Consider the following 57,671-nt stretch of genomic DNA (forward strand, 5'->3'; position numbering starts at 1 on the left):
GGGTTATATGGTCAAGTGAAGAAGCGCATACGGTGGATGCCTTGGCAGTCAGAGGCGATGAAAGACGTGGTAGCCTGCGATAAGCTTTGGGGAGTCGGCAAACAGACTGTGATCCAGAGATCTCTGAATGGGGGAACCCACTCAGCATAAGCTGAGTATCTTGTACTGAATACATAGGTGCAAGAGGCGAACCAGGGGAACTGAAACATCTAAGTACCCTGAGGAAAAGAAATCAACCGAGATTCCCTTAGTAGTGGCGAGCGAACGGGGACCAGCCCTTAAGCTGGTTTGAGATTAGTGGAACGCTCTGGAAAGTGCGGCCATAGTGGGTGATAGCCCCGTACACGAAAATCTCTTGCCAGTGAAATCGAGTAGGACGGAGCACGAGAAACTTTGTCTGAACATGGGGGGACCATCCTCCAAGGCTAAATACTACTGACTGACCGATAGTGAACCAGTACCGTGAGGGAAAGGCGAAAAGAACCCCGGAGAGGGGAGTGAAATAGAACCTGAAACCGTATGCGTACAAGCAGTGGGAGCCTACTTTGTTAGGTGACTGCGTACCTTTTGTATAATGGGTCAGCGACTTATATTCAGTGGCGAGCTTAACCGAATAGGGGAGGCGTAGCGAAAGCGAGTCTTAATAGGGCGCTTTAGTCGCTGGGTATAGACCCGAAACCGGGCGATCTATCCATGGGCAGGTTGAAGGTTAGGTAACACTGACTGGAGGACCGAACCGACTACCGTTGAAAAGTTAGCGGATGACCTGTGGATCGGAGTGAAAGGCTAATCAAGCTCGGAGATAGCTGGTTCTCCTCGAAAGCTATTTAGGTAGCGCCTCATGTATCACTGTAGGGGGTAGAGCACTGTTTCGGCTAGGGGGTCATCCCGACTTACCAAACCGATGCAAACTCCGAATACCTACAAGTGCCGAGCATGGGAGACACACGGCGGGTGCTAACGTCCGTCGTGAAAAGGGAAACAACCCAGACCGTCAGCTAAGGTCCCAAAGTCATGGTTAAGTGGGAAACGATGTGGGAAGGCTTAGACAGCTAGGAGGTTGGCTTAGAAGCAGCCACCCTTTAAAGAAAGCGTAATAGCTCACTAGTCGAGTCGGCCTGCGCGGAAGATGTAACGGGGCTCAAACCATGCACCGAAGCTACGGGTATCACCTTTGGTGATGCGGTAGAGGAGCGTTCTGTAAGCCTGTGAAGGTGAGTTGAGAAGCTTGCTGGAGGTATCAGAAGTGCGAATGCTGACATGAGTAACGACAATGCGAGTGAAAAACTCGCACGCCGAAAGACCAAGGTTTCCTGCGCAACGTTAATCGACGCAGGGTTAGTCGGTCCCTAAGGCGAGGCTGAAAAGCGTAGTCGATGGAAAACAGGTTAATATTCCTGTACTTCCAGTTATTGCGATGGAGGGACGGAGAAGGCTAGGCCAGCTTGGCGTTGGTTGTCCAAGTTTAAGGTGGTAGGCTGAGATCTTAGGCAAATCCGGGATCTCAAGGCCGAGAGCTGATGACGAGTGCTCATTAGAGCGCGAAGTGGTTGATGCCATGCTTCCAAGAAAAGCTCCTAAGCTTCAGATAACTGGGAACCGTACCCCAAACCGACACAGGTGGTTAGGTAGAGAATACCAAGGCGCTTGAGAGAACTCGGGTGAAGGAACTAGGCAAAATGGCACCGTAACTTCGGGAGAAGGTGCGCCGGTGAGGGTGAAGCACTTGCTGCGTAAGCCCACGCCGGTCGAAGATACCAGGCCGCTGCGACTGTTTATTAAAAACACAGCACTCTGCAAACACGAAAGTGGACGTATAGGGTGTGACGCCTGCCCGGTGCCGGAAGGTTAATTGATGGGGTTAGCGCAAGCGAAGCTCTTGATCGAAGCCCCGGTAAACGGCGGCCGTAACTATAACGGTCCTAAGGTAGCGAAATTCCTTGTCGGGTAAGTTCCGACCTGCACGAATGGCGTAACGATGGCGGCGCTGTCTCCACCCGAGACTCAGTGAAATTGAAATCGCTGTGAAGATGCAGTGTATCCGCGGCTAGACGGAAAGACCCCGTGAACCTTTACTATAGCTTTGCACTGGACTTTGAGCTTGCTTGTGTAGGATAGGTGGGAGGCTTTGAAGTGGGGACGCCAGTTCTCATGGAGCCATCCTTGAAATACCACCCTGGCAACCTTGAGGTTCTAACTCAGGTCCGTTATCCGGATCGAGGACAGTGTATGGTGGGTAGTTTGACTGGGGCGGTCTCCTCCCAAAGAGTAACGGAGGAGTACGAAGGTGCGCTCAGACCGGTCGGAAATCGGTCGTAGAGTATAAAGGCAAAAGCGCGCTTGACTGCGAGACAAACACGTCGAGCAGGTACGAAAGTAGGTCTTAGTGATCCGGTGGTTCTGTATGGAAGGGCCATCGCTCAACGGATAAAAGGTACTCCGGGGATAACAGGCTGATACCGCCCAAGAGTTCATATCGACGGCGGTGTTTGGCACCTCGATGTCGGCTCATCACATCCTGGGGCTGAAGCCGGTCCCAAGGGTATGGCTGTTCGCCATTTAAAGTGGTACGCGAGCTGGGTTTAGAACGTCGTGAGACAGTTCGGTCCCTATCTGCCGTGGACGTTTGAGATTTGAGAGGGGCTGCTCCTAGTACGAGAGGACCGGAGTGGACGAACCTCTGGTGTTCCGGTTGTCACGCCAGTGGCATTGCCGGGTAGCTATGTTCGGAAGAGATAACCGCTGAAAGCATCTAAGCGGGAAACTTGCCTCAAGATGAGATCTCACTGGAACCTTGAGTTCCCTGAAGGGCCGTCGAAGACTACGACGTTGATAGGTTGGGTGTGTAAGCGCTGTGAGGCGTTGAGCTAACCAATACTAATTGCCCGTGAGGCTTGACCATATAACACCCAAGCAATCTGCACATGAACGCAGATTGTGGTGGTGAAGACGAAAGAACCGAAAGTTCGCAGCTTCACAAAGATCACATATCCGAATTCGCTGGAGTATCCATCTGGATCTTCTGGCAACAGAATTTCTTGACGACCATAGAGCATTGGAACCACCTGATCCCATCCCGAACTCAGCAGTGAAACGATGCATCGCCGATGGTAGTGTGGGGTTTCCCCATGTGAGAGTAGGTCATCGTCAAGATTCATTTCGCAAAACCCCTATCTGCGCATGCAGGTAGGGGTTTTGTCTTTAAGTAGAGAGTACAGAGATTCGCTGGCACGTCCCTCGGACGGACCGGCACACAGAATTTCTTGACGACCATAGAGCATTGGAACCACCTGATCCCATCCCGAACTCAGCAGTGAAACGATGCATCGCCGATGGTAGTGTGGGGTTTCCCCATGTGAGAGTAGGTCATCGTCAAGATTCAATTCCGAAGCCCCTGATCGCAACGCGGTCGGGGGCTTTGTCTTTTCCGCTGCATGGAAACCGTAACCCATTGATTGGGCACGATCTCTGTTGGAGCGGCTTCAGCCGCGATCACCCGCGAGGCGGGTGCCAGGCATCGCGTTGTCCGCATCGCGGCTAAAGCCGCTCCTACAAATTTCCAGCAGGCACAAAAAAACCGCTCCAAGGGGAGCGGCTTTTTGTTGCGTGTAGATCAGCTCAGCAGGTTCTTCACATTCCCCATCGCCTCATCGGCAAACCCCTGGAGAAATGCCTGGAACCCCGGCAGCGCCTCGTGGCCACCCTCCCAGGGCTCGGCCTGGATGGTCCAGGTCGCGCGGCTGTGGTTGGCATCGATCACTTGCACCTCCATCGCCGCCCACAGGTTACCGATGTTCAGGCTGGTGTAGATCAGGCTCCAGGTCATGTGCATGGCCTGCTCGTCGCGTGAGTTGAGTTGCTCGATGACCACGTTGCCGTCCTTGAACAGCTTCTTGCGCACCGAACGTACACCACTGCCTGTCATGTCGATGTGCGCGAGCGCCGGGATGAACACCGGGAACCCCGCGAAGTTGCCAACGATGTTCCATACGGCGGCGGCGGGTGCGGCGATTTCCACACGGGAGACCACCTTGCAACCTTCAGGGTTGCGGATCAGGGTATCGGGTTTGAGTGCTTGCATGCTGTGTTGCTCCTGTTGTGTGGAAAAGGGGTCAGATGAAGCCGATGTCGGCCAGGTACCGGCAGCCGCGGCGCAGCAGCTCGGGATTCTTGCTCGGGTAATGGGCACCCATGCGCCGTACCCCGTCACGGGCGTTGGCATGGACAATCCCGGAGATGTCGCCGATGTCTTCCTCGAAACCGTCCAGGTAGAAGCCCAGGACGTCGTACAGCGCGTTGTCGCGGTCGACCCGGCGCAACTGGTGTTGCCACTGCTCGACGCTCACCAGCTCGAAGGCATGGCCCTGCTCACGGAACGAGGCCAGGTAGTCGCGCCAACGTAGTGGCTCGGGGTTGTGCAGGTTGAACACGCATTGCCCGGCCTGGTGGCGGCTGCTGTGGAAGGCGATGAAGCGCGAGAGGAAGTCCACCGGCATCAGGTCGAAGTCGATCTCCAGGCCTGGTACCTGCCCTAGTTGCAACGAGCCCTTGAGCATCAGCATCAGGCGATTGCGCTGGGGCTGGCAGGCGCCGGTACGGCTGTCGAAGGTGATGTTCCCCGGGCGGAACAGGTTGACCCACACCCCCTGTGCGCGGGCGCGGCTGAGGATACGTTCGCCGACCCACTTGCTCAGGTTGTAGCCGTTGCGGATGTAGATCGGCGGGGTGCTTGCCGGGCCGTCCTCCAGTACCTGGCCATGGCTGTCCACGGCACTGCAGGCGGAGAGGGTGGAGACGAAGTTGAAGATCTTCTTGCGCCGCCCCTCGCACAGGCGCAGGCACTCGAACAACGGCTCGATGTTGTCGGCGGCCAGTACCTGGTAATCGAGCACATGGTTGACCTGCGCGGCGTTGTGCAGCAGGGCCCCATAGCCTTCGTCCAGGTAGTCGTAATCGGCCTCTGCCAGGCCCAGGCGCGGCTTGCGCAGGTCGGCATCGAATACCTTGATGCGCGACAGGTCGAGGGTGATGTGGTTGTCACGCAGCGACCGGGCAAAGCGCTCGGCGGCATCCACACCCTCGGCACTGCGCACCAGGCAGGCCACCTCGGTCGCCCCCCAATCCAGCAGGGCTTCGACCAGGTGCACGCCGAGGAAGCTGTTGGCCCCGGTGACGATCACCTTGTGCACATCGCCCAGGCGCTCGACTGGCAATACCTGCAGGTCGAGGTCGCGGTTGGCGTCCTGTTCCAGGCGCTCCAGCGAGTGCTGTTGCACCGTGTCGTCACCATCGAGCAGCGCCCCCAACCGCTGCAGGGTCGGTTGTTCGATGAAGCGATTGATCGCCACGCCCTGGCCGAAACCTTCGCGCACCGCCAGCAGCAACCGCGACAGCAGAATCGAATGGCCGCCGAGGTTGAAGAAGCTGTCATCGATGGAAATGTCTGCTTCCGGCAGTTCCAGCAGTTCGCTCCACAGGCCCCGCAAGCGATGTTCGGTGGCGGTGCCCGGTTGCAGGCAATGGCGGGTGGGCAGGGCCAGTGGTCGCTGCGACAGCGCCTGGCGATCCACCTTGCCATTGGCGGTGTAGGGCATCTGCTCCAGCACCTGGTAGATCATCGGGCGCATGTAGTCGGGCAGGTGCTGCTCGGCGTGCGCGCGCAGTTGCTGTTCGGCATCTGCGCCGTGGCCATGGGCGACGAACGCAAGCACGCGGCGCTGGGCGTCAATCACCACCGCCACCTGGGCGAACAGCTGGCTGTCGCGCAGGCAGTGTTCGATCTCTTCCGGCTCAACGCGAAAGCCGCGGATCTTTACCTGGTTGTCACGGCGGCCGGACAACTCGATGCCTTGGGTGGTCCACTTGCCGATATCACCCGTGCGATAGGCACGCAATGCACGGCCATCGGGCAGGCACAGCTCGACGAAGCGTTCGGCGGTCAGGGCCGGGTTGTTCAGGTAGCCGAGCCCGACGCCAGGGCCGGTGATGTAAAGCTCACCCGCAACCTGCTGCGTGACCGGCCGCAGGTCTTCGTCGAGGATCAAAACCTGGGTGTTGGCGATGGGCAGGCCGAGGTTGCGGTTGCTTTCGCCGCTGGCGAACACCCGGGTAGTTGCCAGCACGGTGGTTTCGGTCGGGCCATAGATGTTGTGCATCCGGCATTGCCCGGACAGCCGGACGATGACTTCCGGTTCGCAGACATCGCCGCCAGTGACCAGATGCTTCAAGCCCAGGTGTGTATCACGCGACAGGATGCTCAACAGGGCCGGCGGCAGAAATGCGTGGGTGACGGCCTGGCTGTGGATAAGTCGCACCAGCTGTTGCGGGTCACGGCGCTGGTCTTCGTTGGGTAGCACCAGTTCGGCACCGCAGGCGAAGGTGGGCAGGATATCCAGCAGGGAAGCGTCGAAGCCGATGGTGGAGAACTGCAACACCCGGCTGTGCCGGTCCAGTGCCACGTGCTCGCGGTACCAGGCCATGAAGTGCGCCAGGTTGCCCTGGCTGAGCAACACACCCTTGGGCAGGCCCGTGGTACCGGAGGTGTAGATCGCCACGCAGGCCTGGCCGGCGCAGGCCGGGCGTTGTGCCAGGGAGGGCAGTTGGGCGTCCTCGGCGATCGACAGCGCACGGACATCCAGGTGCGCGATACCCACGGGCTCCTGGCCGTCATGTAGTACTACACAGGCTTTGGCGTCGGCCAGGATGCGTTGACGGCGTTCGGCCGGGGTCGCCGGGTCCAGGGGTAGGTAAATGGCCGAACAGCCCAGGATCGCCAGCAAGCTGGCATAGAGCTCGGGTGACTTGGCCATGCACACGGCGACCACCGGAGGGTGCTCGCCCGCTTCTGGCAACAGCGGCAGCAGCACACGCTGGATCGCGACGGTGCGGGCATGCAGCTGCCCATAGCTGTAGCGCTGGCCGTCGCGGTTCAACGCTGTGCGTTCGGCGTGTTGGCGCAGGCTGTGCTCCAGTTGCCCGATCAAGCCGGTCTCGGCCTGTTCCAGGAGGTCGGCGCGCAGCGTGCGGTTGAACGGGTGCCGGTAGGCCAGCGCCTCCAGCCAGTCCAGGCCATGTTCGCGCTCCTGCACGCCGGGGCTGACGGCGGGAGCCTCCTGCAGGTACTGCGGGTTGCGGGCATAGCGGGTGACCTGCAGGGCGAGCAGGTCGTTCAGGGCTTGCAGGGCGTCCTCACGCAGCTGCTGGCCGTTGCCGGAGGCAGGCGACGGCACGGGCAGGCGTTCGATCAGCCGTTGGGCGCTGGCACTGCCGCACCAGCACAGGGTCTCGAGGCGTGGCAGGGTTTCGGCGAAGCTGGCGCCCAGGCGCAGCCTGAGCAAGGGCGTAGCGTCCAATGATTGCCAGTCGCTGCTGTTCAGCGCCAGGCTGCCGTCCTCCACCACCAGGTGCGGGCGAACAACCAGTTGCTGGCGCAAGGTTTCGGCGTTGTCGGCGATGGTGATGCCATGGCCATGTTCGCCGAGCTGATGGGCAAGCTGCCCCAGGGCGGGGCTGTTGCCCACCAGGAGTATGTCGAGGCGTCTCATGCAGGTGTCCTCAGGGCAGGTAGTCGCGCAGGGCGTGCTGTACGCAGGTCGACTCGAGCATCGAACTGGCACGGAAGAAGCGCAGGATGTTGCCCAGCAACGGGTGTTGGTGGTTGATCGGGTAGGCCAGCCCCAGAGCTTCTTCGCGCAAGGCCTGGCGTACCGTTTCGGTCACCGGCAGTGTGGCGATGAGGGCGTGGTCGAAGGCCTGTTGGATGTCGTTGGTCAGGTACTGGCGCAGGAACACTGGCAGCACGTCGGCGATCGCCTGGCGGTCGGCTTCGCTTGCCGCCTGCCAGTAGATCCGTGTCAGGCGTGCCCAGAAGCTCGAGTGGCGGCCCTCGTCGAGCAGGTGGTCGGCCATCAGACCTTTTACCGAGGGTTTGACCGAGTCGTCGCGGGCGAAGGCCGCCACATCGTCGGTCAGGGTGTTCTCGGCAATGCCCACGCAGATCAGCTCGACGGCGTCGCGCAGATCCTCGGGCACCTGCGCCAGGGCCGCCGGGATGGCCCGGCTGAGCTCGATCTCCTGAGGTAGGGCGATCGGTTCGACACCGGTCAGGGCGACGGTCTGCTGCAGGAAGTCCATGGCCACCAGGGCGTGGTAGTCCTCGTCCACCACCACGGTCATGGCGTCGTAGCGGCAGGCGAACGGGAAGCGCACGGCGAAGCGGTCCTTGGCGATGCGCCGTGCGGTGCGATCGACGATCTCGGTCTCGAAGATCACCACATCGTTGATGAACTTGTAGAGGCTCTGCACCAATACGAAGTCGCGCAGTTGCGGGCACTCGCGCTGGAAGGTGGCGCCAAGCACCAGGGGCTGGCGGCTGAGCGGGTAGATCAGCCGCTGGTCGTCCTCGACCAGGCGCCGGGGCCGGGTGCGGATGGTGGCGCGCTCTTCCCAGGCGTCGGCGAAGGAGCGGTATTCATGGGCGTTCATGGGGTGACCTCGGCGACAGGGGTTTGCAGCGACGCGCGCAGGCGGTCCCACAGGGCCATGCGGCTGTCCACCGCGGCGATGGCCGCGGCGTAGACGTCCTCCTGGCGCACCGGGTCGTGATCGACCAGGCGTGCCAGCAACTGCTCGGCGGCCGGACCGTGGTCTTCGGAGTCGACTTCGATATGCCGTTGCAGGTAGTAGCGGAAGGTGGGGGCCTGCTCGCTGCCGATGCCCCATTCGTCGAGGATCTGCTGGAACATCATCGGGATGACGCTTTCACGGCCATGCAGGAAGGCTGCGGCGACGCGGTGCGCGGGGGCGTCCAGGGCCACTTCGAGGGTGTCGCGCACGAAATGCTGGGCCGCTTCGCTGGCACCGGCGCGAGGCAGGGCGCTCAGCGCATCGACGCCCTGTTGCTGGAGGCTGATGAAGCGTTCGATCGCCTGGGTGCAGGCGCCAACCTCGCGCATGGCGTCCAGGTACAGCTCGAAGTGGCTGTAGTGACCGTGGTCGAGGCGGTCGTCGGATTCCTCGCCCAGCACGATCTCGTTGATCAGGCGGGCAGCGGCCGGGTCTGCCGGGGGCAGCCAGGGCAGGCTGACGCAGGTCAGTTCCTGTTGCAGGCGCTTGGTCAGCGACATGAAATCCCAGACGGCGAAAACGTGGGTCTCCATAAACCGGCGCAGGGTGTCGAGCGAGTCGATTTCGGAAAACAGCGGGTGCCGGGAAAGTGCAATCTTCTTGTTGGAAAGTGTGCTCTTCAATGTGCTCATGATGATGTCCGTTGTGGGTGTTTCGGGATTGTTATTTCACTGCGAGTTGTTCGTTCTGCCATATTCGAGGTGCACGAGGCCCTCGAAGCAAAATCGATATTGATGAACCTGCAGAGGCCATGGCTCAAGGTGTATCTCGGGTTTTGGCGCCTGGCTGTATAAAAGTTAGAGCAACTTCAAAGTTGTCGGCAAATGTTTTTTTAATTATTTTAAGTTTGTAATTATCGCGGGCAGATAGTGGCCATATAAAACTTTCGGGTAAGTTTTATTCAGGCAATAAGTGCTCCTTCCGATAATTAACTATCAGAAAAGAATACGACTGAGTGAATGCCTCACTCGGAGCACTGATAAACGGAGTCAGGGAAGGTTTGACTATTAAGGGGCGGCTGATCGCTTGCGGTCCTTGCCCCGGTACCGCGCTCCTTCTTCTGGTGGATAAAGTGCGGCCGACCAGGCCCGTCGGGTGATCAGCGGTCGGCGCGGGGTCTAGAGTGTGCCCAAAATGCTGGCACTGCCATGGCTTGCGGCAGCCATGACAACGCAAATGGATGTTTCCGGAGGGGTGTAAGCGTGCGCGGCTACAAACTGAGCAGGCCGAGGTGGGTGTTGATGATGCGCACCAGGCGCTGGTTGAGCAGTGAGGTGTCGACCGATTGCGCGGGCAGTTCGATCAGCTCAAGGCCCTGGCGGGCAAGGCTGTGCCAGCCGAGCATGGCTGGCAGCGAGCCTGGGAGGTACAGCACGGTCATCGGTACCTGGATGGCCAGGCTGGTGGTGATGCCCAGGCGGGGGGGAGGGCTGTCATAAGTGGAAACAAAGAGATGGCGGGTCTGCCCAGGATGATGGTTCTGGGCCAACTGTGTCAGTGCCACCGCCACATGCGCGCCAAGCCCCTGGCCGAAGATGGCATGGGGTTGGGCGAGGTAGGGCTGGAGTTTGTCGAGCAACGCACGGGCGAGGGGGCAGGGAGGTTGCGCGGGGTCGAATCCATCCAGGCGGACAGAGGGAGGGACATCGGCGGCAATCAGTTCGATGGGATCGCACAGGGTCTGGGCCCAGGTGCGGTACTGCATGAGCTGTTGTCGATCGTAGGCCAGGCAGATCAGGCGGATCCGGGCAGGTGGTTCGATGATTGTTCCCTGTAGCGTCTGCACGTGCACTGGCGTTCCTTATGCCGGATGACGTTCCTTGCCGACACAGCCACGACCGTGGCTGCGGGGTGTCACTGATCGGCTGTCGACTGTCGGTCGAGGTACTTCCTGATGGTGCGGGCGGCATTGTTCAGGTGGGCTTCGAGCAACCTGACGGCATCATCCACCAGTTTGTCGCTGGCCGCATCCACCAACGCGATATGGTCATCCTGGGTCAGCTTGCCCAGCCCCATCGACGACAGGTGGAAACGCAGGAAGCGTTCCTCTTCGTTGAGCTCGATCTCGATCATGCGCAGCAGCTTCTGGTTGTGCGCCTTGCTGTAGAGGGACATGTGGAACAGACGGTTGAGGCGACCGATTTCGGCGTGACGGGTTTCGTTTTCCAGCTGCTGGATATAACCACGGGCCTGGGCGATGTCATTGGCATCGAGCAGGGGAATCGATTGGCGCAGGGCCTCGGTTTCGAGAATAACGCGCAACGCATAGGTGTCGACTGCGTCCTCGCCGATCAGCGGCGCGACCACGGCGCCTTTATGCATGACCACCTGCAACAGCGATTGCGCTTCAAGCTGGCGCAGGGCTTCGCGTACCGGCATGCGGCTGACGCCGAAGAGGCTGGCCAGCTCCTGTTGGCGCAGGGCGGTGCCCGGAGGCAGCCGGCCGTCGAGGATGGCACTGCGCAGGCGCTCTTCGATGACGCTGCGGGCGAGGTGCGGCGGAACTTGCTCGCTGCCCAGCACGGTGCTCAGGAGTTTGGGTTTCTCAGCCACGCGGGTTCAGCCTCGGCAACATGAAGATTGGATCCAATAACCCTAGTGAGGGATGGGGCCGCTTGTCAAACGGCGAGTGGACGCGGGCCTGTGCCCGTTCATCGAACGCGGCTATCGTGAAGGAAGTCGGCAGCCAAGGGAAGCCACAGGCGCCTTTGCATGGCCTTGGCATGTCGGGTTTACCGACGGCTGGCAGCATGATCGCAAGGTGCCATTGTCTTTTGCACCGCCAGCCCGCACCATCGCTGCTTTCGAATGATCTGAACAGGTGTCCGCAGTGGCGATACCTTGGACTCTCAATACGACCCTGCGCCGCTTTGGCCTCGCCGTGCTGCTCGGCGGCCTGTTGCTGGGCGTCACGCAGGCGGATTGGGACTTTTCCCAGATCAGCCGCCGTGCCCAGGCGCTCTATGGGCCGCTGGGCGAGGGCCAGAAGCGCATCGATGCCTGGCAGCAACTGCTCGCCACGCAGAAGCAGGGCAGCGAGCTGGAGCAGTTGCAGGTGGTCAACCGCTTCTTCAACCAGCAGCTGCGCTATGTCGAGGATATCGACCTGTGGCATGAGGTCGACTATTGGGCCACGCCGGTGCAGTCGCTGATCAAGGGAGCGGGGGACTGCGAGGACTACGCCATCGCCAAGTACTTCAGCCTGCGGCGCATGGGCATCCCGGCCGAGAAGCTGCGCATCACCTACGTCAAGGCCCTGCGCCAGAACCGCGCACACATGGTCCTGACCTATTATTCAAGCCCACAGGCCCAGCCCCTGGTGCTCGACAGCCTGATGGACGCGATCAAGCCCGCCAGCCAGCGTAGCGACCTGTTGCCGGTGTACGCCTTCAATGGCGAGGGCCTGTGGCTGACCGGCGCCGCTGGCAACAAGAAAGTCGGCGACACCAAGCGCCTGTCGCGTTGGCAGGACCTGCTGAAGAAAATGCAGGCCGAAGGGTTCCCGGCCGAACCGGTTTACTGAAGGAGCACAGATGTCACTGTTCAAACAATTGCTGCTAGCCATTTGCCTGTTCCTGGTGGTCGCCTTCAGTGGCAGCTTCATGGTCAGCCTGGAGAGCTCGCGTAGCCAGTACGTCAACCAGCTGCGCTCCCACGCCCAGGACGCGGCCACCGCGTTGGCGCTGTCGCTGACGCCCAACATCGATGACCCGGCAATGGTCGAGCTGATGGTCAGCTCGATCTTCGATAGTGGCTACTACACCAGCATCAAGGTCATCGACCTGGGCTCCAACGCCGTGCTGGTCGAGCGCCATGCCGAGCCGGACAGCGGTAGCGTGCCGGGCTGGTTCATCCACCTGATCGGCCTGGAACCGGCCGGGGGCGACGCGATCGTCAGCCGTGGCTGGCAGCAGGCGGCGCGGGTCGAGGTGATCAGCCACCCGATGTTCGCCCTGGCCAAGCTGTGGCAGAGCGCTTTGGGCAGCCTTGGCTGGCTGCTGCTGTGCGGCGCGGTGAGCGCGGTGCTCGGCGCGCTGCTGCTGCGCCGGCAGTTGCGGCCGCTGGACTACATGGTGGCGCAATCCCACGCCATCGCCCGGCGCGAGTTCCTCAGCCTGCCCGAGCTGCCGCGCACGCCGGAACTGCGGCGGGTGGTGCAGGCGATGAACCAGATGGTCGAGAAGCTCAAGGCGCTGTTCACCGAACAGGCCGAGCGCAGCGAGAAACTGCGCACCGAGTCGTACCAGGACAGCCTCACTGGCCTGGCCAACCGCCGCTACTTCGAGATGCAGCTCAATGCCCGGGTCAGCAACCTGGAGGAGGCGCGCGCCGGTTACCTGCTGCTGCTGCGGGTCCAGGACCTGGCTGGCCTGAATGCACGCCTGGGCGGCCAGCGTACCGACCAGCTGCTGCAGGCGGTGGGCGAGCAACTGCGCCGCACCTGCGCCAACTACCCGGAAACCAACGACCTTATCACCCGTAGCCGCGGTGGCGAATTTGCCGTGCTGGCGCCGGGCATGGTCCACGACGAGGCGATCCAGCTGGCCCAGGCCCTGGCCGCGACCTTGCAGAGCCTGCACGAAACCGGGGCCAGCGATGTCGACCCGGTGGCCTGTATTGGCCTGGCACCCTACAACCCGGGCGATGCTCCCCAGGACCTGCTCAAACTCGCCGACGAGGCGCTGGCCCGCGCTGAGAGCCAGCCGCAGCCGGGCTGGGTATGCCTGGAGCAGGGGGCTGCTGCCGATGCCGCCGATAGCCACCATGCCTGGCACACCCGCCTGGACCAGGCACTGGCCAAAGGGCAGTTCGAGCTGTTCTTCCAGCCGGTGGTGGATTGCCGGGCGACTGACCGGGTGCTGCATTACAAGGTCATCTCGCGTTTGCACGACGAGCAGGGCGAAGCCTTGGCGGCGGGCCGCTTCCTGCCCTGGCTCGAGCGTTTCGGTTGGATGGCGCGGCTGGACCTGCTGGTGCTGGAGAAGGTGCTCAAGCACCTGCAGGGGCATGGCGAGTCGCTGGCGCTGAACCTGTCGGCCGCGACCCTGGCCGACCCCAAGGCGTTGCAGCGGGTCTTCGAGCTGCTCGGCCAGTACCGCGCCATCGGGCCGCGCCTCACCTTCGAGATCGGCGAGGAGCAGTTGCCTGAACAGTCGATGCTCGAGCAACTGACCCGTCGCCTGCGCGGGCTGGGCTTCAGCCTGGCGCTGCAGCGTTTCGGTGGCCGCTTCAGCATGATCGGCAACCTGGCGCACCTGGGACTGGCCTACCTGAAGATCGATGGTGGCTACATCCGCAATATCGACCACGAGCGGCACAAGCGGCTGTTCATCGAAGCCATCCAGCGGGCGGCGCACAGCATCGACCTGCCGTTGATTGCAGAACGGGTGGAGACGGAAGGGGAATTGAAGGTGCTGCGCGAGATGGGGGTGCAGGGGATCCAGGGGCAGTTGGTGGGTGAGCCCGCGCCTTGGCGTTGAGCCTGTTCGCTCTGTAGGAGCGGCTTCAGCCGCGATCACCCGCGAAGCGGGTGCCGGCCTGCATCGCGGCTGAAGCCGCTCCTACAGCGAACAGGGCCGCTCAGATCAACCCGCCTTCCTCTTCTTCCTCGATCAGGTTGTTCAAACCGCCCAGCGCCTTGCGCGCGGTGGAGCGGTTGAGCAGCTTGGCCTGGGCGCCGAGTGGCAGGTCGGTGATGCTGAACACGCCCTTGGCCGTCAGCACCTCGATCAGGTCCTCGAGCACCCGGATCATGTCCAGGTCGCTCTGCTTGAGCTGCTTGAGGCTGTTCTCGACAACGTCGTCGGCGAACCATTCCTGGATCTCGGCATTGTCTGCCGGGACCATGTCGGTAAAACCGTCAAACGCGGCGGCTTCCACCCGCAGCAACTGGCCCTCGGCGTCGCGTTGCACGTAGAACATGGCGGCGTCCCTCGTCACGATGAATCCTTTTTGGTAGTCAGCAGCATAGGCAAAGTTCGCCGGGCATGTAAGCCCGGCGCACGAGTATGCGCGTGAAGGGATGGCTGGGAAAGCCCGCGCCCCCGACGGTGGCCCTTGCGGGCCGCCGTAGAGAGGCAGGGATCAGCTGTTGGAGTTGTCGATCTTGATGGTCGGATCGGCACCGCTGATCAACGAGTTGATCGTGGTGTTCGACCAGTTCACGCCTTCGAGCTTGATGGTCACGTCGGCGTTGGCCAGGCCGCCAGCAGCATTGAGCTTGCCTTCGGTGCTGACTTGCAAGGTCGACTCGCCGTTGACCGTGGTGAGCTTCAGGAAGTTGTCGATGGTACTGGCGCGCTCGCCCTGGAGCAGGTCGCTCAGGTCCAGGCGATCACCTTCGCTGGCCTTGAAGTCCTTGATCACGTCGTTGCCCAGGTCGCCGGCCTTCCACACGAAGGTGTCGGCGCCGGTGCCGCCGGTCATGATGTCGTTGCCTTTGCCACCGATGAGCAGGTCGTTGCCGGCACCGCCGAACAGCAGGTCGTTGCCTTCGCCGCCGAGCAGGGTGTCGTTGCCGGTACCACCGAGCAGGATGTCGTTGCCCTTGCCGCCGTCGATGTAGTCGTTGCCACCCTGGCCGAAGATGATGTCGTTGCCGTTGCCACCCAGCAGGGTATCGGCGCCGTCGTTGCTGCGCGAGACATCGAACTCGGTGTAGTGCTCGTTGATGTACTTGTGCATCGTCCGGGCATCCACGTCGCCGGCGTCGACGCCCAGCTTGCTGGCGACATACCCCTGGATGGCCTCGACACCCGTGCCGGCGATGCCGTCGAAGGTGACCAGGTCGCCGAAGATGATGTCGTTGCCATCGCCGCCGTTGACTGTGTCGTTACCCGGCTGGGTGACTTCGGTATGACCGAGGATGGCCTCGGCCAGCTTGCTCGGGTCGATGTTGGTCTGCGGCTTGCCGTCGGTGTCGTATGGTTTCAGGTCGTTGGTGTTGACGCCATTGTTGAGGCCGATGGCCTCGACTTCGGACAGGCCCGAGAGCAGCTTGAAGCTGTCCTGCGAGTTGTTCGTGGTGGTGGTGTTGGTGTCGTAGCCAAGGCCGCCACGCGAAGACAGCTCGTAGGTGCCGTTGCCTTCGGCGTGCAGCTCGCCCGAAACGCCGTATTTCCAACCGTTACGGTAGTACTGCACCTGCAGGTTGCCGGCGTTGTCGATGCTGACGTAGTTGGTGTTGCTGCTGTCGATGTAGCCGTTGTACGCCATGCCCGACTTGTAGTTGATCGAAGCCAGGAAGGTGTCCAGGGTGATGCCCGAGGTCCCCAGGGTTGGGTTGGAGTTCTCGTTGGCCTGGTAGTAGGTCGGCTTGCCATCGGTGATGAAGAACGTCTGGTTGCTGCCGGTATTGCCGCCATCCTTGAGGTTCTGGAACCAGTTGGCGGTGGTCTTGAAGGCGTCCTCGTAGTTGGTCCCGCCGTCTGCCCGCAGGTTGTTCAGGGCATTGAGCAAGGTCTGCAGGCCAGCATCGTTCAGGGTCACCGCAACGCTGCTCTTGACCTGGGTGGCGAAGTCCACCAGGAGGATGTTCACGGTGCCCGACTGGTCGCCCTTGACGCTGGCGGCCAGGGTCTTGAACACCGACTCGAGGGATTTCTTCGCCGCGTCGACGCCCGACGAGCCCATGCTGCCGGAGGTGTCGACGATGAAGGCGAGGTTGTAGTTCTGCCCGGGTACCACGTGCAGGCCGCTGACGTCTGCCACCACCACGTCGTTGCCGTCGGTGCCGGTGATGTTGTCGCTGTCCGAGGACAGGTTGCTGGTGCTGTAGGTCTGCGGGTAGACCGTGACCTTGATGGTGCCCTCGGTGGTGGCCGTGCTGCCGCCGACGCTCTCGGTGGAGGTCGAGCTGACCTTCACGTCGAACTGGCCGTAGTAGTAGGCCGGCGGCTTGATGGTCAGGCTGCCCAGGTTCCAGCCGGTGACGTCCACCGCGGACGCGCCGACGGTGAAGGTGTGGCCGGCGTTGTCGGCGATCACCGAGCCTGCCGGGATGCCGCTGAGCTTGATGCTGAGGGTCTCGGAGCCGTCGGTGTCTGTCAGGTTGGTGCTGATGCCCACCAGCTTGACCGGCGCGCCGTTCTCGCTGCCTTCGTTGAGCTTGTAGCCGTCGTAGTAGCCCTGGTTGTTGCTGCCGTGCAGGTCGCCGACGGTGACGCCGGCGTTGCTCAGGTCGTTGACGCTCGGGTACATCGGGATGTTCGAGCTGTTCAGGTCCATCGCCGCGCCATTGTTGACCCGGATGTTGACGTCCAGGCTGCCTGGGCCGGCCTGGTTGGCGTTGTAGATCTCCAGGGTGTAGTAGCCGCTGGTGGTCGGGGTGAAGCTGCCGGAGATGGCGCCGCTGCCCGAGCCCCAGATACCGCTGGCGACGTTCTTGCCGCCGACCACGATCTGCAGGCTGTCATCGGCGGTGCCGGTGAAGGCGTAGGTCTTGCCGGCTTCCAGGTAGATCAGGCCGGAAGTCTTCGAACCGCTGCCCGGGGTGACGTTGCTGGTCGAGTCGACGCCGCTGACCGTCTCGGTCTTGCTGGCATTGCCGGAGTTGGCGAACACGTTCTTCAGCGTATCGCCGGAGATGCCGTTGCCGTTGCTGCCCAGGCCGGTGAGGCTGTTCCAGGTTTCCTTGACCAGGCCGATCGAATTGACGTTGTTGTTGCCGATGTTCAGGTCGGGCTTGTCGGCTACCGGCCGGATATCGACCTTCATGGTCGCTTCGCCGCCCAGGTTGGTGCCGTCGTTGGGCTTGTACTTGATCTGTGCGTAGTCGGCCTGCTTGTTGCCCACGCCGGTGCCGCCATAGCCGTCGATGCCGGACTGGTTGGCCAGCGGCACGAACTTGAGCTTGCCGGCGGCGATGTCGGCCTGGCTGATGTTCTGGTTCAGCGCGACGTCGACCCACGCGGTGCCGTTGAAGAACTTCAGGTTGCCAAGGTCCGGCAGCTTGCTGATGGTCACCGACAGGCCGGTGTTGCCATCGGCGTCGGTGACGTTGAAGTCGCCCCAGCTGAACACATAGTCGGTGTCTTCGTTGCCGGTCACGGCGCCACCGGTCGACACCGGCACATGGTCGTTGTCGAGGATGGTGGTGGTGACGCTGGACTTGCTGGCATCGACCTGCAGGTTCTCGAAGTTGCCGCCGCTGACGCCGCTGATCTTGACCGTGAAGTTCTCCGAGCCTTCGACGAGCTGGTCGTCGATGGTCTTGATGTCGAAGGTCGTGCCGTTGCTGTTGGCCGGGATCTTGACGGTGACCACGCCGGTGAAGTCCTGGCCGTTGGTGGCGGTGCCACTGTAGGTCAGGGTGACGGTCACTTCGCTCTTCGAGGTGTTGCTCAGGGTCAGGGTGTAGTGGGCGGTGTCGCCTTCGGTCACCGAGGTGTCGCCGCTGATGCCCACGGTGGTCAGGTCGCCCTGGCCGCTTGGCTCGTCGGTGACGCTGGTGGTGACGGTGTTGCTGCCCAGGGTCAGCTTCTCGAAGTTGTCGCCGCCGGCGACCGACTCGATCTTGTTGACGATGTTCGGCTGGCCACCGACGTACACATCATCCTTGGCGGTGATGGTGAAGGTGCCGCTGGCGCTGCCGGCCGGGATGCTGACCTTGGTGCCGTCGGACAGAGTGAAGGTCAGACCGTTGTGGCCGGTGACCGAAAGGCCCTGGGCGTTGGTCAGGGTGACGGTGTAGGTGACCTGGCCACCTTCGGTGACGGTGGTCTTGTCGGCGGTCAGGGTGGCCACGACTTCGCTGGTGGTGTCGCTGATCTGCACGGTGGCGGCGCCGCCGAGCTCCAGGTTCTCGAAGGTCTTGCCGGTGACGGCGGCGTTGCTGATGCCCACGGTCAGGGAACCGGCGTCCTTGAACACGTCGTCGCCCTGGGCCGCAGCCTTGTAGAGGGCTTCGGTCTGGCCGGCGACGATGGTCACCTTGGCGCCGTTGGACAGGGTGACGGTCAGGTCCTGCTCGAGCTTCTGGCTGACCTTGACGGTGAACGACGGCTGCTGGTCTTCGGTGACATTGCCATTGCTGACGATGGTCACGGAAACCTTGTCGCCCTGGTTGCCGGTACCGGTACCCGTGCCGCTGCCCGGTTCGTCGGTGACGCTCGTGGTGACGGTGTTGCTGCCGAGGGTCAGTTTCTCGAAGTTGTCGCCACCGGCGACCGACTCGATCTTGTTGACGATGTTCGGCTGGCCACCGACGAACACATCGTCCTTGGCGGTGATGGTGAAGGTACCCCAGGCGCTGCCGGCCGGGATGGTGACCTTGGTGCCATCGGTCAGGGTGAAGGTCAGGCCGTTGTGGCCGGTGACCGACAGGCCTTGGGCGTTGGTCAGGGTCACGGTGTAGGTGACCTGGCCGCCTTCGCTGACGGTGGTCTTGTCGGCAGTCAGGGTCGCGACGACCTCGCTGATGGTGTCGGTGATCTGGACCGTGGCGTTGCCGCCGAGCTCCAGGTTCTCGAAGGTCTTGCCGGTGACGGTGGCATCGGTGATGCCGACGGTCAGCGAGCTGCCGTCCTTGAACACGTCATCGCCTTGAGCAGCGGCCTTGTAGAGGGCCTCGGTCTGGCCGGCGACGATGGTGACCTTGGCGCCGTTGGACAGGGTCACGGTCAGGTCTTGCTCGAGCTTCTGGCTGACCTTGACGGTGAAGCTTGGCTGCTGGTCTTCGGTGACATTGCCATTGCTGACGATGGTCACGGAGACCTTGTCGCCTTGGTTGCCGGTACCGGTGCCCGTGCCGCTGCCCGGTTCGTCGGTGACGGAAGTGGTGACGGTGTTGCTGCCGAGGGTCAGTTTCTCGAAGTTGTCGCCACCGGCGACCGACTCGATCTTGTTGACGATATTCGGCTGGCCACCGACGAACACATCGTCCTTGGCGGTGATGGTGAAGGTACCCGAGGCGCTACCGGCCGGGATGGTGACCTTGGTGCCATCGGTCAGGGTGAAGGTCAGTCCGTTGTGGCCGGTGACCGACAGGCCCTGGGCATTGGTCAGGGTCACGGTGTAGGTGACCTGGCCACCCTCGCTGACAGTAGTTTTGTCCGCGGTGAGGGTCGCGACGACCTCACTGATGGTGTCAGTGATCTGTACGGTGGCGCTGCCACCGAGCTCCAGGTTCTCGAAGGTCTTGCCAACTACCGACGCATCGGTGATGCCGACGGTCAGCGAGCTGCCATCCTTGAACACGTCGTCGCCCTGGGCGGCCGCTTTGTATTCGACCTGGGTCTGGCCGGCCGCAATGGTGACCTTGGCGCCGTTGGACAGGGTCACGGTCAGGTCCTGGTCGAGCTTCTGGCTGACCTTGACGGTGAACGAAGGTTGCTTGTCCTCGGTGACATTGCCATTGCTGACGATGGTCACGGAGACCTTGTCGCCCTGGTTGCCGGTACCAGTGCCGGTGCCGCTGCCCGGTTCGTCGGTGACGCTCGTGGTGACGGTGTTGCTGCCGAGGGTCAGTTTCTCGAAGTTGTCACCACCGGCGACCGACTCGATCTTGTTGACGATATTCGGCTGGCCACCGACAAACACATCGTCCTTGGCGGTGATGGTGAAGGTGCCGCTGGCGCTGCCGGCTGGCACGGTGACCTTGGTGCCGTCGGACAGGGTGAAGGTCAGGCCGTTGTGGCCGGTGACCGACAGGCCCTGGGCGTTGGTCAGGGTGACGGTGTAGGTGATCTGGCCACCTTCCGACACGGTGGTCTTGTCGGCAGTGAGGGTCGCGACAACCTCACTGATGGTGTCAGTGATCTGCACGGTGGCGTTGCCACCCAGCTCCAGGTTCTCGAAGGTCTTGCCAACTACCGACGCATCGGTGATGCCGACGGTCAGCGAGCTGCCGTCCTTGAACACGTCGTCGCCTTGGGCCGCGGCCTTGTAGATGGCCTCGGTCTGGCCGGCGACGATGGTCACCTTGGCGCCGTTGGACAGGGTCACGGTCAGGTCCTGGTCGAGCTTCTGGCTGACCTTGACGGTGAACGAGGGCTGCTGGTCTTCGGTGACATTGCCATTGCTGACGATGGTCACGGAGACCTTGTCGCCCTGGTTGCCGGTACCGGTGCCTGTGCCGCTGCCCGGTTCGTCGGTGACGGAAGTGGTGACGGTGTTGCTGCCGAGGGTCAGCTTCTCGAAGTTGTCGCCACCGGCGACCGACTCGATCTTGTTGACGATGTTTGGCTGGCCACCGACGAACACATCGTCCTTGGCGGTGATGGTGAAGGTACCCGAGGCGCTGCCGGCCGGGATGGTGACCTTGGTACCGTCGGACAGGGTGAAGGTCAGGCCGTTGTGGCCGGTGACCGACAGGCCTTGGGCGTTGGTCAGGGTCACGGTGTAGGTGACCTGGCCGCCTTCACTGACGGTGGTCTTGTCCGCAGACAGGGTCGCGACGACTTCGTTGGTGGTGTCGGTGATCTGTACGGTGGCCGAACCGCCGAGTTCCAGGTTCTCGAAGGTCTTGCCGATGACGGTGGCGTCGGTGATGCCGACGGTCAGCGGACCTGCATCCTTGAAGACGTCTTCACCTTGAGCCGGTGCCTTGTATTCGACCTGGGTCTGACCGGCCGGAATGGTGACCTTGGCGCCATTGGACAGGGTCACGGTCAGGTCCTGATCCAGCTTCTGGCTGACTTTGACGGTGAAGCTTGGCTGCTGGGTTTCGTTCACATCGCCATTGCCGACGATGGTCACGGAAACCTTGTCGCCCTGGTTGCCGGTACCGGTGCCCGTGCCGCTACCCGGCTCGTCGGTGACGGAAGTGGTGACGGTGTTGCTGCCGAGGGTCAGCTTCTCGAAGTTGTCGCCACCGGCGACCGACTCGATTTTGTTGACGATGTTCGGCTGGCCACCGACGAACACATCGTCCTTGGCGGTGATGGTGAAGGTGCCGCTGGCGCTGCCGGCTGGCACGGTGACCTTGGTGCCGTCGGACAGGGTGAAGGTCAGGCCGTTGTGGCCGGTGACCGACAGACCCTGGGCGTTGGTCAAGGTGACGGTGTAAGTGACCTGGCCGCCTTCCGAAACCGTGGTCTTGTCGGCGGACAGGGTCGCGACGACCTCACTGATGGTGTCGGTGATCTGCACCGTGGCGTTGCCGCCCAGCTCCAGGTTCTCGAAGGTCTTGCCGGTGACGGTGGCATCGGTGATGCCCACGGTCATCGAGCTGCCGTCTTTGAACACGTCGTCGCCTTGCGCCGCAGCCTTGTAGATAGCCTCGGTCTGACCTGCGGTGATGACCACCTTGTCGCCATTGGACAGGGTGACGGTCAGGTCGCGGTCCAGCGGCTGGTTCACCTTCACGGTGAAGGTCGGCTGCTGGGCTTCGTTCACGTCGCCGTTGCTGACAATGGTGACCGAAACTTTGTCGCCTTCGTTGCCGGTGCCTGGGGTGCCGGTACCTGGCTCATCGGTGACGGTGGTGGTGAGGGTGTTATCACCGAGGGTCAGCTTCTCGAAGTTGTCCGCACCGGTAACCGATTCGATCTTGTTGACGATGCTCGGCTGGCCACCGACGTACACATCATCCTTGGCGGTGATGGTGAAGGTGCCGCTGGCGCTGCCCGCTGGCACGGTGACCTTGGTACCGTCGGACAGAGTGAAGGTCAGGCCGTTGTGGCCGGTGACCGACAGGCCCTGGGCGTTGGTCAGGGTGACGGTGTAGGTGATCTGGCCACCTTCCGACACGGTGGTCTTGTCGGCGGTCAGGGTCGCGACCACCTCGCTGACGGTATCGGTGATCTGCACGGTGGCCGAGCCACCGAGTTCCAGGTTCTCGAAGGTCTTGCCGGAGACGGTGGCATCGGTGATGCCAACGGTCAGCGAGCTGCCGTCCTTGAAGACGTCATCGCCTTGGGCGGCGGCTTTGTAGATCGCCTCGGTCTGGCCGGCGGTGATCACGACCTTGTCGCCGTTGGACAGGGTCACGGTCAGGTCGCGGTCCAGCGGCTGGTTCACCTTCACGGTGAAGGTCGGCTGCTGGGCTTCGTTGACATCGCCATTGCTGACGATGGTGACCGAAACCTTGTCGCCTTCGTTGCCGGTGCCTGGGGTACCGGTGCCTGGCTCGTCAGTCACCGTGGTGGTGATGGTGTTGTCGCCGAGGGTCAGCTTCTCGAAGTTGTCCGCACCGGTAACCGATTCGATCTTGTTGACGATGCTCGGCTGGCCACCGACGTACACATCATCCTTGGCGGTGATGGTGAAGGTGCCGCTGGCGCTGCCTGCTGGCACGGTCACCTTGGTGCCGTCGGACAAGGTGAAGGTCAGGCCGTTGTGGCCAGTGACCGACAGGCCTTGGGCGTTGGTCAGGGTGACGGTGTAGGTGACTTGGCCGCCTTCGCTGACGGTGGTCTTGTCGGCGGTCAGGGTTGCAACGACTTCGCTGATGGTGTCAGTGATCTGCACGGTGGCGTTGCCACCCAGCTCCAGGTTCTCGAAGGTCTTGCCAGTGACGGTGGCATCGGTGATGCCGACGGTCAGCGAACTGCCGTCCTTGAATACGTCATCGCCTTGCGCCGCAGCCTTGTAGGTGGCTTCGGTCTGGCCGGCGGTGATCACGACCTTGTCGCCGTTGGACAGGGTCACGGTCAGGTCGCGGTCCAGCGGCTGGTTCACCTTCACGGTGAAGGTCGGCTGCTGGGCTTCGTTGACATCGCCATTGCTGACGATAGTGACCGAAACCTTGTCGCCTTCGTTGCCGGTGCCTGGAGTGCCGGTGCCTGGCTCGTCTGTGACGGTAGTGGTGACGGTGTTGTCGCCGAGGGTCAGCTTCTCGAAGTTGTCCGCACCGGTAACCGATTCGATCTTGTTGACGATACTCGGCTGGCCACCGACGTACACATCATCCTTGGCGGTGATGGTGAAGGTACCGCTGGCGCTGCCGGCCGGAATGCTGACTTTGGTGCCATCGGACAGGGTGAAGGTCAGGCCGTTGTGGCCGGTGACTGACAGGCCCTGGGCGTTGGTCAGGGTGACGGTGTAGGTGACTTGGCCGCCTTCGCTGACGGTGGTCTTGTCGGCGGTCAGGGTCGCGACGACTTCACTGACGGTGTCAGTGATCTGTACGGTGGCGCTGCCACCCAGTTCCAGGTTCTCGAAGGTCTTGCCCTGGACGCTGGCATCGGTGACGCCGACGGTCAGCGAGCTGCCGTCCTTGAACACGTCGTCGCCTTGCGCCGCAGCCTTGTAGGTGGCTTCGGTCTGGCCGGCGGTGATGACTACCTTGTCGCCATTGGACAGGGTAACGGTCAGGTCGCGGTCCAGTGGCTGATTCACTTTGACGGTGAAGGTCGGCTGCTGGGCTTCGTTGACATCGCCATTGCTGACGATGGTCACGGACACCTTGTCGCCTTCGTTGCCGGTGCCCGGGGTGCCGGTGCCTGGCTCGTCAGTGACCGTGGTGGTGAGGGTGTTGTCGCCAAGGGTCAGCTTCTCGAAGTTGTCCGCACCGCTAACCGATTCGATCTTGTTGACGATGCTCGGCTGGCCGCCGACGTAGACATCATCCTTGGCGGTGATGGTGAAGGTGCCGCTGGCGCTGCCGGCTGGGATGGAAACCTTGGTGCCATCGGACAGGGTGAAGGTCAGGCCATTGTGGCCAGTGACCGACAGGCCCTGGGCGTTGGTCAGGGTCACGGTGTAGGTGACTTGGCCACCTTCGCTGACAGTGGTCTTGTCGGCGGTCAGGGTCGCGACCACTTCGCTTGTGGTGTCGGTGATCTGCACGGTGGCCGAGCCACCGAGTTCCAGGTTCTCGAAGGTCTTGCCGGAGACGGTGGCATCGGTGATGCCAACGGTCAGCGAGCTGCCGTCCTTGAACACGTCGTCGCCTTGCGCCGCAGCCTTGTAGGTGGCTTCGGTCTGGCCGGCGGTGATGACTACCTTGTCGCCATTGGACAGGGTAACGGTCAGGTCGCGGTCCAGTGGCTGATTCACTTTGACGGTGAAGGTCGGCTGCTGGGCTTCGTTGACATCGCCATTGCTGACGATGGTCACGGACACCTTGTCGCCTTCGTTGCCGGTGCCCGGGGTGCCGGTGCCTGGCTCGTCAGTGACCGTGGTGGTGAGGGTGTTGTCGCCAAGGGTCAGCTTCTCGAAGTTGTCCGCACCGCTAACCGATTCGATCTTGTTGACGATGCTCGGCTGGCCGCCGACGTAGACATCATCCTTGGCGGTGATGGTGAAGGTGCCGCTGGCGCTGCCGGCTGGGATGGAAACCTTGGTGCCATCGGACAGGGTGAAGGTCAGGCCATTGTGGCCAGTGACCGACAGGCCCTGGGCGTTGGTCAGGGTCACGGTGTAGGTGACTTGGCCACCTTCGCTGACAGTGGTCTTGTCGGCGGTCAGGGTCGCGACCACTTCGCTTGTGGTGTCGGTGATCTGCACAGTGGCCGAGCCGCCGAGCTCCAGGTTCTCGAAGGTCTTGCCAGCGACCGCGGCGTCAGTGATGCCGATGGTCAGCGGACCTGCATCTTTGAATACGTCCTCGCCCTGGGCCGGGGCCTTGTACTCAACCTGAGTCTGGCCAGCCGGAATAGTGACCTTGTCGCCGTTGGACAGGGTGACGGTCAGGTCCTGGTCGAGTTTCTGGCTGACCTTGACGGTGAACGACGGCTGCTGGGACTCATTCACATCGCCGTTGCCGACGATGGTCACGGAGACCTTGTCGCCTTCGTTGCCGGTGCCTGGGGTACCAGTGCCTGGCTCGTCGGTGACGGTAGTAGTGACGGTGTTGTCGCCGAGGGTCAGCTTCTCGAAGTTGTCCGCACCGGTAACCGATTCGATCTTGTTGACGATGCTCGGTTGGCCGCCGACGTACACATCATCCTTGGCGGTGATGGTGAAGGTACCCGAGGCGCTGCCGGCCGGAATGCTGACTTTGGTGCCATCGGACAGGGTGAAGGTCAGGCCGTTGTGGCCGGTGACCGACAAGCCCTGGGCGTTGGTCAGGGTCACGGTGTAGGTGACCTGGCCCCCTTCGCTGACGGTAGTTTTGTCAGCGGTCAGGGTTGCCACGACTTCGCTGACGGTGTCAGTGATCTGCACGGTGGCGTTGCCACCCAGCTCCAGGTTCTCGAAGGTCTTGCCGGTGACGGTGGCATCGCTGATGCCGACGGTCAGGGAGCTGCCGTCCTTGAACACGTCATCGCCTTGCGCCGCAGCCTTGTAGGTGGCCTCGGTCTGGCCAGCAGTGATGACCACCTTGTCGCCATTGGACAGGGTGACGGTCAGGTCGCGGTCCAGCGGCTGATTCACCTTGACGGTGAAGGTCGGCTGCTGGGCTTCGTTGACATCGCCGTTGCTGACGATGGTGACGGACACCTTGTCGCCTTCGTTGCCGGTGCCTGGGGTACCAGTGCCTGGTTCGTCGGTGACGGTGGTGGTGAGGGTGTTGTCACCGAGGGTCAGCTTCTCGAAGTTGTCGGCGCCGGATACGGATTCCAGCTTGTTGACGATCGAAGGCTGGCCACCGACGTACACATCATCCTTGGCAGTGATGGTGAAGGTGCCGCTGGCGCTGCCGGCCGGGATGGTGACCTTGGTGCCATCGGTCAGGGTGAAGGTCAGGCCGTTATGGCCGGTGACCGACAAGCCCTGGGCATTGGTCAGGGTCACGGTGTAGGTGACTTGGCCGCCTTCGCTGACAGTGGCCTTGTCAGCGGTCAGGGTCGCGACGACCTCGCTGACGGTGTCAGTGATCTGCACGGTGGCGTTGCCACCCAGCTCCAGATTCTCGAAGGTTTTGCCAACCACCGATGCATCGGTGATACCGACAGTCAGCGAGCTGCCGTCCTTGAACACGTCATCGCCTTGTGCCGCAGCCTTGTAGGTAGCTTCGGTCTGGCCGGCGGTGATCACGACCTTGTCGCCATTGGACAGGGTCACGGTCAGGTCGCGGTCCAGCGGCTGATTCACTTTGACAGTGAAGGTCGGTTGTTGGGCTTCGTTGACGTCGCCGTTGCTGACGATGGTGACGGCGACCTTGTCGCCTTCGTTGCCAGTGCCCGGGGTACCGGTGCCTGGTTCGTCGGTGACGGTGGTAGTGAGGGTGTTGTCGCCGAGGGTCAGCTTCTCGAAGTTATCGCCACCGGCAACCGACTCGATCTTGTTGACGATGCTCGGCTGGCCACCGACATACACATCATCCTTGGCGGTGATGGTGAAGGTGCCGCTGGCGCTGCCCGCCGGGATGGTCACCTTGGTGCCATCGGTGAGGGTAAAGGTCAGGCCGTTGTGGCCGGTAACCGACAGGCCCTGGGCATTGGTCAGGGTCACGGTATAGGTGACCTGGCCACCTTCAGACACGGTGGTTTTGTCGGCCGTCAGGGTTGCCACGACTTCGCTAACGGTGTCAGTGATCTGTACGGTGGCGTTGCCACCCAGCTCCAGGTTCTCGAAGGTCTTGCCGGTGACCGTGGCGTCGGCGATGCCGACGGTCAGGGAGCTGCCGTCCTTGAACACGTCATCGCCTTGAGCGGCGGCCTTGTAGATAGCCTCGGTCTGGCCGGCAGTGATCACGACCTTGTCGCCATTGGACAGGGTGACAGTCAGGTCGCGATCCAGTGGCTGGTTCACCTTCACGGTGAAGCTCGGCTGTTGTGCTTCGTTCACATCGCCATTGCTGACGATGGTGACGGACACCTTGTCGCCTTCGTTGCCGGTACCCGGCGTACCGGTGCCTGGTTCGTCGGTGACAGAGGTCTTCACTTCGTCCTGACCCAGGGTCAGCTTTTCGAAGTTGTCAGCACCGCTGACGGATTCGAGTTTGTTGGTAATGGTCGGTTGGCCGCCAACGTACACATCGTCCGGTGCGTTGATGGTGAAGGTGCCCGTGGCGCTACCCGCTGGTACGGTGACTTTTGTACCGTCCGACAGGGTGAAGGTCAGGCCGTTATGGCCGGTGACCGACAGACCCTGGGCGTTGGTCAGGGTCACGGTATAGGTGATCTGGCCACCTTCGCTGACAGTGGTCTTGTCGGCGGTCAGGGTGGCGACGACCTCGCTGACGGTATCGGTGATCTGCACAGTGGCCGAACCGCCGAGTTCCAGGTTCTCGAAGGTCTTGTCTGGGACGCTGGCATCGGTGATGCCAACGGTCAGGGAACTGCCGTCCTTGAACACGTCGTCGCCCTGAGCGGCGGCCTTGTAGATTGCTTCGGTCTGGCCGGCAGTGATCACGACCTTGTCGCCATTCGACAGGGTCACGGTCAGATCACGGTCCAGCGGCTGGTTCACTTTGACAGTGAAGGTCGGCTGCTGGGCTTCGTTCACGTCGCCGTTGCTGAAGATGGTGACCGAAACCTTGTCGCCTTCGTTGCCAGTGCCCGGGGTACCGGTGCCTGGCTCGTCGGTGACCGTGGTGGTGATGGTGTTGTCGCCGAGGGTCAGCTTCTCGAAGTTATCCGCACCGGATACGGATTCCAGCTTGTTGACGATCGAAGGTTGGCCACCGACGAACACATCATCCTTGGCGGTGATGGTGAAGGTGCCGCTGGCGCTGCCGGCCGGGATGGTGACCTTGGTGCCATCGGTCAGGGTGAAGGTCAGGCCATTGTGGCCAGTGACCGACAGCCCCTGGGCATTGGTCAGGGTCACGGTGTAAGTGACTTGCCCGCCTTCGCTGACGGTGGTCTTGTCGGCGGTCAGGGTCGCGACCACTTCGCTGACGGTGTCGGTGATCTGTACGGTGGCGTTGCCACCCAGTTCCAGATTCTCGAAGGTCTTGCCGGTGACGGTGGCGTCGGTGATGCCGACGGTCAGCGAGCTACCGTCCTTGAACACGTCATCGCCTTGGGCGGCGGCCTTGTAGGTGGCCTCGGTCTGGCCAGCAGTAATGACCACCTTGTCGCCATTGGACAGGGTCACGGTCAGGTCGCGGTCCAGCGGTTGATTCACTTTGACGGTGAAGGTCGGCTGTTGGGCTTCGTTCACATCGCCATTGCTGACAATGGTGACCGAAACCTTGTCGCCTTCGTTGCCAGTGCCCGGGGTGCCGGTGCCTGGCTCGTCGGTGACGGTAGTGGTGAGGGTGTTGTCACCGAGGGTCAGCTTCTCGAAGTTGTCCGCGCCGGATACGGATTCCAGCTTGTTGACGATCGAAGTCTGGCCACCGACGTAGACATCATCCTTGGCGGTGATGGTGAAGGTGCCGCTGGCGCTGCCGGCCGGAATGCTGACTTTGGTGCCGTCGGACAGGGTGAAGGTCAGGCCGTTGTGGCCGGTGACCGACAGGCCCTGGGCGTTGGTCAGGGTCACGGTGTAGGTGACCTGGCCGCCTTCGCTGACGGTGGTCTTGTCGGCGGTCAGGGTCGCAACCACTTCGCTGACGGTGTCAGTGATTTGCACGGTGGCCGAGCCACCGAGCTCCAGGTTCTCGAAGGTCTTGCCAGTGACGGTGGCATCGGTGATGCCGACGGTCAGCGAGCTGCCGTCTTTGAACACGTCGTCGCCTTGGGCGGCGGCCTTGTAGATCGCTTCGGTCTGGCCGGCGGTGATCACGACCTTGTCGCCATTGGACAGGGTCACGGTCAGGTCGCGGTCCAGCGGCTGATTCACCTTGACGGTGAAGGTCGGCTGCTGGGCTTCGTTCACGTCGCCGTTGCTGACAATGGTGACCGAAACCTTGTCGCCTTCGTTGCCGGTACCCGGGGTGCCGGTGCCTGGCTCGTCGGTGACGGTGGTGGTGATGGTGTTATCACCGAGGGTCAGCTTCTCGAAGTTGTCCGCACCGGTAACCGATTCGATCTTGTTGACGATGCTCGGCTGACCGCCAACATACACGTCATCCTTGGCGGTGATGGTGAAGGTGCCGCTGGCGCTGCCGGCCGGAATGCTGACTTTGGTGCCATCGGTCAGGGTGAAGGTCAGGCCATTATGGCCAGTGACCGACAGGCCCTGGGCGTTGGTCAGGGTGACGGTGTAGGTGACCTGGCCGCCTTCGCTGACAGTGGTCTTGTCGGCAGTGAGGGTCGCAACCACTTCGCTGACGGTGTCGGTGATTTGCACGGTGGCCGAGCCACCCAGTTCCAGGTTCTCGAAGGTCTTGCCGGTGACGGTGGCATCGGTGATGCCGACGGTCAGCGAGCTACCGTCCTTGAACACGTCGTCGCCTTGCGCCGCAGCCTTGTAGATAGCCTCGGTCTGACCTGCGGTGATGACCACCTTGTCGCCATTGGACAGGGTGACGGTCAGGTCGCGGTCCAGCGGCTGGTTCACCTTCACGGTGAAGGTCGGCTGCTGGGCTTCGTTCACGTCGCCGTTGCTGACAATGGTGACCGAAACTTTGTCGCCTTCGTTGCCGGTGCCTGGGGTGCCGGTACCTGGCTCATCGGTGACGGTGGTGGTGAGGGTGTTATCACCGAGGGTCAGCTTCTCGAAGTTGTCCGCACCGGTAACCGATTCGATCTTGTTGACGATGCTCGGCTGGCCACCGACGTACACATCATCCTTGGCGGTGATGGTGAAGGTGCCGCTGGCGCTGCCCGCTGGCACGGTGACCTTGGTACCGTCGGACAGAGTGAAGGTCAGGCCGTTGTGGTCGGTGACCGACAGGCCCTGGGCGTTGGTCAGGGTGACGGTGTAGGTGATCTGGCCACCTTCGCTGACAGTGGTCTTGTCGGCGGTCAGGGTCGCGACGACTTCGCTGACGGTGTCGGTGATCTGCACGGTGGCCGATCCGCCGAGCTCCAGGTTCTCGAAGGTCTTGCCCGGGACGCTGGCATCGGTCACACCCAAGGTCACCGAGCCGCCATCCTTGAACACATCGTCGCCCTGGGCCGGCAGGCTGTAGGTCGCCTGGGTCTGGCCTGCAGTGATGACCACCTTGTCGCCGTTGGACAGGGTGACAGTCAGGTCATGGTCGAGCTTCTGGCTGACCGAAACAGTGAAGGTCGGTTGCTCGGCCTCGGTCACGTTGCCATTGCTGGCAATGCTGACAGTGACGGTATCGACGCTATCGCTGACAACGGTCTGCGCTGGCGTCGGGTTCGGCACCAGATTCTCGAAGTTGCCGCCTGTAGCACCCGTGATCGTGGTGCTGACGGTGCTGCCATTGACGAACACGTCGTTGGCGGGCGTCTGGAAATCGATGCTGGCGGAAGACTTGCCCGCTTCAATGGTGACAGTCTGGCCATTGGACAGGGTGACGGTCACCGGCGTCTGCGCCGGGTTGGTCAGGGTCACGGTGTAGGTGATCACGCCGCCTTCGGTCACGCTTGGGGTGGCGGTGAGGGTGGCGGTGGTGGTGTCGACCGAGTCATTGATGACGGTCTGCGCTGGCGTCGGGTTCGGCACCAGATTCTCGAAGTTGCCGCCCGTTGTGCCCGTGATCGTGGTGCTGACCGTGCTGCCGTTGTTGTAGACGTCGTTGGCCGGGGTCTGGAAATCGATACTGCCGGAAGACTTGCCCGCTTCGATGGTGACGGTCTGGCCGTTGGACAGGGTGACGGTCACCGGCGTCTGCGCCGGGTTGGTCAGGGTCACGGTGTAGGTGATCACGCCGCCTTCGGTCACGCTCGGGGTGGCGGTGAGGGTGGCGGTAGTGGTGTCGACCGAATCATTGATTACGGTCTGCGCTGGCGCCGGGTTCGGCACCAGATTCTCGAAGTTGCCGCCCGTTGTGCCCGTGATCGTGGTAGTGACAGTGCTGCCGTTGTTGTAGACGTCGTTGGCCGGGGTCTGGAAATCGACGCTGCCGGAGGACTTGCCCGCTTCGATGGTGACGGTCTGGCCATTGGACAGGGTGACGGTCACCGGCGTCTGTGCCGGGTTGGTCAGGGTCACGGTGTAGGTGATCACGCCGCCTTCGGTCACGCTCGGGTTCGCGGTCAGCGTGGCCGTGGTGGTGTCGATGGTATCGGTAACCTGGGTCACGGCCGGCGTGGTGCTTGGCGTAACGATCAGGCCGTTGCCGCCGGTGGTGCCGGTGATGGTGGTGGAGATCTGGCCGCCATCGTTGTACGGCGTGTCGTTTGCCGGGATGTTGACGTTGACGGTGCCAGTGGTCTGCCCTGCCGGGATCACGATCACCGCGCCGTTGGACAGGGTGACGGTGAGGTTGCTCAGCGGTGCCTGGCCGACGGTGGCGGTATAGACGACCACGCCACCCGCTTCAGTGATCGAAGGGGTGGCGCTGAGGGTGAGGCCAGTGCTGATCGGCGTATTGGCCGTGGTGTCGGTGCTCGTCGTGTCCAGTCCGCCGATTTCCTGGTTGCCCAGCCCGCTGGCGAAACCGATCGGGCCGGTGGGGAAGCCGATATTCGGGTCAACCGCCCCGGCAGTCTCTTCGAGCAGCACGAAGCTGTGGCCGCCGCCGACGGAACCGCCCCCTGCCGCGGCCGGGCCGGCTGCGGTGGCTTCCAGCTCGGTGGTCGGGTCAGCGCCGGCGGCGATGGCTTGCTGCAGCTCTTCAACCGAGGGCGCGGCCTGGGCGGTGGCCTGGCTCAGGTCGGTGCTGCTGTCGGGCGCGTCGGCGCTCCACTGGGTGTCGCGGCCCAGGTCGAGCAGGCGGCCGTCGGCCAGCTCCAGGGTGACCGCGCCGCCTGCGCCGGTGTCTACCTGTTCGCCGGCGAACAGGCGGTCGCCTTCGATCAGTACGCGCCGGATGCCTTCTGGGGAAACTGCGATGACTTGGCCAACAATGCTTTTGACGATGGCAACAACAGTGCTCATTGGACTCTCCGGACTACCCGTTCAGTTGGCTTCCATGCCTGGCCGGCATGCAAAGGCGGCGACTGATGGAATGTTTCAAAAATGTTTTTGACACGTTAAAGTGTCAATTTTACGTCTATAACGATTGGCAATTAACTTTATGCCAAACTATTGACCTTCTGGCTGCCATCCTAAACAATCGCCAACGTAATGTCACATTGATATTTGGCCATCTACAGCCCTTTCTTTCGTATTAATCGCACTGCCTATTCGGAAGCTTCCTACACACAGGATCGGGGTTTGCCATTTTCCAAGGCAGGCACAGCTTCGGCTGTGATTTGGGACAACAGCTCTCTCGGGAACCAGTAAAAATGCGTGCGTCACTGTTCACCGCTCTTCCTTTCGCGCTTGCCGCCACCTTCGCTCAAGCACAAACCCTGCCCGAAGCCATGCAGAAGGCCCTCGAGGTGCACCCGGAAATCCAGGCCGGCGTGAACGCCCGCATGGCCGCGGATCACCAACTGCGCGCCGCCAAGGGCGGCTATTTGCCGCGGGTCGACGTGACCGCCGGCTATGGCCGCGAGGGCACCGACAGCCCCAGCACCGGCAACCGCTGGGAAACCCTCAACCGTGGCGAGTCGGCCCTGCGCCTGCGGCAGATGGTCTTCGACGGCTTTGCCACCTCCAGCGAAGTGGGTCGCCAGCAAGCCACCGTCAACGCCCGCGCCTATTCCCTGCTGGGCACCTCCGAACGCACCGCGCTGACCGTGGCCCAGGTCTACCTGGACGTGCTGGCCCGCCGCGAAATGGTGCGCCTGGCCGAAGACAACCTGCGCAACCACGACCGCATCCTCGACCAGATCAAGCTGCGCACCAGCCGCGGCGTAGGCCGCATGGCCGACCTCGACCAGGCCGAAGCGCGCCAGGCACAGGCCCGCAACAACCTGATCACCGAACAGACCAACCTGGCCGACGCCAACACCAACTACCTGAGCGTCGTCGGGCAAATGCCGGACGAGTTAAGCACGCCTGCGCCATTTGTCGACCTGCTGCCGGCCACCCTCGACGAGGCCCGCCACCAGTTGATCGAGGACAGCCCGATCCTGCGTTCGGCCGAGTCCGACATCGCCGCCGCCGAAAAGCAATATGAAGCCGCGAAGTCTACGTTCTATCCACGCTTCGATGCCGAACTCGGACGAACGGCCGACAACAACCTCGACGGCGCGGTCGGCCACAACAACGAATGGCAGGCGATGCTGCGGATGAACTTCAACCTGTACGCCGGTGGCAGCAACAAGGCGGACCTGGAATCGAAGTCGTACCTGGCCAACCAGGCCCTGGACATTCGCAACAACGCCTTGCGCCAGCTCAATGAGGAGTTAGGCTTGGCATGGAATGCTCTGGAGAACGCCAACGCCCAGGTGCCGATCGCCCAGCAGTACGTCGATCACAGCCAGCGCGTGCGCAGCGCCTACCAGCAGCAGTTCGGCCTGGGCGAGCGCACCCTGCTCGATTTGCTCGACAGCGAAAATGAAACCTTCACTGCCCAGCGCCGTCTGGTAGAGGTGAAGAACACACAAATGTTTACTCAGTACCGAATCAAGGCGACCATTGGTCAACTGCTCAAGAGCCAGGGTGTCGTAGCCCCCATGGCATCCGTTGTGCAGAACGACCTGAAACCCAAGGTGAACCTGCCAGGCATGAACTGACAGGCGCGCCTTGCCCCTACCCGCAAGGATGAAGAGAGCGCCGCGTGGAATCCGAAGTCAGTCGAGTCCAACTCAGCCACGATCCACGCAGTCAGCATGACGACCCGTTGCTGGACAGTCTGCTGACCCTGTGTGTCCTGCACCAGAAGCCCGCCAGCCGGGCCATGCTGACCACCGGGCTGCCCTTGCCCTCGCAGCGCCTGACCGCCGAACTGCTGCCCCGCGCCGCAGCTCGGGCGGGCCTGCAGGGGCGCCTGCTGCAGCGCAAGCTGGAGCAGATCCCCAGCATCGCCATGCCGGCGATGGTGCTGCTCAAGGAGGGCCGCTGCGCGGTCCTGCTGGGTTGGGAGAATGAAGACACCGCCCGCCTGTTGCTCAGCGAGAGCGACGGCGGCGAAGTGCACGTCACCCGTGAAGCGTTGCAGAGCGACTACAGCGGCAAGGTGTTCTTCGCCCAGCCGCAGCACAAGTTCGACGTCAACCATGGCAACCTCATCCCGCGCGCGCGCTCGTGGTTCCGCGACACGCTGCTGCGCAGCAAGTGGCTGTACATCGACGCCATCGCCGCCAGCCTGGTAATCAACCTGATCGCCCTGGCCGCGCCGCTGTTCGTGATGAACGTGTACGACCGCGTGGTGCCCAACCAGGCCACCTCGACCCTGTGGGTGCTGGCCATCGGCATTGCCGGCGCCTATGTCTTCGACCTCATCCTCAAGGGCTTGCGCAGCCTGTGCCTGGACCTGGCCGGCAAGAAGACCGACCTGATCATCTCGGCGACGCTGTTCGAGCGCATCGTGGGGATGTCGATGAAGTACCGCCCGGCGCGGGTCGGCAGCTTTGCCCAGAACATCCACGAGTTCCAGGGGCTGCGCGACTTCCTCGCCTCGCTCACGCTGACCAGCCTGATCGACCTGCCGTTCACCCTGTTGATCCTGATGGTCATCGCTATCATCGGCGGGCACCTGGTGTGGATCCCGATCCTGGCCTTCCCGCTGGCCCTGGGTATCGGCTATGCCCTGCAGAAACCGCTGATGGCGACCATGGAGCGGACCATGGCCCTGGCCTCCGAGCGCCAGTCGAGCCTGATCGAGACCCTCGCCGGGCTGGACGCGGTCAAGGTCAACAACGCCGAGAGCGAGCGCCAGTACATGTGGGAGCAGACCCTCGGCACCCTCAGCCGCCTGGAGCTGCGGGTCAAGGTGCTGTCGGGCCTGGCCATGAACATCACCCTGCTGATCCAGCAGCTGGCGGGCGTGGCAATGATCTGCGTCGGCGTGTACCTGATCATCGACGGCAACCTCAGCATGGGCGGCCTGGTGGCCTGCTACATGCTCAGTGGCCGCGCCCTCGGCCCGCTGGGCCAGCTCAACGGCCTGCTGGCCCGCTACCAGCAAGCCAAGGTGACCATGGTCGCCACCGATCAGATGATGGAGCTGCCGCAAGAGCGCAACTTCGAGGAACGCCCGCTGAGCCGCCAGGTGCTGCAGGGCGCGGTTGAGTTCCGCGGGGTCGAGTTCACCTACCCCAACCAGCAGAACCAGGCGCTCAAGGGCATCAACCTGACCATCCGCCCGGGCGAGAAGGTCGGCATCATCGGCCGCAGCGGCTCGGGCAAGAGCTCGCTGGCCAAGCTGATCGTCGGCCTCTACGAGCCGGACAACGGCTCGCTGCTGGTTGATGGCGTGGACATTCGCCAGATCGACGTCAGCGAGCTGCGTCACAACATCGGCTACGTGCCCCAGGACATCCAGCTGCTGGCCGGCACCCTGCGCGACAACCTGGTCAGCGGCGCCCGCTACATCGAGGACGAGCTGATCCTGCAGGCCGCTGAACTGGCGGGTGTGCACGAATTCGCCCGCCTGCACCCGGACGGTTACGAGCTGCAGGTCGGCGAGCGCGGCCAGAACCTGTCCGGCGGCCAGCGGCAGAACGTCGCCCTGGGCCGGGCCTTGCTGCTCAACCCGCAGATCCTGCTGCTCGACGAGCCCACCAGCGCCATGGACAACACCGGCGAGGAACGGCTCAAGCAGCGCCTGGCCGCGGTGATCGAAGGCAAGACCGTGCTGCTGGTCACCCACCGCGCCTCGTTGCTGTCGCTGGTGGACCGGTTGATCGTCATCGATCGTGGACAGATCGTCGCGGATGGCCCGAAAGCCGCCGTCATGGATGCGCTGAAGAAGGGGCAGATCAGTGTTGCATAAGCTGGATATGGGGCGTTTCAAGGACAACCTGCGCCGTTACTTCAAGGGTTCCGAATCCCTGGCCGGGCAGCCACTGCCCGAGGTCAACAAGGCGCTGATCGAGGATGCGCCGCGCATCGTGCGCCTGACCATCTGGGGTGTGATCGCGTTCTTCCTGTTCATGATCGTCTGGGCCAGTGTCGCGCCCATCGACGAGGTGACGCGCGGGGAGGGCAAGGCCATCCCGTCGTCCAAGGTGCAGAAGATCCAGAACCTCGAGGGCGGTATCGTCGCCGAAATCTTCGCCAAGGAAGGGGAGATCGTCGAAGTCGGCCAGCCGCTGCTGCGCCTGGACGAGACCCGCTTCGCCTCCAACGTCGACGAAACCGAGGCTCTGCGCCTGGCCATGGCCCTGCGTGTGCAGCGCCTGAACGCCGAGGTCGAGGACAAGACACTGCAGATCGATGAAGAGCTGCGCAAGGCTGCCCCCAGCCAGGCCGCCAACGAGCAGTCGCTGTACCAGAGCCGTCGCCAGCAGTTGCAGGATGAGGTGGCAGGTTTGCAGCAGCAACTGGTGCAGAAGCAGCAGGAGCTGCGCGAGTTCAACTCCAAGCGCGCCCAGTACGCCAACAGCCTGCAGCTGCTGCGCCAGGAGATCGCCATGTCCGAGCCGCTGGTGGCCCAGGGCGCGATCTCCCAGGTCGAAGTGCTGCGCCTGCGCCGCGCCGAGGTCGAGAACCGTGGCCAGATGGACTCCACCAGCCTGGCCATCCCACGGGCCGAGGCAGCGATCAAGGAAGTCGAGAGCAAGATCGAGGAGACCCGCGGCAAGTTCCGCAGCGAGGCGCTGACCCAGCTCAACGAGGCGCGCACCGAGCTGAACAAGGCCACCGCCACCAGCAAGGCGCTGGATGACCGGGTGAACCGCACCGTGGTCACTTCGCCGGTGCGGGGCATCGTCAAGCAGCTGCTGGTCAACACCATCGGCGGGGTGATCCAGCCGGGCAGCGACATCATCGAGATCGTGCCGCTGGACGACACCCTGGTGATCGAAGCGAAGATCCTGCCCAAGGATATCGCCTTCCTGCACCCGGGCCAGGAAGCCACGGTCAAGTTCAGCGCCTACGACTACACCATCTACGGCGGCATGAAGGCCAAGCTCGAGCAGATCGGCGCCGACACCATCACCGACGAAGACAAGAAGACCACCTACTACCTGATCAAGCTGCGCACCGATAAAAGCCACCTGGGTACGGACGAGAAGCCGCTGCTGATCATCCCGGGGATGGTGGCGACGGTGGACATCATGACCGGCAAGAAGACCATCATGAGCTACCTGCTCAAGCCGATCATCAAGGCCCGCAGCGAGGCGTTGCGCGAACGCTGATCGATCTTGTGGGAGCGGCCTTGCGTCGCGAAAGGGCCGCGCAGCGGCCCCCGCTTCCTGCATCGGCGCTGGTTCCCTGGGGCTGCTTCGCAGCCCTTTCGCGACGCAAGGCCGCTCCCACAGGTGAGCGTAAGGTCTGAAGGCGCAACCCCTTCATATGTATATGCTCTAACGGTATTTAAAATATCGTTCTTATGACTTTATAGTCACTCCCACTGCGTACCCGCCGACCAATCGGCGCGCCGCACGACTCGAACCCACACGGGCAAACCCCGTGCGTTTCCGATCGTTGCGCGCCCTGAAGTCGCGCACTGCGTGGGAGTGACCAATGCCAGCCGCCTCGAACGCCTTGTCGTCCATCGACAGCGCCCTGCCGCAAACCTTCGACATCCGCCCGTTCCCGGGTGCCGTCGGCGCCGAGATCGTCGGCCTCGACCTGGCCCGACCGGTCAATGTCGAGGATTTCACCCGAATCCACCGCGCCCACCTGGACCACCATGTCCTGGTGTTTCGCGACCAGCGCATCAGCCCCGAACAACAGATTGCCTTCAGCCGCCGCTTCGGCGAGCTGCAAATCCATGTGCTCAAGCAGTTCCTGCTGGCGGGCCACCCCGAGATCCTGATCGTGTCCAACATCGTCGAAGACGGCCGCAACGTCGGCCTGGGCGATGCCGGCAAGTTCTGGCACTCCGATCTTTCGTACAAGGAACTCCCCAGCCTGGGCTCGATGCTGCATGCCCAGGAGCTGCCCAGCGAAGGCGGCGACACCCTGTTCGCCGACATGCACAAGGCCTGGGACGCCGTGCCCGATGCCCTGCGCAAGGTCGTCGAGGGCCGTGACGCCGCTCACTCCTACACCGCCCGCTATGCCGAGACCAAGTTCGAAGGCAACTGGCGCCCGACCCTCACTGCCGAGCAACTGGCTCAGGTCCAGGAAGTCATCCACCCGGTGGTACGCACTCACCCGGAAAACGGCCGCAAGGCGCTGTTCGTCAGCGAAGGCTTCACCACCCGCATCGTCGGCCTGCCGGATGACGAGAGCCGTGACGTATTGCAGCAGCTGTACGCCCTGAGCGTGCTCGAGCAGCACATCTACCGCCATCAGTGGCAGCCGAACGACCTGGTGTTCTGGGACAACCGTTCGCTGATCCACCTGGCCGCCGGCTGCCCCGCGCACCTGCGGCGCAAGCTGTACCGCACCACCATCCAGGGCGACGCCCCGTTCTGACGACTGAGGACATTCATCATGCGCACATCCATCAGCCGCCTGGCGGCCAGCATCGCCCTGGGCGCCAGCTTGGGTCTAGGCAGCCTCGTGGCGCCCAGCGTGGCCCACGCCGAAGGGCAGATCCGCATCGCCGAGCAGTTCGGCATCGTCTACCTGCTGCTCAACGTGGTGCGTGACCAACAACTGATCGAGAAGCACGGCAAGGAGCAGGGCATCGACATCAAGGTCGACTGGGCCCAGCTTTCCGGCGGCGCGGCGATCAACGACGCACTGCTGTCCGGCTCGGTGGACATTGCCGGTGCCGGTGTCGGCCCGCTGCTTACCGTGTGGGATCGCACCAAGGGGCGGCAGAACGTCAAGGCCGTGGCCTCGCTGGGCAACTTCCCGTACTACCTGGTCAGCAGCAACCCCAACGTGAAGACCATCGCCGATATTGGTGACAAGGACCGCATCGCCGTTCCGGCGGTGGGCGTTTCGGTACAGTCGCGCTTCCTGCAGTACGCCGCCGCCCAGCAGTGGGGCGACAAGGAATACAACCGCCTCGACAAGTACACCCTGGCGGTGCCGCACCCGGACGCCACCGCAGCGCTGCTGGCCGGTGGCACCGAGCTCAACGGGCACTTCTCCAACCCGCCGTTCCAGGACCAGGTGCTGGCCAACAAGAACGTGCATGTGGTGCTCAACAGCTACGACCTGCTCGGCCCCAACTCGCCGACGCTGCTGTTCGCCACCGAGAAATTCCGCAATGACAACCCGAAGACCTACAAGGCCTTCGTCGATGCCCTGGCGGAAGCCGCCGACTTCGCCCAGAAGGACAAGGCCGCCGCCGCCGACACCTACATCCGCGTGACCCAGGCCAAGATCGACCGCGACGCGCTGATCAAGCTGATCGACAACCCGCAGTACGAGTTCACCGTCACCCCGAAGAACACCTACAAGCTGGCCGACTTCCTCTACCGGGTCGGCGCGATCAAGAACAAGCCGGCGTCGTGGAAGGACTACTTCTTCCAGGATGAACGCCCGCTGCAGGGGAGCTGATCACCCATGACCGCCCCCTTGCCAGGCCACGCGGCCAGCAACCTGAGCCCTGTCGCCACGCCACCGCTGCTGGCGGTGGACAACCTGAGCCTCGAATACCGCACCGCCCAGCGCGTGGTGCGGGCCACCCACCAGGTCAGCTTCGAAGTCGACCGCGCCGACCGCTTCGTGCTGCTCGGCCCGTCCGGTTGCGGCAAGTCCACCTTGCTCAAGGCCGTGGCCGGTTTCATCGAACCCCGCGAAGGGCGGATCCTGCTCCAGGGCCAGCCGGTGCGCGGCCCCGGGCCGGACCGCATCGTGGTGTTCCAGGAGTTCGACCAACTGCCGCCGTGGAAAACGGTGAAGCAGAACGTGATGTTCCCGCTGCTGGTGTCCGGGCAGCTCAAGCGCGCCGAGGCCGAGGAGCGGGCGCTGCACTATCTGGACAAGGTTGGCTTGGCGGCCTTTGCCGACGCCTATCCCCATACCCTGTCCGGCGGCATGAAGGCCCGCGTGGCCATCGCCCGGGCACTGGCGACGCAGCCGAAGATCCTGCTGATGGACGAGCCGTTCGCCGCGCTGGACGCGCTTACTCGCCGCAAGATGCAGGAAGAACTGCTGCTGTTGTGGCAAGAGGTGCGTTTCACCCTGCTGTTCGTCACCCACTCCATCGAGGAGGCGCTGGTGGTCGGCAACCGCATCCTGCTGCTGTCGCCGCACCCCGGGCGGGTGCGGGCTGAAGTGCATAGCCACCAGTACGACCTCGGCAGCCTGGGTGGCAGCGATTTCCAGGCCAGCGCCAGGCGTATTCACCGCCTGCTGTTCGACCAGGCCGATGCCCCGGAGCAAGCGGGTGATCTGGGCTTCAACGACATCCGTATCGCCTACTGACAGGAGCCAGGGCATGACGACGACACCTGTACGCCAGGAATACGAAGTGCAACTGCAACCCCTGCCCGGGGTGCCGCTGGAGCGTGAGCTGCCGGTAGCGCAACGGTTGTGGCAGCAGGGCTGGCTGCGCAAGGCACTGATCCTGGCGCTGCTCGCAGGCATCTGGGAGGCGGTGGCCCGCTATACCGGCAATGACCTGCTGCTGCCCAGCTGCCTGCAGACCGCCACGGCACTGTGGGATGGCCTGGCCAGTGGCGAGCTGCCGGCCAAGGTCGGGGTTTCGCTGGTGGTGCTGCTCAAGGGCTATGTGCTGGGTATCGTCCTCGCCTTCGGCCTGACCAGCCTGGCGGTTTCGACGCAGTTGGGGCGTGACCTGCTGGGTACCCTCACCTCGATGTTCAACCCCTTGCCGGCCATCGCTCTTTTGCCACTGGCGTTGCTGTGGTTCGGGCTGGGCGACAACAGCCTGATCTTCGTGCTGGTGCATTCGGTGCTCTGGGCGCTGGCGCTGAACACCTACGCAGGTTTTCTCGGGGTTTCCGAAACCCTGCGTATGGCAGGACGTAACTACGGCCTGCGCGGTCTGCGCCTGGTGCTGCACATCCTGGTGCCGGCGGCGCTGCCGTCGATCCTGTCCGGGCTGAAAATCGGCTGGGCGTTCGCCTGGCGCACGCTGATCGCCGCCGAGCTGGTGTTCGGCGCCAGCAGCGGCAAGGGTGGGCTGGGTTGGTACATCTTCCAGAACCGCAACGAGCTGTACACCGACAAGGTGTTCGCCGGGCTGGCGGTGGTGATCCTGATCGGCTTGCTGGTGGAGGGGCTGGTGTTCAACACCCTGGAACGGCTGACGGTAAGGCGCTGGGGGATGCAGCGCTAGCCGCAGGGCACTGGGTCTCTGTAGGAGCGGCTTTAGCCGCGATGCAGGCGACGCGGTGTCTGGCACCCGCTTCGCGGGTGATCGCGGCTAAAGCCGCTCCTACAGGCCTTGGTACTGGGCGGCGGCGGCGGTCAGCGTGCGGGCGATCTCCTCGCGCAACGTGCTCGGCAACTCCACCACCAACCCCTGCCCCTGGCTCAGCAACCACCAGCGCAGCGGCCAGCCATCGACCACCGTGGCCCGCAACCGGTGCCCCTGCTCCAGCGCGGTCAGCTGCATGTCTGCGGTCAACGGCGCCTCGCGCAACTGACGGGCCAGGTGGTCGCTGACCCACGCCTGCAACTCGACCCCTTCACCCACGACCGGCTGCAGCGAATCGCCACGCAGGTAGCCCTGCAGATCGAAATTCCCCCGCAGCTCGCTACCCGCGCTGGCCGACCAGTGCCAGCCAAACGGAATGCTCTTGTCGTTACGCTCCAGCGGAAAGATCAGCGACAGCTCGTTCAGGTCCCGTTCCACCGTGCGCTTGCTGACACTGAAGCCCACGTCACGCAGGCGCCACACCAGCTCGGCGCTGGTGATCCCGGGTGAGCGGCTGGGCAGCTGGCGCAGCAAGGCCCATTGGCGGCTGAGGGTGGCGCGGGTGGTGGCGAACGGCAAAAGGAAACGTCCTTGTCTAGGCTATGCCGCCATAGGATGGCGACACGGGTGGGGCATGGCAATTGGCCACAGCCTGCTCAGATCAAGGAACAGGCAAATGGTTGCCAGGGATCGAATCGTTCGCGACAGGTTTTGTCGTGGCATCGCGCAGAATCACGCCTCATCACAGTCGTGGTCGGTGCTGTGGGTCGTTCAATGAGGATGAACATGTCTGCTGCCAGCAATATCCATTCGCTGCTCGCGCGGCTATTACCCGAGCGGATCGTCCCGGCGCCGGCGCGCCCGGGGCAACGCCACCGGCTGTTCGCCGGGATCGGCATGCCGAGCCAGCAGGCGCTGGCGGGCGAGCGCTTCGGCCTGGTCGACCGCCTGGATGAAGCGGTCGACTTGCAGGCGATCTATGCCGACCTCTGCCGCCAGGCACTGCTGGGCAACGTGGCGGTGCTCAACGACCTGGGCTGGATCTGGCTCAACGGCAAGTACTGGCGTGGCGACACGGTGCTGGCGGGGCACCTGTTGCGCATGGCGGCGTTGCAGGGCAATGCGGCCGCCTGGTTCAACCTCGGGCAGCAGCACTACTTCGGCAAGGGTGTGGATATCTCCTATGCCAACGCCGCCGAGTACTACCGGCATGCCTTCGAGCGCGGCATGCCCCTGGCCGCGGCCGCGCTGGGGGACCTTTACGAGGAAGAAGTCTGTGACGGTGGCCAGGACTGGCAGGTCGACCCCTGCGAAGCCTACCAGTGGTTCCTGCGCGGGGCCCGGCAGGGTGAGACGCGCTGCCGTTTCGAGGTGGGCTATCGCCTGTTGCATGGGCTGTATGTGGACCCGGATACCAAGGCCGCGCTGTACTGGCTCGAGCTGGCGGCGGCGACCGGGGTGATGCAGGCGGCTGAAGAGCTGGCGGTGCATTTCAGTAGCCGCGATGCGGCGCGCTACCTGGGGTGGCGGGACCAGGCGATCAAGCTGGGTAGCAACCTGGCGTTGACCATGAAGCTGGAAGATCAGATCCAGCCATGACCCATTGCTTTGAGGCGTCCTCTGTAGGAGCGGCTTCAGCCGCGATCACCCGCGAGCGGCTGCCAGGCACCGCGTTGCCGGCATCGCGGCTGAAGCCGCCCCTACAAGGTTCATGAACAACCTTTCATCCAAACCTGCCATCGCCCCCGGTTGACGACAGGGGGAGGGCAGGGCGTATATTGATAGTTAGCAAACTATGAATATCCTCGGTTCCCTCTATGTCCCTTGACGCACTGCACCTGAAGATCAGCAGCGGCATGGTCGTGGCCGCCCGGCATTGGCGTCGCCTGTGCCAGGGTGCGCTGACCGGCTATGGCATTTCCGAAGCCTGCGCCGTGCCGTTGCTGATGATCGTGCGCCTGGGCGACGGCGTGCACCAGGTGGCGGTGGCCCAGGCAGCCGGGTTGGAAAGCCCATCGCTGGTGCGCCTGCTCGACCAGCTGTGCAAGGCAGGCCTGGTGTGCCGCAGCGAAGACCCGCTGGACCGCCGCGCCAAAGCCCTGAGCCTCACCGCCGAAGGCCGCGCCCTGGCCGAGTCCATCGAGGGTGAACTGGTGCGCCTGCGCCGTGAAGTGCTGCACGGCATCGACCAGGCCGACCTGGAGGCCACCCTGCGCGTGATCCAGGCCTTCGAAGCGGCAGGCGCGCTACCATGAGTGGTTTCTTCAGCTCGGTGCCCCCGGCCCGCGACTGGTTCTATGGTGTGCGCACCTTCGCCGCCTCGATGATTGCCTTGTACATCGCCCTGCTGATGCAGTTGCCGCGCCCGTACTGGGCGATGGCCACGGTGTACATCGTCTCCAGCCCGTTCCTCGGCCCGACCACCTCCAAGGCACTGTACCGCGCCCTCGGCACGCTGCTGGGCACCGGTGGGGCAATCTTCCTGGTGCCACCGCTGGTGCAGTCGCCCCTGCTGCTGAGCATCGCCATCGCCCTGTGGACCGGCACCCTGTTGTTCCTCTCGCTGAACCTGCGCACGGCCAACAACTACGTGCTGATGCTGGCCGGCTACACCCTGCCGATGATTGCCCTGGCCGTGGTCGACAACCCGCTGGCGGTGTTCGACGTGGCGTCGTCCCGCGCCCAGGAAATCTGCCTGGGGATCGTCTGCGCGGCGGTGGTCGGCGCGGTCTTCTGGCCTCGGCGCCTGGCACCGGTGGTGGTCGGCGCCACCGGCAGCTGGTTCAACGAGGCGATCCGCTACAGCGACACCTACCTCGCCCGCGAAGCTAGCGCCGACAAGCTCGGCGGCATGCGCGGCGCGATGGTCGCCACCTTCAACTCGCTGGAGATGATGATCGGTCAGCTCGGCCATGAAGGCGCCGGCCCGCACACCCTGAAAAATGCCCGTGAGCTGCGCGGCCGAATGATCCACTTGTTGCCGGTAATCGACGCGCTCGACGATGCCCTGGTCGCCCTGGAAGGCCGAGCCCCTGCCCAGTTCGCCCAGTTGCAACCGGTGCTGGACAACGCCCGCGAATGGCTCAAGGGCACCGCCGACAGTGCCTCGGTGGCGCGCTGGACAGCCCTGCATGAGCAGATCGACCGCCTGCAACCTGGCGCTGCGGCCATCGACCAGCGCGCCGAGTTGCTGCTGTCCAACGCGCTCTACCGGCTGACCGAGTGGGCCGACCTCTGGCAGGACTGCTGCACCCTGCAGCATGCCTTGCGCACGGACGATGCCAAGCCCTGGCGCGCGGTGTATCGCCACTGGCGCCTGGGCCGCCTGACACCGTTCTTCGACCGTGGCCTGATGCTCTACTCGGTGTTCTCCACGGTTACCGCCATTGTCGTCGCCTGCGGCCTGTGGATCGGCCTGGGCTGGAACGACGGCGCCAGCGCGGTGATCCTCGCCGCTGTGTCGTGCAGCTTCTTCGCCGCGATGGACGACCCGGCGCCGCAGATCTACCGGTTCTTCTTCTGGACGTTGATGTCGGTGATCTTCTCCAGCCTGTACCTGTTCCTGGTGCTGCCCAACCTGCACGACTTCGCCATGCTGGTGCTGGCCTTCGCCGTGCCGTTCATCTGCGTCGGCACCCTGACCGTGCAGCCGCGCTTCTACCTGGGCACCTTGCTGACCATCGTCAACACCTCGACCTTCATCAGCATCCAGGGTGCCTACGACGCCGACTTCTTCACCTTCATCAACGCCAACCTGGCCGGCCCGGTGGGGCTGCTGTTCGCCTTCATCTGGACCCTGGTCGTGCGCCCATTCGGCGTGGAGCTGGCGGCCAAGCGCATGACCCGCTTTGCCTGGCGCGACATCGTCGAGATGACCGAGCCGGCCACGCTGGCCGAGCATCGCCAGGTCGGCGTGCAGATGCTTGATCGCCTGATGCAGCACCTGCCGCGCCTGTCGCAGACCGGCCAGGACAGCGGCGTGGCCCTGCGCGACCTGCGCGTGGGCCTGAACCTGCTCGACTTGCTGGCCTACCTGCCCCGGGCCGGCAGCCAGGCCCGCGAGCGCCTGCGCACCGTGGTCGAGGAAGTCGGCGGCCACTACGCCGCCTGCCTGCGCGCCAACCAGCGGTTGCACGCCCCGGCGGCGCTGCTGCGCAACATGGAGCGCGCGCGCCTGGCGCTGAACCTGGACGAACTGTACGAACGCGGCGATGCCCGCACTCACCTGCTGCACGCCCTGGCTGGCCTGCGCCTGGCGCTGCTGCCGGGGGTCGAGGTGATGCTCGAGCCTGCCGAACAAACGCAACTGCCCCCCGGCCTCGACGGAGCGCCCCTGTGATCGGTGAACTGGATATCAGCGGGGTGTTCCTGCCCACGCTGCTGGTGATGATGTTTGGTACCTACCTGTTGTACCTGGGCGTGCACGCGGTACTGGTGCGCCTGCATTTCTACCGCCTGGTCTGGCACCGGGCGTTGTTCAACGTTGCCCTGTATGCCGTGCTGCTTGGCGCGGTGGACCACTTTTGCCGAAGCCTGATGCTGCCATGAAAAAACCTTTGCTGACCCTGGGCCGCGTGGTCCTGACCTTGCTGGTAGTGACCTTCGCCGCCGTGCTCGTGTGGCAGATGGTCGTGTACTACATGTTCGCACCGTGGACCCGCGACGGGCATATCCGCGCCGACGTGATCCAGATCGCCCCTGATGTATCGGGGCTGATCCAGAAGGTCGAGGTGCGCGACAACCAGAACATCAAGCGCGGCGATGTGCTGTTCACCATCGACCAGGACCGCTTCACCCTGGCCTTGCGCCAAGCCAAGGCGACCCTGGCCGAGCGCCAGGAAACCCTGGCCCAGGCTTCGCGCGAAGCCCAGCGCAACCGCAAGCTGGGCAACCTGGTGGCGGCCGAGCAGCTGGAAGAGAGCCAGTCCCGCGAGGCCCGCGCGCGCTCGGCGGTCAATGAAGCCCAGGTGCAGGTGGACGTCGCCCAGCTGAACCTGGACCGTTCGGTGGTGCGCAGCCCGGTGGACGGCTACCTGAACGACCGCGCCCCACGCGCCCACGAGTTCGTCAGCGCCGGCCACCCGGTACTGTCGGTGGTCGACAGCACCTCCTACCACGTCGATGGCTATTTCGAAGAAACCAAGCTGGATGGCATCCACATTGGCGACGCCGTGGAAATCCGCGTGATGGGTGACAACACCCGCCTGCGTGGCCGCGTGCAGAGCCTGGCCGCCGGCATCGAGGACCGTGACCGCAGCAGCGGCGCCAACCTGCTGCCCAACGTCAACCCGGCGTTCAGCTGGGTGCGCCTGGCCCAGCGGATCCCGGTGCGTATTGCGTTCGACGAGGTGCCGGAAGACTTCCGCATGATTGCCGGGCGCACCGCCACGGTGTCGATCATCGAGGACAAGCGCCCATGAAACACCTGATCCTGGCCGGGCTCAGCCTGTCCTTGGGCGCCTGCATGATGGTCGGCCCGAACTATGAGGTGCCCAAGGACGCAGCCGTGCAGCGCGCCGACCTCAACGGCCCGCTGCGCCAGGACGCCGACAGCGTGGTATCGGCACCGGTGGCCGAGGACTGGTGGCAGCTTTACCAAGACCCGCGCCTCGACACGCTGGTGCGTCAGGCCCTGAGCGCCAACACAGAATTGCGCGTGGCCGCCGCCAATATCGCCAAGGCACGCGCCCAGGTCGAAGTGGCCGAGTCCCAGGGAGGCTTCAACGGCGGTGTCAAGGCGGGCGCCCAGCGCCTGCAGGAGTCCGGCGAAGCCTTCCTGCTGCCGGAGAAAGTGCCGGTGGCCAACATCGGCGAGGCGATCATCAGCGCCAGCTACCAGTTTGACCTGTGGGGCACCTTCAAGCGCGGCACCGAGGCTGCCAAGGCCAATGCCGACGCGGTGCAGGCGGCCGCCGACACCGCGCGCATCACCCTGGTGGCCGATGTCGTCAGGGCCTACACCCAAGTGTGTTCGGCCAATGAGGAATACCACATCGCCCGCGAGTCGCTGGACCTGCAGGAGCAGAGCGTGCAACTGACTCAACGCTTGCGCGACGCCGGCCGCGGCGACGAGACCCAGGTCACTCGTTCGCAGACGCAGTTCAAGTCGCTGCGTGCCGAGTTGCCCCGTTTCAAGGCCGAGCGCGAGGCCGGCTTGTATACGCTGGCCGCGTTGCTGGCCAAACCAGTCGAGCAACTGCCTGCGGGCACCGCCGATTGCGCCGAGCTGCCGCAGCTGGCGCAACTGATCCCGGTGGGTGACGGCGCCGCATTGCTCAAGCGCCGCCCCGACGTGCGCCAGGCCGAGCGCCAGCTGGCGGCGGCAACCGCCTACATCGGCGTGGCCACGGGCGCGTTGTACCCGGACATCAGCATCGGCGCCCAGGTGGGTACCATTGGCCTGCTGGAGAACCTCGGCGAGCCCTCGACCAACCGTTGGGGCTTCGGCCCGCAGATCAGCTGGAACATCCCCACCAACGGCACCCGCGCGCGCATTCGCGAGGCAGAGGCTTCCACCCAGGCGGCATTGGCGCACTTCGATGGCGTGGTGCTCAACGCCATCCGCGAAACCCAGACCCGGCTGGCCCAGTACAGCGCCTTGCTCGACCGCCGCGACGCCCTGGCCGACGCCGAGCGCTCGGCCAAGGAATCGGCGGACCAGACGCACCTGCGTTACCAGGTAGGGCGTGAGTCGTTCCTCGCCGACCTGCAGGCAACCCGTACCTACACCGATGTACGGTCACAGTTGGCGGCGGCGAACAGCCAGGTGGCGATGGGGCAGATTGGCGTGTTCCTGGCCTTGGGCGGGGGCTGGAAAGGGGCGGCCCGGCAATAGCGAGGTACTTATCCACAGGCTCCAGCGCGGCTTGGAGCCTGCCTTGCAGCGTTGCGTCGAAATATCCTCTTGGTCCATAGGAATGCTCCTACTTGCAATAGAAGCGTTTCCTTGCCAATCAGCGACTTGTCCGCGCCGTAGCGCCTTGATACAAAGCGCTCCTTTCCTCTACCGTTTCCAACCAATTCCCCACTTCGCGGACATTCATCACCCATGTCGCTGGCCTGCCTGCGCAGCTTTTTCCTTCCCGCCCTGCTGGCCTCGACGGCCGTGCTGGTGGCATCGTTCCACCTGGAATCGGTGGTCGGCCTTGTGCCTTGCGCACTGTGTTTCAGCCAGCGCCTGATGCTCGGGGTGTACGCCCTGGTGTGCCTGGCCGCGCTCGTGCACTCGCCCGCCGCTCGAGGGCGACGTGCCTATGCAGGGTTGGCGCTGGCGAGCGCGTTCGGCGGCGCGCTGCTGGCCGGCCGGCATGTCTGGCTGCAGGGCGACCCTCAGGTGGTCGACGGTTGTCACCTGCCGGTCGAGCAGGTCCTGCAGCGCCCGTTGGGCGAAATCCTGCAGATGTTCCTGCTGGGCAGCCCGGATTGCGTTTCCATCAGCTGGAGTTTCCTCGACCTGACCTTGCCTGAATGGAGCTTGCTGGCGTTCCTGCTGCTGGCTGCGATGCCCTTGTCCTGGCTGGTGGCGTATCGTTTCCGCAAGCGCGCAATGGCTTGATCCAGAGCAATGTCGCGGGGATTGCTCGACCAGTGGCAGGTGGGATCGGGATTAAACGCTTGTATGAACTTTGTCCACTGCGTACCTTGAAGGGCAGGTCGCGCGGGAATAATCTCGCAGCACGCATACCCAAAACACACCTGTTCGATGCCGTTCTGCTGATGTCACCTTTGTGCCACGGTATTGTGTCGCGAGGTGCAGCGGCATCTATCCAGAAGGGAAGAGATCGTCATGCTCGATAGTTGCCAGAACGCCCAGGAACGCTGGGGCGGTGTTCACAAGCTGATCGATCGTTGGCTGGAGGAGCGCCAGGAGCTGGTGCAAGCCTTCCGCGCACTGCGCGATGCCAAGCCGGCCTTTGCCGACAAGGACAAGAACCGCGATTTCTGCGCACTCCTGGTCGATTATGTCTCGGCCTGGCACTTCGAAGTCAGCGAGCAGCTGGTCAGCGAAGCCAAGGCCTTTGGCGATACCAAGGCCCTGGAGCTGGCCACGCAGATCAACCCGCGTATCGATGACAGCACCCAGATCGCACTGGCCTTCAACGACCATTGCGAGAAGGGCGAGTGCACCGACCCCGAGCGTTTCGCCGACAAGCTGGGCAAGTTGGGCGGCCTGTTGCGCGAACGCTTCGAGCTGGAGGACTGCCTCATCGAAGTGCTGCATACCGCGCACAAGGAAGAGGACGCGCTGCAGGCCTGACTCAGTCGGCCACCGCCAGCAGTTCGATCTCGAACACCAACGGGGTGTAGGGCGCGATCAGGTCGCCCGCGCCGTCGGCGCCATAAGCTTGCGCCGACGGTATCACCAGCCGCCATTTCGACCCCGCCTTCATCCTGGGCAGCGCCACTTGCCAGCCTTCGATCACCGAGTCCAGCTTGAACCACTGCGGTTGCTGGCTCTGGTCGAACACCGAGCCGTCCGGCAGTTTCCCCACGTAACGCACCTGCACGCTGCCGGTGGCCTTGGGTTGCGCGCCGTTGCCGCTGGCCAGTTCGCTGTAGAGGATGCCCTCGGGCAACTCATGGACGCCGGCGCGTGCGCGCTCGGTGGCCATGAAGCGCTTTTCCGCGTTCAGCAGGGTGTCCACGCGCGCCTGTTCGGCGGCGGCGTTGGCCTGCTCTTCATGCTGCTGCAGGATCGCATCCATCTGTGACTTGGCGATCCGTGGCGGCTGGCCCTGATAGGCCTGGCGCAGGCCTTCGACCAGGGCATCGAGTTGCAGGCCAGGTACCTCCTGGCGCAGGCGTTCGCCCAGGCTGGCGCCGAGGCTGTAGGCCAGGTCGCTGTCGTTGCCGGGTGGGGACTCGGGGTTGGCCAGCGCCAGTGGGGCCACCAGGCACAGGCCGAGAATCAGGTAACGAGGCATGGTCGACTCCTGCTGCAAAGAGCGCGAAGTATGCCAGCGTTGTCGAAGAAAGATGTGCAATTGTCGGCAAGGAATTAACAGGCAACTACACTTGCTTCCAGCTGCAAGACAACAACTTTGCCCAGGCATGCAACGCGGCGCTACTGATACTGTCAACATGCCCTAGCGGCAGTAGCAGCAGAAGCATAGTATGAGTCGCACTCTCGTCAGCCAGGAGGTAATCCATGTCGGCCAAAAAGAAAGCAGTCAGTACGCCGTTGCACCTGCTCCAGCAACTTTCGGGCAGCCTGCTCGAACATTTGGAAGATGCCTGCTCCCAAGCGCTGGCGGATGCCGAGAAACTGTTGGCCAAGTTGGAAAAACAACGTGGCAAGGCGCAGGAGAAACTGCACAACGCGCGCCTGAAGTTGCAGGACGCGGCCAAGGCCGGCAAAGCCAAGGCACAAGGCAAGGCACAGAAAGCAGCCGGTGAATTAGAAGCACTGCTCGATGCGCTCAAGGAGCGTCAGGCGCAGACCCGTACTTATATCCAGCAACTCAAGCGTGACGCCCAGGAAAGCCTGAAGTTGGCGCAGGGCGTGGGCAAGGTACGCGAGGCCGCAGCCAAGGCGCTGCACTTGCGCTCCGAAGCACCGAAAGCCGCTGCAAGGCCGGCGGCCAAGCCAGCTGCAACAAAGGCCCCGGCCAAGGCCGCCACTGTGAAACCTGCAGCCAAGCCAGCCGCCAAACCCGCTGCCGCGAAGGCCCCGGCCAGGACCGCCGCTGCAAAACCTGCAGCCAAGCCTGCCGCTAAACCTGTCGCTGCGAAGGCCCCGGCCAAGACCGCCGCTGCGAAACCTGCAGCCAAGCCAGCCGCCAAACCTGCTGCGGCGAAGGCCCCAGCCAAGACCGCCGCCGCAAAACCTGCAGCCAAGCCTGCTGCTAAACCTGTCGCTGCGAAGGCCCCGGCCAAGGCCGCCGCTGCGAAACCTGCGGCCAAGGCCGCCGCCAAACCTGCCGCCGCGAAAGCCCCGGCCAAGCCCGCCGCTGCGAAACCCGTAGCCAAGCCCGCCGCCAAACCTGCTGCCGCGAAAGCCCCGGCCAAGCCTGCTGCTGCAAAGCCTGCAGCCAAGCCAGCCGCCGCCAAGGCCCCGGCCAAGCCAGCCACCGTCAAGGCTCCAGCCAAGCCTGCTGCTGCGAAACCCGTCGCCAAGCCCGCCACACCAGCCGCCAGCGCCACGCCGGCTCCAGCGGCCAGCCCGGCAGCGCCAGCCGCCGCGGCGGCCAGCACCCCGGCTCAGTCGCCTTCCTCGGCCTCCTGAAGCCTCCGGGCCACGGCGCGCAGCGTATGCAGCGCGTCGTGATCCCGGGCCAGGTCCGGTGCCAGCCGGGCCAGCCAATCTTCCGTCCCATTCTGTTCGGCGGGCCAATCGCGGGCCAATGCTTCCAGGCGCTCAAGCAGCGTGCGTTCAGCCTGTAGCTCCAGGTACTTCACTTGCTCACGCAGCACGCTCAAGTTCGGGTCGGCCAGCGCCTGCTCGCGCCACTGCTGGCGTAGCGTGCGCAGCGGGAAGACCACGTCCTGCTGCCAGGGGCTGGCTAATGCTTGAAGGGCCTGTATCCGTTGTTCATTCGGGGCTACCTGGCGTGCCTGCAGCCAGGTACCGCAGAGCAGCAGGCAGACATCGCCGCCCAGCGCCTGGAGGGCCAGGCAGGCGCCTTCGACACCCGGCCGTGCGTACAGGGCCAAGGCATGGTTCCACAGGTCGGTGTGCATGGTTTCACTCGCGCCAGTGATCGGGGAAGCTGGTAGACTCCGCGACCATCATGATCAGACTATCGAACCTCACTTTACAGCGTGGTCCACAGCGCCTGCTAGAAGGCGCCGAGATGACCCTGCACACCGGTCACAAGGCCGGCCTGATCGGCGCCAACGGCGCCGGCAAATCCAGCCTGTTCGCGCTGCTGCGCGGTGAGCTGTCGCCCGATGCTGGCGACTGCCTGCTGCCTGGCGACTGGCGCATCGCCCACATGCGCCAGGAGGTCGACACCCTCGACCGCATCGCCGTGGACTATGTGCTCGATGGCGATGCCCGCCTGCGCAAGGTCCAGGCCGACCTGGCCGCCGCCGAGCAAGCCCACGACGGCACCGCCCTGGCGCGCCTGCACAGTGAGCTGGACAGCGCCGACGGCTACAGCGCCGACGCGCGTGCGCGCAAGCTGCTGGCCGGCCTTGGGTTCACCAACGAGCAGATGGACCGCCGTGTCGGCGACTTCTCCGGTGGCTGGCGGATGCGCCTGAACCTGGCCCAGGCATTGATGTGTCCGTCCGACCTGCTGCTGCTCGACGAACCGACCAACCACCTGGACCTGGACGCCATCCTCTGGCTCGAGGACTGGCTCAAGGGCTATCCGGGCACGCTGCTGCTGATCTCTCACGACCGCGACTTCCTCGATGCCGTGGTCGACCATGTGCTGCATGTCGAGCAGCGCAAGCTCAACCTCTACAAGGGCGGCTACAGCGCCTTCGAGCGCACCCGCGCCGAACGCCTGGCGCAACAGCAGCAGGCCTACGAGAAGCAGCAGGCGCAGCGCGCGCACATGGAAAAGTACATCGCCCGCTTCAAGGCCCAGGCCACCAAGGCCCGCCAGGCGCAGAGCCGGATCAAGGCCCTGGAGCGCATGGAGGAGCTGTCGGCGGCCCATGTCGACTCGCCGTTCGACTTCGTCTTCCGCGAGTCCGAGAAGATTTCCAGCCCCTTGCTCGACCTGTCCGAAGGTCGTCTGGGCTACGGCGACAAAGCCATCCTCGAGAAGGTCAAGCTGCAGCTGGCGCCCGGAGCGCGCATCGGCCTGCTCGGCCCCAATGGCGCGGGCAAGTCGACCCTGATCAAGAACCTGGCCGGTGAGCTGCAGCCTTTGTCAGGGCGCCTGGTGCGGGGTGAGAACCTCGCCGTCGGTTACTTCGCCCAGCACCAGCTCGACTCGCTGGACGACAAGGCCAGCCCGTTGCTGCACCTGCAACGCATCGCCCCCGGCGAGCGCGAGCAGACCCTGCGCGACTTCCTCGGTGGCTTCGACTTCCACGGCAACCGCGTCGACGAGCCGGTGGTCAATTTCTCCGGTGGCGAAAAGGCGCGCCTGGCCCTGGCGCTGATCGCCTGGGAACGGCCGAACCTGCTGCTGCTCGATGAACCGACCAACCACCTGGACCTGGAGATGCGCCTGGCGCTGACCATGGCCCTGCAAGAGTTCGCCGGCGCCGTGGTGGTGGTTTCCCACGACCGTCACTTGCTCAAGAGCACCACCAACGACTTCTTGCTGGTGGCCGATGGCAAGGTCGACACCTTCGACGGCGACCTGGACGATTACAGCCGCTGGCTGGTCGAGTACCGTCAGCGCAACGCGCCGGCCAACAGCACGCCAGTCAACCCGGACAAAACTGACAAGAAGGCCCAGCGCCAGGCTGCCGCGGCCTTGCGCCAGCAGTTGGCGCCGCACAAGAAGGCGGCCGACAAGCTGGAAACCGAGCTCAACCAGGTCCACAAGGCACTGGCCGAGATCGAAGCGGCGCTGGGCGACAGTGGCTTGTACGAGGCCTCGCGCAAGGATGAGCTGCGCGACCTGCTGGCCCGCCAGACCACGTTCAAGCAACGCGAAGGCGAGCTTGAAGAGGCCTGGATGGAAGCCCTGGAAACGCTGGAAAGCATGCAGGCCGAGCTCGAGGCGCTGAGCTGATGGAGGAACTGCGTTCGCTGCTGCCAGGGCAATGGATGGACACGTTCTGGCTGGGGCTGCAGATCCTGCTGATCCTGATCGCCGCGTTCATCCTGCAGCGCATGGTCGCCCGTGGGTTGAGGAGCCTGGGCGAGCGTTATCCGCTGCCGCACGAATTGATGGTGCCGGTGCGCGGTGCCTTGCGCTGGCTGATCATGGGCAGCGCGCTGCTGTTCGTGCTGGAGCGCATGGGGGTGTCGGCCACGGTATTGTGGACGGCGCTCTCTGGCTTCGTTGCGGTGGCGGCGGTGGCCTTCTTCGCCATCTGGAGCGTGCTGTCCAACCTGCTGTGCGCGGTGCTGATCTTCACCGTGGGGCCGTTTCGCATCGGCGATGTGGTCGAGCTGGTCGATACCCTGGACAAGCCGGGGGTGAAAGGCCGGGTGATCGCCATCAACCTGCTGTACACCACGCTGATGGAGACGCCCGAGGCGGGTGGGGCGCTGGTGCAGGTGCCGAACAGCCAGTTCTTCCAGAAGGCGGTGCGGCGTTGGCGGGGGGCTGAAGTGCCTGTGCCTGTCAAAGACCCGGCCATCGAGGCTGATTGAAGCCTCACGTCACCCGCACTGGCCGGTTCGCCGGCAAAGCCGGCTCCTACGGGTGCAGCGCAGTGCTTGTGGATGGTGTAAAAACCACTGGTTATTTTTTCGCCAGCACCGTAGCTTAACGTTTTGCAATAAATGTTCGAGCGAGGTGTGCGATGTCGATGGAAACGTGGTTGGCCTTCTTTGCCGCGTGCTGGGTGATCAGCCTGTCGCCGGGCGCCGGGGCGATCGCCTCGATGTCCAGCGGGCTGCAGTATGGCTTCTGGCGTGGCTACTGGAACGCCCTGGGGCTGCAACTGGGCCTGATCGTGCAAATCGCCATCATCGCCGCCGGTGTCGGCGCCATCCTCGCCGCTTCGGCCACCGCCTTCCAGATCATCAAGTGGTTTGGTGTCGTCTACCTGGTCTACCTTGCCTACAAGCAATGGAAGGCCTTGCCGATGGACATGAGCGACGAGTCCGGCGTGCGCCCGATCGGCAAGCCGCTGAGCCTGGTGTTCCGTGGCTTCCTGGTCAACGTCAGCAATCCCAAGGCGTTGGTGTTCATGCTCGCGGTGCTGCCGCAGTTCATCAACCCGCATGAAGCGCTGCTGCCGCAGTACGTGGCGATCACCGTGACCATGATCAGCGTCGACATGCTGGTGATGGCGGGCTACACCGGGCTGGCGTCGCGGGTGCTGCGCCTGTTGCGCACCCCTAAACAGCAGAAGCGCCTGAACCGTACGTTCGCCGGGCTGTTCATCGGCGCGGCGACCTTCCTCGCGACCCTTCGCCGGGCGCCGATCTAAACTTCATCCTGTAGGAGCCAGCTTGCTGGCGAACGGACCTGTTCGCCAGCAAGCTGGCTCCTACAGGGGATCGTGTGGCTTCAACGTTGTTTGTCGACCAAACCCTTGAGCAGGTCCACCGGCAACGGAAAGACGATGGTCGAGCTCTTGTCCCCGGCAATCGCCCCCAACGTCTGCATGTAGCGCAACTGCATCGCCCCAGGCTCCTTGCCCAGCATCTGTGCTGCCTGCATCAGTTTCTCCGACGCTTGCAACTCGCCCTCGGCATGGATCACCTTGGCCCGCCGCTCGCGCTCGGCCTCGGCCTGGCGGGCGATGGCGCGGACCATCGACTCGTTGAGGTCGACATGCTTGATCTCGACATTGGCCACCTTGATGCCCCAAGCGTCGGTCTGCGCGTCGAGCACGGCGCGGATGTCGGCATTGAGCTGCTCGCGCTCGGCCAGCAGTTCGTCGAGTTCGTGCTTGCCGAGCACCGCGCGCAAGGTGGTCTGGGCCAGCTGGCTGGTGGCGCTGAGAAAATCCTCGACCTGGATGATCGCCTTCTGCGGGTCGAGCACGCGGAAGTACACCACGGCGTTGACCTTCACTGACACGTTGTCGCGGGTGATCACGTCCTGGGGCGGCACGTCGAGCACCACCGTGCGCAAGTCGACCCGCACCATCTGCTGGATCCCCGGGATCAGGATGATCAACCCCGGCCCCTTGACCTGCCAGAAGCGCCCGAGCTGGAACACCACCCCGCGCTCGTACTCGCGCAGGATACGCAAGGCCGACAGCAGCAACAGGGCCAGCAGCACCAGCAGGGTGCCGAAACCGAACTGCATGAACATCTTCACTCTCCTTGCGCCGTGGGCGCGGTGGCGCTGACTTCGAGCGTCAGGCCGTTACGGGCCAAGATCCTGACGTGCTGGCCGGGTTGCAAGGGGGTCGCGCACTGCGCCTGCCACTGTTCGCCCTGGGCCTGTACCGAGCCGAGGAACGGGTTGTCCTGGTGTACCACGGTCACGGTGACCAGGCTGCCCACCAGCCCGGCGTCACCGCTGACCAGCGCCCGCCGGCGTGCCCTGAGCGCCATGCCCAGCACGCCGCCGAGCAACAGTGCCGAGACCACGGCGAGGCTGATGATCAGCGCCAAGGGAATGCCGAAGCCGGGAGCATCGGTGTCCAGCAGGATCAGTGCGCCAACCACGAAGGCGATGATGCCGCCGAAGCCGATCACGCCGAAGCTGGGCAGGAACGCTTCGGCAACCATGAAAGCGATCCCCAACAGGATCAACGCCACGCCGGCATGGCTGACCGGCAACAGTTGCAGGGCGTACAACGCCAGCAGCAGGCAGATGCCACCAACCACGCCTCCCGCGCCGGTGCCGGGGTTCATGAACTCGAACAACAGGCCGTACACCCCGATCATGATCAGGATCAGCGCCACGCTGGGGTTGGTGATCACTGCCAGCAGGCGTGTGCGCCAGTCGGGCAGGTGCTCCACCACTGCAGCGTTGGCGGTGCGCAGTTGCACGGGCTGGCCGGCGACCTGCAAGGTGCGGCCATCGAGCTGGCGCAGCAGTTCAGGCAGGTCGCTGGCGACCAGGTCGATCACCTTCAGGCGCAGGGCTTCGCTGGCCGAGAGACTCACGGCTTCGCGTACCGCTTTTTCCGCCCAGTCGGCGTTGCGCCCGCGCAACTCAGCCAGGCCGCGGATATAGGCGGCGGCATCGTTGACCTGCTTGCGAGCGAGGGTGTCGTCCTCCTTGTTGGCGGGCGGTTTGTCGCCCATGCCAGGCGCGCCGATCTGCACCGGTGTCGCCGCGCCCAGGTTGGTACCAGGCGCCATCGCCGCTACATGGCTGGCATAGAGGATGTAGGTACCGGCGCTGGCTGCCCGGGCGCCGCCGGGAGCGACGAAGGTGACCACTGGCACGGGGCTGGCGAGGATGGCCTTGATGATCTGGCGCATGGCGCTGTCCAGCCCACCGGGAGTGTCCAGGCGGATCACCACCAGTTGCGCGCC

At 63.6% G+C, this 57,671-nt stretch carries 34 protein-coding genes and 3 rRNA genes (1 of these 37 only partly in view); 24 read left to right on the top strand and 13 right to left on the bottom strand.

Translation table 11 applies throughout. From position 1 onward, the window contains the following. Positions 1-9 precede the first annotated feature (9 nt). The 3 genes from PSEEN_RS00570 (at position 10) to rrf (PSEEN_RS00580) (ending at position 3,378) form a co-directional block, all read left to right on the top strand. A 23S ribosomal RNA gene (locus tag PSEEN_RS00570) occupies positions 10-2,902 on the top strand. Positions 2,903-3,037: 135 nt separating this feature from the next. After that, a 5S ribosomal RNA gene (gene rrf, locus PSEEN_RS00575) occupies positions 3,038-3,153 on the top strand. A 109-nt stretch (positions 3,154-3,262) separates the two neighbouring features. Further along, positions 3,263-3,378 (top strand): 5S ribosomal RNA (rrf, locus tag PSEEN_RS00580). A gap of 235 nt (positions 3,379-3,613) precedes the next feature. Here the strand turns inward: rrf (PSEEN_RS00580) and PSEEN_RS00585 are convergent. The 6 genes from PSEEN_RS00585 to PSEEN_RS00610 all read right to left on the bottom strand — a co-directional run bounded on the left by PSEEN_RS00585 (position 3,614) and on the right by PSEEN_RS00610 (position 11,178). Next, on the bottom strand, positions 3,614-4,081 hold the full coding sequence (locus PSEEN_RS00585; protein WP_011531569.1) for an SRPBCC family protein: 468 nt from the start codon (positions 4,079-4,081) through the stop codon (positions 3,614-3,616). Positions 4,082-4,112: 31 nt separating this feature from the next. Further along, positions 4,113-7,544, bottom strand: a complete 3,432-nt coding sequence (locus PSEEN_RS00590) for an amino acid adenylation domain-containing protein (RefSeq protein WP_011531570.1) — start codon at positions 7,542-7,544, stop codon at positions 4,113-4,115. A gap of 10 nt (positions 7,545-7,554) precedes the next feature. Beyond that, a complete protein-coding gene (locus PSEEN_RS00595) occupies positions 7,555-8,484 on the bottom strand; it encodes a diiron oxygenase (RefSeq protein ID WP_011531571.1) in 930 nt (309 codons plus the stop codon). Beyond that, the gene (locus PSEEN_RS00600; RefSeq protein WP_011531572.1) at positions 8,481-9,257 is read right to left on the bottom strand and encodes a DUF3050 domain-containing protein; all 777 of its coding nucleotides are present in this window, start codon (positions 9,255-9,257) and stop codon (positions 8,481-8,483) included. The genes PSEEN_RS00595 and PSEEN_RS00600 overlap by 4 nt, the downstream gene beginning before the upstream one ends. Before the next feature lie 578 nt (positions 9,258-9,835). Further along, positions 9,836-10,411: a hypothetical protein gene (locus tag PSEEN_RS00605; RefSeq protein WP_158020223.1), complete on the bottom strand. Its 576-nt coding sequence runs from the start codon at positions 10,409-10,411 to the stop codon at positions 9,836-9,838. Positions 10,412-10,479: 68 nt separating this feature from the next. Next, positions 10,480-11,178 carry a GntR family transcriptional regulator gene (locus tag PSEEN_RS00610; RefSeq protein WP_011531574.1) on the bottom strand — a complete coding sequence of 233 codons (699 nt, stop codon included), beginning with the start codon at positions 11,176-11,178 and terminating at the stop codon, positions 10,480-10,482. A 268-nt stretch (positions 11,179-11,446) separates the two neighbouring features. On the opposite strand from PSEEN_RS00610, the gene lapG reads away from it, so the two are divergent. Next, positions 11,447-12,148, top strand: coding sequence for a cysteine protease LapG (gene lapG / locus PSEEN_RS00615; protein WP_231845288.1), 702 nt, complete (start codon positions 11,447-11,449; stop codon positions 12,146-12,148). A gap of 10 nt (positions 12,149-12,158) precedes the next feature. After that, entirely contained in the window at positions 12,159-14,105 is a 1,947-nt protein-coding gene (lapD, locus tag PSEEN_RS00620; protein ID WP_011531576.1) for a cyclic di-GMP receptor LapD, read from the top strand. A gap of 100 nt (positions 14,106-14,205) precedes the next feature. Here the strand turns inward: lapD and PSEEN_RS00625 are convergent, their stop codons facing one another. Then, positions 14,206-14,547: a hypothetical protein gene (locus tag PSEEN_RS00625; RefSeq protein WP_011531577.1), complete on the bottom strand. Its 342-nt coding sequence runs from the start codon at positions 14,545-14,547 to the stop codon at positions 14,206-14,208. A 162-nt stretch (positions 14,548-14,709) separates the two neighbouring features. Next, positions 14,710-32,298, bottom strand: coding sequence for an immunoglobulin-like domain-containing protein (locus tag PSEEN_RS00630; RefSeq protein ID WP_011531578.1), 17,589 nt, complete (start codon positions 32,296-32,298; stop codon positions 14,710-14,712). Between the two features lie 350 nt (positions 32,299-32,648). Between PSEEN_RS00630 and PSEEN_RS00635 the strand changes: the two genes are divergently transcribed. From PSEEN_RS00635 to PSEEN_RS00665, 7 genes are all read left to right on the top strand, one after another. Continuing rightward, positions 32,649-33,986, top strand: coding sequence for a TolC family outer membrane protein (locus PSEEN_RS00635; RefSeq protein WP_011531579.1), 1,338 nt, complete (start codon positions 32,649-32,651; stop codon positions 33,984-33,986). A 44-nt stretch (positions 33,987-34,030) separates the two neighbouring features. After that, entirely contained in the window at positions 34,031-36,187 is a 2,157-nt protein-coding gene (locus PSEEN_RS00640) for a type I secretion system permease/ATPase (protein ID WP_011531580.1), read from the top strand. Positions 36,188-36,194: 7 nt separating this feature from the next. Continuing rightward, positions 36,195-37,553: an HlyD family type I secretion periplasmic adaptor subunit gene (locus tag PSEEN_RS00645; protein WP_193383916.1), complete on the top strand. Its 1,359-nt coding sequence runs from the start codon at positions 36,195-36,197 to the stop codon at positions 37,551-37,553. Between the two features lie 328 nt (positions 37,554-37,881). Continuing rightward, positions 37,882-38,781, top strand: a complete 900-nt coding sequence (locus PSEEN_RS00650) for a TauD/TfdA dioxygenase family protein (protein WP_011531582.1) — start codon at positions 37,882-37,884, stop codon at positions 38,779-38,781. An 18-nt stretch (positions 38,782-38,799) separates the two neighbouring features. Next, the gene (locus PSEEN_RS00655; protein WP_011531583.1) at positions 38,800-39,819 is read left to right on the top strand and encodes an ABC transporter substrate-binding protein; all 1,020 of its coding nucleotides are present in this window, start codon (positions 38,800-38,802) and stop codon (positions 39,817-39,819) included. Positions 39,820-39,825: 6 nt separating this feature from the next. After that, the gene (locus PSEEN_RS00660) at positions 39,826-40,689 is read left to right on the top strand and encodes an ABC transporter ATP-binding protein (RefSeq protein ID WP_011531584.1); all 864 of its coding nucleotides are present in this window, start codon (positions 39,826-39,828) and stop codon (positions 40,687-40,689) included. 13 nt (positions 40,690-40,702) lie between these two features. After that, positions 40,703-41,566: an ABC transporter permease gene (locus tag PSEEN_RS00665; RefSeq protein WP_011531585.1), complete on the top strand. Its 864-nt coding sequence runs from the start codon at positions 40,703-40,705 to the stop codon at positions 41,564-41,566. A gap of 99 nt (positions 41,567-41,665) precedes the next feature. Here the strand turns inward: PSEEN_RS00665 and PSEEN_RS00670 are convergent, their stop codons facing one another. Continuing rightward, positions 41,666-42,226 carry a WCX domain-containing protein gene (locus PSEEN_RS00670; RefSeq protein WP_011531586.1) on the bottom strand — a complete coding sequence of 187 codons (561 nt, stop codon included), beginning with the start codon at positions 42,224-42,226 and terminating at the stop codon, positions 41,666-41,668. A gap of 207 nt (positions 42,227-42,433) precedes the next feature. Between PSEEN_RS00670 and PSEEN_RS00675 the strand changes: the two genes are divergently transcribed. The 8 genes from PSEEN_RS00675 to PSEEN_RS00710 all read left to right on the top strand — a co-directional run bounded on the left by PSEEN_RS00675 (position 42,434) and on the right by PSEEN_RS00710 (position 49,904). Further along, the gene (locus PSEEN_RS00675) at positions 42,434-43,246 is read left to right on the top strand and encodes a tetratricopeptide repeat protein (protein ID WP_011531587.1); all 813 of its coding nucleotides are present in this window, start codon (positions 42,434-42,436) and stop codon (positions 43,244-43,246) included. Between the two features lie 218 nt (positions 43,247-43,464). Beyond that, the gene (locus PSEEN_RS00680; protein WP_011531588.1) at positions 43,465-43,902 is read left to right on the top strand and encodes a MarR family winged helix-turn-helix transcriptional regulator; all 438 of its coding nucleotides are present in this window, start codon (positions 43,465-43,467) and stop codon (positions 43,900-43,902) included. Beyond that, positions 43,899-45,986: an FUSC family protein gene (locus PSEEN_RS00685; RefSeq protein ID WP_011531589.1), complete on the top strand. Its 2,088-nt coding sequence runs from the start codon at positions 43,899-43,901 to the stop codon at positions 45,984-45,986. The genes PSEEN_RS00680 and PSEEN_RS00685 overlap by 4 nt, the downstream gene beginning before the upstream one ends. Beyond that, positions 45,983-46,195: a DUF1656 domain-containing protein gene (locus PSEEN_RS00690; protein ID WP_011531590.1), complete on the top strand. Its 213-nt coding sequence runs from the start codon at positions 45,983-45,985 to the stop codon at positions 46,193-46,195. Before PSEEN_RS00685 ends, PSEEN_RS00690 begins: the two co-directional genes overlap by 4 nt. Beyond that, positions 46,192-47,067, top strand: coding sequence for an efflux RND transporter periplasmic adaptor subunit (locus PSEEN_RS00695; RefSeq protein WP_011531591.1), 876 nt, complete (start codon positions 46,192-46,194; stop codon positions 47,065-47,067). Before PSEEN_RS00690 ends, PSEEN_RS00695 begins: the two co-directional genes overlap by 4 nt. After that, positions 47,064-48,482 carry an efflux transporter outer membrane subunit gene (locus PSEEN_RS00700; protein WP_011531592.1) on the top strand — a complete coding sequence of 473 codons (1,419 nt, stop codon included), beginning with the start codon at positions 47,064-47,066 and terminating at the stop codon, positions 48,480-48,482. Before PSEEN_RS00695 ends, PSEEN_RS00700 begins: the two co-directional genes overlap by 4 nt. A gap of 213 nt (positions 48,483-48,695) precedes the next feature. Beyond that, complete coding sequence (locus tag PSEEN_RS00705; protein WP_011531593.1) at positions 48,696-49,202, top strand: disulfide bond formation protein B; 507 nt, start codon at positions 48,696-48,698, stop codon at positions 49,200-49,202. Between the two features lie 231 nt (positions 49,203-49,433). Then, positions 49,434-49,904 (top strand): Rsd/AlgQ family anti-sigma factor, encoded by a 471-nt coding sequence (locus tag PSEEN_RS00710; protein WP_011531594.1) that lies wholly within the window; start codon positions 49,434-49,436, stop codon positions 49,902-49,904. Position 49,905: 1 nt separating this feature from the next. On the opposite strand, the gene PSEEN_RS00715 is transcribed toward PSEEN_RS00710, so the two are convergent. Then, the gene (locus PSEEN_RS00715) at positions 49,906-50,571 is read right to left on the bottom strand and encodes an FKBP-type peptidyl-prolyl cis-trans isomerase (protein ID WP_011531595.1); all 666 of its coding nucleotides are present in this window, start codon (positions 50,569-50,571) and stop codon (positions 49,906-49,908) included. Positions 50,572-50,795: 224 nt separating this feature from the next. Between PSEEN_RS00715 and PSEEN_RS00720 the strand changes: the two genes are divergently transcribed. Further along, the gene (locus PSEEN_RS00720; protein ID WP_011531596.1) at positions 50,796-51,872 is read left to right on the top strand and encodes an AlgP family protein; all 1,077 of its coding nucleotides are present in this window, start codon (positions 50,796-50,798) and stop codon (positions 51,870-51,872) included. Here PSEEN_RS00720 and PSEEN_RS00725 read toward each other — a convergent pair. After that, a complete protein-coding gene (locus PSEEN_RS00725) occupies positions 51,848-52,327 on the bottom strand; it encodes a TIGR02444 family protein (RefSeq protein WP_011531597.1) in 480 nt (159 codons plus the stop codon). The two genes, PSEEN_RS00720 and PSEEN_RS00725, sit on opposite strands and share 25 nt — an antisense overlap. A gap of 50 nt (positions 52,328-52,377) precedes the next feature. Here PSEEN_RS00725 and PSEEN_RS00730 point away from each other — a divergent pair, with 50 nt between their 5' ends. The 3 genes from PSEEN_RS00730 to PSEEN_RS00740 all read left to right on the top strand — a co-directional run bounded on the left by PSEEN_RS00730 (position 52,378) and on the right by PSEEN_RS00740 (position 55,660). Further along, the gene (locus tag PSEEN_RS00730; protein ID WP_011531598.1) at positions 52,378-54,288 is read left to right on the top strand and encodes an ATP-binding cassette domain-containing protein; all 1,911 of its coding nucleotides are present in this window, start codon (positions 52,378-52,380) and stop codon (positions 54,286-54,288) included. Further along, positions 54,288-54,875, top strand: coding sequence for a mechanosensitive ion channel family protein (locus tag PSEEN_RS00735; RefSeq protein WP_011531599.1), 588 nt, complete (start codon positions 54,288-54,290; stop codon positions 54,873-54,875). The genes PSEEN_RS00730 and PSEEN_RS00735 overlap by 1 nt, the downstream gene beginning before the upstream one ends. 152 nt (positions 54,876-55,027) lie before the next feature. Beyond that, a complete protein-coding gene (locus PSEEN_RS00740; protein ID WP_011531600.1) occupies positions 55,028-55,660 on the top strand; it encodes a LysE family transporter in 633 nt (210 codons plus the stop codon). An 80-nt stretch (positions 55,661-55,740) separates the two neighbouring features. Here PSEEN_RS00740 and PSEEN_RS00745 read toward each other — a convergent pair whose 3' ends face one another. Together PSEEN_RS00745 and PSEEN_RS00750 are read right to left on the bottom strand one after the other, a co-directional pair. After that, entirely contained in the window at positions 55,741-56,493 is a 753-nt protein-coding gene (locus PSEEN_RS00745) for a slipin family protein (protein ID WP_011531601.1), read from the bottom strand. Between the two features lie 2 nt (positions 56,494-56,495). Further along, positions 56,496-57,671 carry the 3' portion of an NfeD family protein gene (locus tag PSEEN_RS00750; protein WP_011531602.1) on the bottom strand. 168 nt of this gene lie beyond the right edge of the window, so 1,176 of the gene's 1,344 nt are visible here — the last part of the coding sequence; its start codon lies beyond the right edge, outside the window; the stop codon is at positions 56,496-56,498.

This window comes from Pseudomonas entomophila L48, assembly GCF_000026105.1.
Classification (GTDB): domain Bacteria; phylum Pseudomonadota; class Gammaproteobacteria; order Pseudomonadales; family Pseudomonadaceae; genus Aquipseudomonas; species Aquipseudomonas entomophila.

Coding starts and splice junctions, on each gene's coding strand:
- PSEEN_RS00585 (WP_011531569.1), bottom strand. CDS start 4,081: ATGCAAGCACTCAAACCCGATACCCTGATCCGCAACCCTGAAGGTTGC.
- PSEEN_RS00590 (WP_011531570.1), bottom strand. CDS start 7,544: ATGAGACGCCTCGACATACTCCTGGTGGGCAACAGCCCCGCCCTGGGG.
- PSEEN_RS00595 (WP_011531571.1), bottom strand. CDS start 8,484: ATGAACGCCCATGAATACCGCTCCTTCGCCGACGCCTGGGAAGAGCGC.
- PSEEN_RS00600 (WP_011531572.1), bottom strand. CDS start 9,257: ATGAGCACATTGAAGAGCACACTTTCCAACAAGAAGATTGCACTTTCC.
- lapD (WP_011531576.1), top strand. CDS start 12,159: ATGTCACTGTTCAAACAATTGCTGCTAGCCATTTGCCTGTTCCTGGTG.
- PSEEN_RS00625 (WP_011531577.1), bottom strand. CDS start 14,547: ATGTTCTACGTGCAACGCGACGCCGAGGGCCAGTTGCTGCGGGTGGAA.
- PSEEN_RS00630 (WP_011531578.1), bottom strand. CDS start 32,298: ATGAGCACTGTTGTTGCCATCGTCAAAAGCATTGTTGGCCAAGTCATC.
- PSEEN_RS00635 (WP_011531579.1), top strand. CDS start 32,649: ATGCGTGCGTCACTGTTCACCGCTCTTCCTTTCGCGCTTGCCGCCACC.
- PSEEN_RS00645 (WP_193383916.1), top strand. CDS start 36,195: ATGGGGCGTTTCAAGGACAACCTGCGCCGTTACTTCAAGGGTTCCGAA.
- PSEEN_RS00650 (WP_011531582.1), top strand. CDS start 37,882: ATGCCAGCCGCCTCGAACGCCTTGTCGTCCATCGACAGCGCCCTGCCG.
- PSEEN_RS00655 (WP_011531583.1), top strand. CDS start 38,800: ATGCGCACATCCATCAGCCGCCTGGCGGCCAGCATCGCCCTGGGCGCC.
- PSEEN_RS00660 (WP_011531584.1), top strand. CDS start 39,826: ATGACCGCCCCCTTGCCAGGCCACGCGGCCAGCAACCTGAGCCCTGTC.
- PSEEN_RS00665 (WP_011531585.1), top strand. CDS start 40,703: ATGACGACGACACCTGTACGCCAGGAATACGAAGTGCAACTGCAACCC.
- PSEEN_RS00675 (WP_011531587.1), top strand. CDS start 42,434: ATGTCTGCTGCCAGCAATATCCATTCGCTGCTCGCGCGGCTATTACCC.
- PSEEN_RS00680 (WP_011531588.1), top strand. CDS start 43,465: ATGTCCCTTGACGCACTGCACCTGAAGATCAGCAGCGGCATGGTCGTG.
- PSEEN_RS00685 (WP_011531589.1), top strand. CDS start 43,899: ATGAGTGGTTTCTTCAGCTCGGTGCCCCCGGCCCGCGACTGGTTCTAT.
- PSEEN_RS00695 (WP_011531591.1), top strand. CDS start 46,192: ATGAAAAAACCTTTGCTGACCCTGGGCCGCGTGGTCCTGACCTTGCTG.
- PSEEN_RS00700 (WP_011531592.1), top strand. CDS start 47,064: ATGAAACACCTGATCCTGGCCGGGCTCAGCCTGTCCTTGGGCGCCTGC.
- PSEEN_RS00705 (WP_011531593.1), top strand. CDS start 48,696: ATGTCGCTGGCCTGCCTGCGCAGCTTTTTCCTTCCCGCCCTGCTGGCC.
- PSEEN_RS00710 (WP_011531594.1), top strand. CDS start 49,434: ATGCTCGATAGTTGCCAGAACGCCCAGGAACGCTGGGGCGGTGTTCAC.
- PSEEN_RS00715 (WP_011531595.1), bottom strand. CDS start 50,571: ATGCCTCGTTACCTGATTCTCGGCCTGTGCCTGGTGGCCCCACTGGCG.
- PSEEN_RS00720 (WP_011531596.1), top strand. CDS start 50,796: ATGTCGGCCAAAAAGAAAGCAGTCAGTACGCCGTTGCACCTGCTCCAG.
- PSEEN_RS00725 (WP_011531597.1), bottom strand. CDS start 52,327: ATGCACACCGACCTGTGGAACCATGCCTTGGCCCTGTACGCACGGCCG.
- PSEEN_RS00730 (WP_011531598.1), top strand. CDS start 52,378: ATGATCAGACTATCGAACCTCACTTTACAGCGTGGTCCACAGCGCCTG.
- PSEEN_RS00735 (WP_011531599.1), top strand. CDS start 54,288: ATGGAGGAACTGCGTTCGCTGCTGCCAGGGCAATGGATGGACACGTTC.
- PSEEN_RS00740 (WP_011531600.1), top strand. CDS start 55,028: ATGTCGATGGAAACGTGGTTGGCCTTCTTTGCCGCGTGCTGGGTGATC.
- PSEEN_RS00745 (WP_011531601.1), bottom strand. CDS start 56,493: ATGTTCATGCAGTTCGGTTTCGGCACCCTGCTGGTGCTGCTGGCCCTG.